Below are 57671 nucleotides of genomic sequence, written 5' to 3' on the forward strand. Positions count from 1 at the left end.
TGGCACGCCGCTTAAAGGAAGAAAATATTGAGCATGGCACGATTCAATTTATTATTACAGCAGGTGAAGAAAGCGGCTTAGTTGGAGCAAAGGAACTAAATCCTGAACATATTATTGCAAAATATGGCTTCGCAGTAGATAGTACTGGAAAAGTTGGGGATATTGTTACAGCAGCGCCATTCCAAGCGAAAATTAAAGCGAAAATCATTGGTAAATCAGCACATGCTGGTGTAGCGCCAGAAAAGGGTATTTCTGCAATTACGATTGCAGCAAAGGCAGTAGCACAAATGAAGCTAGGCCGCTTAGATTTTGAGACAACAGCAAATATTGGGCGCTTTGAAGGTGGTAAGGCAACGAATATCGTTTGTGATGAGGTATCAATTTTAGCGGAAGCACGTTCAATCGTAGAAGAGAAATTAAACGCTCAAACAGCGCATATGAAAGAAACATTTGAGCGCGTTGCAGCCGAACTTGGCGGTCGTGCGGAAGTAGAAATTCTTTTAATGTACCCGGGCTTCCGTGTAACGGAGGAAGATAAAGTTGTACAAGTGGCAACAGCAGCAGTTCGTGCAATCGGTGAGGAACCAAAGTTATTTGCGTCAGGTGGCGGAAGTGATGCAAACGTTATTTCAGGCTTTGGTATTCCAACAGTGAATTTTGCAGTTGGTTATGAAGAAATTCATACGACAAATGAGCGCATGCCAATTTCTGAATTAGAGAAGCTCGCAAATTTATTACTAGAAGTTGTGAAACAAACGGTAAAATAAGGGAGGGCAAATAATGGACTTTCGTAAATCTGTCGTTTTCGGCTGTGGTAATGAAGAATATGCAGCACCAGTTGAACAAGTTGTATCAATTGAAAAGCTTGAGCAAATTACACCTATTCCTCATTTGCCAAACTATTTATTAGGCTTCACGCGGATTCGAGGTGAATTAATACCTGTTATCGATTTCCAGCGAATTTTATACGACACACCAAGTACAGGGGATTTAGTGCGAATGATTGTACTTAATACAGATGTTGTTAACTATGGGCTTGTGGTATCAGATGCGAAGGAAATTTTAGATTTTAGTGATAATGAAATACAGCAACTTGGTCTTGTAAATTATGCGAAAACAAAATATTTCACAGCGGTTGCCAATCTAGAAAATCGCATGATTACATGTGTCGACCCGAAAATATTAGTAGACTCCTTAGAAGGAATTCGCGAAATTATTGCCTATATGCATAAAATGCTGGAAGACGCCAAAGAGGATTAACTTTAATAAAGCTGATGCGCATGTGCATCAGCTTTTTTGTCAATGTTCAATTTCCTGAAACTTTTTGATGCCTCGCACAGTATAAAAGGTAAGAAACAATAGAAAGTGTGATATGAATATGTTAAATGAACCGTATCGACCAAAAATCAATTTTCCAAAATCGATGGCTGAGAAAATGGCTGATATGATTGGAATAGCAGCGATATTATTTTCGATTTTATTTATCGCTTTGAATTGGACGAGCTTACCAGCGCAAGTGCCTATGCATTTTAATGGAGCTGGTGAAATCGATCGTTGGGGCTCGAAATATGAAATGCTTATTATGCCACTTATTGGTATTGGTCTATTCATTATGTTACAAATAGTAGAAAGAAAGCCGCACTTACATAACTATCCCGAACGTATAAATGAATCTAATGTCGAACAGTTTTATAAAACTAGTAAAAAATTATTAAACTATATGAAAAACACATGTAGTCTTACTTTTGCATATATTACCTATGAAATTGTGACGATTGCTAAGCAGGGAAAATTATTGCTTGGTTCAGCCACTTTAATTGTGCTGCTCGTATTGCTTTTTGTCATTATGATTATTGGTATAGTAAAAATGATGAAAATTAAATAATGGATAGGGGGCTGCTTGCAAAACAAGTAGTCCTTTTTGGTTTTGGGACATTTGCGCATATTTTTGCATAGCATATGTCGAGCTTATAAATAAGAGGGGGCTAAAAAAGTGTATTATGACGGTTATTATTATGCACAAACACCGATGCAACAATATCCATATCAACCAATGTTGCCACAACAGCAAATGTTTCCACAACAGCAAATGCTACCACAGCATCCAATGCTGCCGAATTTCCCGTGGAACTGGCAGCGCCCAGAAGAAAGTTCATCAATGCGAGATTATGGTAGACATCCATATGTTGTAAATTTGCAAAATGCAACAATACGCAATAACGCATTTCGTAGAGCTATTTGGACAGGGAAGCATTTGCAAACAACACTAATGAATATTCGTGTTGGAGAGGATATCGGCATGGAGCGCCATCCCGCTACTGATCAATTTATATATATAGAGGAAGGGCAAGGTTATGTCCGTCTAGGTGATCGTAGGGATTATTCAGAGGTAGAACGAGTTGTAAATCCTGGTGATGCGATTTTTGTGCCAGCTGGCAAATGGCATAATGTTATTAATATCGGACAGCGGCCATTAAAGCTATTTTCTATTTATGCTCCACCAGTGCATCCATTTGGTACCGTTGAAGAAAGAAAAAAATGAATCCTTTAAGCACTTTTCTACGTATAGCTAGATAAAGGAAGGTGCTTGCTATGGAACAAATAATTCAACTTTTTGAACAAAATTATAAAAAAATTGAAAAATTCGCAGGGTGGACTACTGGAAAGCCGATTGTTTTGCTTATGGCATCGTATTATACAGCCAGGCAGCAAGAGGTGAACATCGATGAATTACAAGACGCTATTGCAGTGATAAAAAAGGAAACTGGCTTCTTTTCAACATTGCGGACAAATTCTTTAGTACAGTATGTTTATGCAATGCAAATTGCTAGCGAGGCTAATAAAGAGGGAGCGATTCGCGAATTATTAAGCAATACAGAGATTTTACGCAACGCAAAATTCTCGAACACATCTTTTACAACAATTGCAGCACTATTTTTAACGAGCGAAAATAAAGAGCAGCAGGCAGAACGAGCGCAGATGATGTATCGTGAAATGCGTAAAAAACATATATTTTTAACTTCCTATGAGGATGTACCCATTGCAGTTTTGTTTGCTTTAGATGATGCAGATATCGAACAGCGCGCTGATACAATGCGTCGTTACTATGATGAGCTGAAAGCAAGTAAATTTTACCAAGGCAATGAGCTTCAAGCATTGTCACAAATTTTAACGATGGCAAGTATTGAATACAATAAGCAAATCGTTCCTTATATCGTCGCAATTAGACAACAATTAGAGCAAGCGAAAATTAAGATGCGTCCAGCGCTTTATATTCAGCTAGGATTTTTAGCGTTGGCGCAAATTAATGATGAGCAGCTACAGCAGTTGATTGACCTTTATGAACTATTTAAAAATCAAAAATATTTAAAATGGTATAAAGAGCAAGCGTTTGCCATTGCGGTGCAGCAATATTTACCGACTAGTACACTCGGTACAAACGAATTATTATCAGTCGTTTCGATTGAATTACTTCTTCAAATGCAATATGCAATTTTGGCAACAACTACTATTGTAGCTGTTAGCTCAACTTCCAGTAATAACTAATGATGTAGGGTTGTCTGAAAAGCAGGCTAGCGCACTGCTTTCCAGACAATTTTTATTTTGGAAAATCCTTTTTCTTGTAAGAATAACTGTTCGCATTTTATAATTTTGCGTATAATAGAGAAAAAGGGAGGTGTGGTAGATGGCAGGTCGTGTTATTGTACATATCGATATGAATTGTTTTTACGCTTCTGTTGAACAGGTTTTTGATCCAAGCTTGAAAGGGAAGCCAATTGCGATTGCAGGGAATCCGAAAGAGCGCCGGGGAATAATTATTACTTGCTCCTATGAGGCACGTGCTTTTGGAGTGAAAACGACGATGACTGTGCATGAGGCAAAAAAGCTGTGCCCGCAGCTCTTTATTTTACCGCCGAATTTTGAGCGCTATCGCCACGCCTCCAAGCAATTTTTTCAGCTATTGCGCGAATATACGGAGCTTGTTGAGCCTGTTTCAATTGATGAAAGCTATATTGATATTAGCGACCTATGTACGAATCGCCATGCGATGGAAATTGTTAAGGAAATTCAGCAGCGTATCTATTCAGAGCTACTGCTTCCATGCTCACTCGGTGTTGCGCCAAATAAATTTTTAGCGAAAACAGCCTCTGATATGAAAAAGCCTATGGGTATTACGGTTTTACGTAAACGTGATATTGCAGAAAAGCTTTGGCCATTACCTGTTATTGCAATGCATGGCGTTGGTAAAAAAACAGCTAATAAGCTTGCGACGATAGGTATTACAACAATTGAGCAGCTTGCCAAGGTGGAGGAGCATAAAATTCGTCAGTTACTTGGTATTAATGGCGAGCGCTTAAAAGCACGTGCAAATGGACAAGATAATCGACAGGTTGACCCAGATTCGATTTATGATACGAAAAGCGTTGGCAATTCTACCACATTACCACGTGATGAAACGGATTACAAAGCTTTGCAAATGATTATGAAGCAGCTTAGCGCAAAAGTAGCCGAACGTCTGAAAGCAAAGCGACTCGCAGGAACAACTGTGACCATTTATATTCGAGATGCAGATTGGCATAATCAAACAAGAAGTAAATCAGTGAAAAATGCAATAGCAAATGAGACAGAGATTTTCGAAATTGCCTGGGCATTATTTATGAAGCATTGGGATGAATCACCTGTTCGTTTGCTCGGTGTCACCGTATCGAATGTAACAGATCAGCAGCATGTTACCCAGCAGCTTGGTTTATTTGACCTTGAAGAACAAATTAAGGATGAGCCAATCGTCGAACTTATGCAGCAGCTTGAACGAAAATTTGGTAAAGGTGCTGTAAAGCGCGGTCTTACAGCACCTGTACAAGGAAAATATCAAGCGAATACAAGCTTTAGCAAAGATTTTTTAGATGATTTTGATGTGATTCAGCGGAAATCACCACCGCTTTAGCTAGGTAGACTATTATTAAATTTAGACAAGGAGGCGAACGATTTGGAGCTGCATTTTTTAGGAACAGGTGCAGGTATGCCTTCAAAGGAACGCAATACTAGCGCAATTGCTTTGAAGCTACTTGAAGAGCGAGGTACGATATGGCTATTCGATTGTGGAGAAGCGACACAGCATCAAATACTCCATACAACCATTAAGCCACGCAAAATTGAAAAAATATTTATTACCCATCTACATGGTGATCATATCTTTGGCTTACCAGGTTTACTAAGCTCTCGCTCTTTTTTAGGAGGAGAGGGCACTTTAACAATTTACGGTCCAGCAGGCTTACAAACATGGGTGGAAATGACGCTAACTTTAACAGGAACACATTTAACATATCCTATTGAATATGTAGAAGTGACAGAAGGTATTGTTTTTGAAGACGAGCAATTTACTGTGTACACAATGCCACTAGCACATGTTATTCCTTGTTTTGGCTATCGCATCGAGCAAAAAGCATTAGCGGGAGAACTATTAATCGAGAAAGCACTTGCTCTTGGTGTGCCGAAAGGTCCTTTACTTGGAAGGTTAAAGCAAGGAGAGAGCGTACTGCTTGAAAATGGGGAAACAGTTTATAGCGAGGACGTGACTGCACCGGCAAAGGAAGGTTTCATTGTCACGATTTTAGGGGATACAAAATTCTGTGAAAATGCAATTCATTTAGCGCAAGGAGCGGATATCGTTGTGCATGAAGCAACATTCGATGCGGAAACAGAAAATTTAGCTGCAAGCTATGGGCATGCTACAAATGTCGAAGCCGCGACAGTAGCAAAGGAAGCATCCGCTAAAAATTTAATTTTAAATCATATAAGCGCACGCTTTTTGCCGAACGACATTACGCAACTATTAAAGCAAGCGCGTGATGTATTTCCAGCAACATATATGGCAGATGATTATGCCCGATTTGAATTGAAAAATAAACAGTTCCAACAATTGTAGTAATCATTGAAAAGAAAGAGGGGAACAACATGAACCCACCAAAAATGAACCCAGCAGTACTACGCTTACTCGTTATTTTCCCAAACGTTTTAAGCTACATATTATTACTCGGTATAGTCGTTTTTATTGCGACAAACTATGCCGCATTGCATGAGGCAGAGGCATTAATGACATGGGTAATTATTGCTTGTGTGCTTGCACCAATGGCAGGCTATACAACATATTCGATTGTCAAGCGCATTCGTGCAGGAGTTTTATAAAAATGTAAAAAAACACAGGCCAATGAATTGCCGCCTGTGTTTTTTAATCCGCCTTTGGGTAATCCCCTTGCTCCCAAATATGCGTAGAACTCAACTGCTCATCTGTTAACATAAAATAAACTGTGCTTACTTGATTGTCAATGCCTGCGCCGCGATCATTCGATGTGGCATCGACATGTCGCCATTTGCCATCGATATTGACTAAGTTCCACATATGCTTACTATCATTTTCAATCGCGGATTTCAGCTCACCATATACTAATTTTGCCTCAAGCCCCGCCTCCACCAATAGCATATGCATGGCGGACGCATAGGCTTGGCAAACGCCACTACCATAAAGGAAAAAGCCTGATGGGGAGTGGTTGGTAACAAGGTCGTCATCTTTGAAATTATAATCCATGCCTTCAATGACGGCACGATGAATGGCTTCAAGCTTTTCCCTTTCTGATTTGCTTTCAAGCTGTAGCGAGGCAAGTAGGGCATCACGCTTTGGTAAGATGCTCGCCATTTCGATTTTGTTCGTTGTGAAGCGCGAAAACAGGTCAAGAAACAGCCCTTGCTCAATAGGAATGATGGCAAATTCATAATAAAATAGAGTGCCACCAATCATATCATGATGAATTCTTAATTTTTGTAGAAGTGCTTCTACATCTTCGGATAAAAGGTTTGGTCCTTTATAAATAAGCCCAATTTGCTGGTCAAACTGTGTGAGCTGTTTGGCTAAAATGCTTTCAAGCTCATCGGGAGAATTGGCCGTGAAAAGCTCACCGTACACTTGTCGAACATAGCGCTCATCTTGCAGTAGCTCATCAAGTGCTGGTTCAGCAATCGTTTCCACCGTTGCAATGTCCTCTTGTTCAACCTCTACTGGTGCAGAGCAACCTGTAACGATTAAAAGCATAGCGAACAAGAATAATTTTCTTACCACGCTCTTTTATAAACCTCTACAGTCGGCTCTAATGTAACACCTAGCTGCTGTGCCGCGCGATAAGGGAAATACGGGTCACGCAGCAATTCGCGCCCGATAATAATTAAATCAGCACTATCCTCCTGCAATACTTGTTCCGCCTCTTGCCCTGTTGTAATTAAACCAACCGTACCAACCGCAACATTTGCTCCCTCTTTAATCGTTTTTGCAAAAGGTACTTGATAAAGAGGGTAGGCATTAATCGTTGCAGGTACAACGGCACCAGATGATACATCGATAACATCAACACCTTGTGTCGCCATCCAACGAGCAAACTGTATGAAGTCTTCTGGTACTAGACCTCCCTCTGTATAATCATGCGCTGATACACGTACGAATAATGGTCCATCCCATTTTAAGCGAATCGCATCAATAATATTGCGTAATAGACGATAGCGGTTTTCAGCACTACCTCCGTAATCATCTGTTCTTTTATTCGTCAATGGTGATAAAAAAGTATTGACTAAATAGCCATGTGCAGCATGGATTTCTAGCACATCAAAACCTGCTTGTTGTGCGCGGATTGCCGCACCAGCAAATGCTTGCACAACAGTTTCGATATCTTCTAATGTCATTTCCTCTGGTGTACGGTAATTTTCGCTGAAAGCAAGTGCTGAAGATGCCACAACACGACCATCAACTGTTGATTTACGGCCAGCATGTGCTAATTGAATTGCTGCTTTTGCGCCATAGGCATGTGCTTGTGCAACAATTTTACTTTGTCCCTCAATATGATGATTATCCCAAATACCGAGATCGTTCGAAGAAATGCGACCTTCAGGTAAAACAGCTGTTGCTTCCGTAATAATTAGGCCGACACCGCCGACTGCACGTGAGCCGTAATGTGTTAAATGGAAAGGCTGTACCTCACCATCCTCTTTCGCCTCATACGTACACATTGGTGCCATAACGATACGGTTTTTTAATGTAATTTCTCTGATTGTGTAGCTGTCAAAAAGTTTTACCACGATGAAATACCTCCTAAATACCTTGTGCTAGCTCTCTTGAACGTGCCTCTGCGCTTTTCACACAAGCTGCTATTGCTGCTGTCACCTCATGCTGCTCAAGTGCGCGTAATCCCGCCTCTGTCGTGCCGCCAGGACTCGTTACTTTACGACGAAGCGTTGCTGGCTCCTCATTACCAGTTTGCAACATTGCGGCAGAGCCTGCAAGTGTTTGCACCATTAATGTACGCACAACATCTTGCTGCAGGCCAACTTCAGCTGCGACGTTTTCAAATGCCTCTAGTAAATAATAAATATAGGCAGGACCACTACCTGAAAAAGCAGTTACGGCATGCAATTGATCTTCCTCCACCTCAACGACAGTGCCAATTGCTTGTAGCATCGTTAGGCAAGTAGTGCGTAGCTGCTCATCAACAAGCTCATTAAACGCTACACCGCTAGCTGACATGCCAATCGTTGCAGAAGTATTAGGCATCGTGCGGGCGATAGGGCGGTTACCTAAAAAGCTTCTAATCGTTGCAATCGAAATGCCTGCTAGCACTGAGAAGACAACCGTCTTTTTATTTAAAAATGGAGCAATTGCAATCATCGCTTCCTTCGCATCTTTTGGCTTCATCGCTAAGACGATGCAATCCATGTCATGTAGCATTGATTTATTCGGTAAAATTTGCACTCCATATGCTTGCTGTAATGTTTCTAAACGATCCTGATCAGATTTATTCGTAATAAATAAATGCTCATTCGCAATGCAATTTTTATCAATCCAGCCTTTAATAATGGCTTCAGCCATAGAGCCTGCGCCGATAAATGCAATTCTTTCCATCTTAATCTCCTCCTTTAAAATTTGAAAATGCGGACGTCCAATCAAAATAAAAAGCGCTCCCGTCCTTAAAAATAAGGACGAAAACGCTATAGTTTCCGCGGTACCACCTTAGTTCACATTCAAAATGTGCCACTTCGCCTTTTAACGCAAAGGGCAACGGTTATGTTTTGCATAACGAGCTCGAAAGTAGGTTCAATAAATAAAGCGGGGATGCCACTTACACCAAATGTGGCACTCTCTAGACACCATTTATTTATTTACTTGGCTTTGTCAATGCTCTAATATTTAGAATACTCAAATTATATGAAGGTCTACTGGGAATGTCAACCTTTTACGTGACGAATTGTTCAAAAAGATGTAAAATGTAATGAATAGCTATTCATTTTTTGGGGGAATTATCAATGAACATACATAAAATTGTACTACCAACACCTTATGCGATTGGCGATGTCAATGCATTTTTAGTGAAAGGGGATGCCCTAACATTATTTGATGCAGGGCCGAAAACAGAAGAGGCATATAAGGCATTGCAACGCGGCATACGTGAAGCAGGGTATGATATGCAAGATATTGAGCAAGTTGTATTAACACATCATCATCCAGATCATGCAGGCTGGGTTGATGCATTTCCGAATGCAACTGTGCTTGGTCATCGCTACGTAGATTATTGGATGCGTCAAACAACGGATTTTTTACAATATCGTGAGAATTTTTATCGTGAGCAACTGGAGCAAGAAAATGTGCCGCAAGAAGATATTGCCCGCATTCTTGATGCAAGGGAGGAGCTCGAATTATTTGGAACTCGTCCGTTAACGCAATTTATAAACGATGGTGATGAAATACCGGGGCATCCAGGATTAATTGCATATGAAACTTTAGGTCATGCGCAAAGCCATTTTATTTTTGCCAAAGAACACACAGGAGAGGCAATCGGTGGAGATTTACTGCTTGAAAAAGTATCAAGCAATCCGCTAGTAGAGCCACCAGTTGACTTACAAGGAGAGCGACCAAAATCATTGCTGCAATACAATGCATCACTAAAAAAATTACAGCAAATGGATATCTCAACATTATATACAGGACATGGCGAAGCTGTCACAACGATTAAACCACTTGTAACTGAGCGTCTAACAAGACAGCATGACCGCGCCATGTATGTTTTACAGCTAATGGCTGAGCATAATAATGTATACGATTTAACAAAAGCCTTATTTGGCAAAACATACGCCAAGCAGCCTGGTTTAACGTTATCAGAAACACTAGGACAACTTGATTATTTAGTCGAAGAGGGCTATGCACGAAGCGAAATGCAAAATGGGGTGGAGATTTACACGCCTGCGTGAAGAGGTGGCTCATGTTGAGGGAAATTTTATTGTTATTTAGCGTCTGTTTATTACTCGCTACATCTGGTATACAGGGAAAGGGGGAACAAATACATGTCGATTTACTATAAAATAATTGGAGATGGATATCCCATTGTTATGTTGCATGGTTGGACACTTGATCATCAAGTGATGTTAAATGCAATGGAACCGTTATTCGAGAAACGAAGCGATTGGAAGAGAATATACATAGACTTACCGGGGATGGGGCATTCGAAGTCACAACCGTCTATTCAGAACTCTGATGATATTTTAGAAGCGATACTGCGTCTTTTGGACAAGATTATCCCTGATCAACAGTTTATTGTTTGTGGTAATTCATATGGAGGATACATTGCCAGAGGTATAGTCAGTTCACGTCAGGACATGGTTCGTGGATTGCTACTGATGGCACCCTTAATTATACCAGAATACGATGAAAGGGTAGTACCACAGCAGACTGTTCTAAAAAGAGACAGCAACTTGATATCAAATTTGTCTCCAGAAGAGGCTGATGCATTTTGCTCCATGGGGGTAGTACAAGGTCAAACTGAATGGGAGAGGTTTCGAAATGAAATTTTGCTTCCTTCTAAACAAACAAACTATGAATTCGTAAACCAAATTCGTCAAAATGGGTATGGCTTTACCTTCGATATTTCATCTAAACTTGAGTATCCCTCGCTAATTATCACTGGACGTCAGGACAATATAGTCGGATACCACGATGCGTGGCGACTAATTGAAGATTATCCAAGGGCAACTTTTGCAGCCCTTGATATGGCTGGTCACAACCTGCAAATCGAACAAACTGATGTATTTAACACATTAGTTCATAATTGGTTAGACAGACTTGAGTTGGAAAATTTCAAGATTGTATAACTTTTCGTAAATATGAGTTTACGGTTACATTAACCAGTTTGTTAAACAATAATCTAGGTAATTGAGGAAGCCCAATTAATTAGGGGTTTCCTATAATTTTTAGTATTTATCAACATTTCAATAAGAAAAGCACAGAGCGCGCTCTGTGCTTTTTTAGGTGAATTAAACCGCCATTGCTGGGCCGAAGAATTCGTAGTTGACGTTTTCTTCTGGAACCTTTAAGTCACGTAAAATGTTGATAATGTGAGACATAAATGGCGCAGGACCACATAGGTACACTTTGCTATCTTCTTTTAATAGACCTTCAAGCTGTTCTTTCGTTACAAAGCCTTCTACATCAGAGTAAAGTGCTTTGTAAGTACCACCGATTTCTTCTACTTTTGCAGAAATCGTTTCTGTAAATGCAGCGACATCCTTGTTACGTGCACATTGTAGGAATGCTACATCACGCTCTTCAATTGTTTGTAGCATACTATTTAATGGTGTTACACCGATACCACCACTTACGAATAATACAGGTGCGTCGCTATCGTCTAATGTGAATACGCCAGCTGGAGCACTTACATCGATTTCTGTACCTTGCTCATAGCCTGAGTGTAGGTAGTTTGAGACAATACCGTTTGGATCTTCTTCGCGTTTTACAGAAATGCGGTATTCGTTTTGGTTATTCGCTTCAGAAACTGTGTATTGACGATTCATTAAATATTTTTCACCAGGTACTTGCATGCGCAATGTAATATATTGACCTGCTTTATATGGTGGTAATGTTTGACCATCAACTGGTGCTAAATAGAAGGAAGTAACTAATTCACTTTCGACTTCAGTGCGCACAATTTTGAATGGCTTGAATAAACGCCAGCCTCCATTTTGCTCAGCTTCTTTAAATAAATCCTCTTCCACTTGGATGAAAATATCTGCGATTACGCCGTAAGCTTGTGCCCATGCATTAATGATATCCTCAGTTGCTGCATCGCCTAATACTTCTTTAATCGCTTTTAATAGGTTTTCACCAACGATTGGATAGTGCTCTGGTAAAACGCCTAAACTGCGGTGTTTATGTGCGATTTGAATAACTGTTGGTACGATTGCTTGTAAATTATCGATATGCATTGCTGCTGCTAAAACCGTATTTGCTAAAGCCGTTTGCTGACGACCTTGTTGTTGATTCGTATGGTTGAAAATGTTTAATAATTCTGGGTTGTCACGGAACATGTTTTGATAGAACGTTTTTGTGATTGTTAAACCATGCTCTTGAAGTGCAGGTACAGTCGCTTTAATAATGTCAATTGTTTGTTGTTGTAACATTTAAGTCACGTCCTTTTCTTGTGATAAGCCAAATATAAGCCTAAAATGAGTTTAAAGCAATATGAAAAATACATGTTTAACAAATCTGACACAAATGTAGTATTTAAAATACATCTTTTATACGCGATGTATTTCGCAAGCAAACAATGCGACTGAGTGATATACTGAACAATGAAGAAAGTTGGTGAAAAAGTGCGCTTAACCGTATATACAGACTATTCGTTACGTGTACTTATTTATTTAGGGGTACGCGGACAAAATCATTTAGCGACAATACAAGAAATTGCAGATGCTTATCAAATTTCCAAAAACCACTTAATGAAAGTGACATACGACCTTGGGCAGCACGGCTTTATCGAAACAATTCGTGGAAGAGGCGGTGGAATTCGCCTTGCAATGTCACCAGAGGAAATTAATATTGGCACGGTTGTAAGAAAAACAGAGGAAGATTTCCAACTTGTGGAGTGCTTCAGCTCAGATAGTAATTTATGTAAAATTTCAGCCGAGTGCCAATTGAAAAATGCGCTAAATGAAGCATTAAAGGCATACTTAGCGGTTTTAGATCAATATAATATTTCAGATTTTATTCATTCAAAGGAATCGTTGTTAAAGTTGCTTGGAATTCAATAAAGTAAAAGGCTACATGCAGAAAAGTTGCGTGTAGCTTTTTTACTAATGGAAAGGAAATACGGGAAAATGTCTAAAAAAACAATTTTAATTACTGGTGCAACGAGTGGACTTGGCTTACAAATGACAAAGCTTTGTCTAACAAAAGGTTACGAAGTGTATGCAACAGGTCGTAAAGAAGTTTCTTTAACTACATTAAAAAGCTTAGGAGCAAAAGCAATACAGGCGGATTTACGTAGTCTGTCACAAATCGATGAATTAATACAGCAATTACCAACAATAGATGTCGCAATTATTAATGCAGGTGTTGGTATTTTCGACAGTGCCTATGCATTAACTGATGAGCAAATTGCCACGATGATTGATGTCAATGTGAAAGCTCCTATTTTCTTAGCAAAAAGACTTGTCTCTAAGATGCAAGAAGGGGGACACTTTATCTTTATTAGCTCGCAAGCGGGAAAGGTCGCTACAAAAAAGGCAAGTGTTTATGCAGCTTCTAAGCATGCAATAACAGGCTTTATAGATGGTTTTCGTCATGAGGTAGCGCCCTATAGCATCAAAGTAACAGGCATTTTTCCAGGTCCGATTGATACGCCATTTTTGCAAAAAGCAGATGCAGCAGGTACATACCGACATGCGATAGCGCGTTTTTTATTGCCATCTGAAGAAGTCGCAAGTGCCGTTGTGAAAACGATTGAGCGACCTATACGCTCCGTTGATTTGCCACGTATTATGGGCCTAACGAGCAAGCTGTATGCAATTGCTCCCGCATTAGTTGAAAAGCTCGGAAGTCGTTTTTTTAATAAAAAATAAAATACAAACTTTTTTATAAAAATACACTTGTTTTTATAATTATTACGTGTTACTATTCGTGTATAAACTTTTAATTAAATGCATAAAAATACGTATAAATTATTGGAGGCACTTAAATTATGGCAAATAAAAAAGTAGTATTAGCTTATTCAGGCGGGCTTGACACATCAGTAGCTATTCCATGGTTAAAGGAGCAAGGCTGGGATGTAATCGCAGTTTGTCTTGATGTTGGTGAAGGAAAAGACTTAGAATTTATTAAAAATAAAGCATTGCAAGTTGGTGCAGTTGAATCGTATATGGTGGACGCAAAGGATGAATTTGCAGAGGAGTATGCACTTATTTCATTACAGGCACATACTTGGTACGAGCAAAAATATCCTTTAGTATCGGCATTATCACGTCCACTAATTTCGAAAAAGCTAGTGGAAATTGCCAACCAAACGAATGCGGACGCTGTAGCACACGGCTGTACAGGTAAAGGGAATGACCAAGTGCGTTTCGAGGTCTCTATTAAAGCGTTAAACCCTAATTTACAAGTACTTGCACCTGTGCGTGAATGGGGCTGGAGCCGTGACGAGGAAATCGAATATGCAACAAAGCATAATGTACCGATTCCTGCAACGTTAGACTCACCATTCTCAATTGACCAAAACTTATGGGGACGCGCAAATGAAGCAGGCGTAATGGAAGATCCTTGGGTAGCGCCACCAGAAGAAGCATACGGCTTAACGAAGGCGATTGAAAACACGCCAGATACAGCTGAAGTTGTTGAAATTGAATTTGTTGCTGGTAAGCCTGTCGCATTAAATGGTGAAGAAATGAAGCTTGCAGATTTAATCCAAAAATTAAATGCTGTTGCTGGTGAGCACGGCGTTGGGCGTATCGACCATGTAGAAAACCGCCTAGTAGGTATTAAATCGCGTGAAGTATATGAAATCCCTGGCGCAAAAGTGCTTTTAACTGCACATAAAGAGCTGGAAGATTTAACTTTAGTGAAGGAAATGGCGCATTTCAAGCCTGTTATTGAGAAAAAGCTTTCAGAGCTTATTTATGACGGACTATGGTTCTCACCACTGCGTCCAGCATTAGAGGCATTCCTAAAAGAAACACAACAATATGTAAACGGTACAGTGCGTGTGAAATTATTTAAAGGGCATGCGATTGTTGAAGGACGTAAATCACCAAACTCTTTATACAACGAAAAGCTAGCAACATACTCAAAAGAGGATATGTTCAATCATGCTTCAGCTGTAGGCTTTATCGAGCTTTGGGGACTTCCAACTGTTGTAGCATCAGGAGTAAATCAAAAATAACAAAAAAGGCAAGAGGCATGTAGCTTCTTGCTTCTATTTTTCAATCGAGGTGTCTTATTATGACAAAATTATGGGGTGGACGCTTTCAAAAATCTGCCGAAGCATGGGTGGATGAGTTTGGTGCGTCAATCGGCTTTGACCAACAATTAGTGATGGAAGATTTAGAGGGCAGTAAAGCCCATGTAACAATGCTTGGCATACAAGGCATTTTACCGCAAGCAGATGTCGAGCTTATTTTAAATGGCTTACAACAGCTTCTAGTAAAAGCAGAAGCAGACGAGCTTGAATTTACAGTTGCGAATGAGGATATTCATTTAAACTTAGAAAAAATGCTAATCGATTTAATCGGCCCTGTAGGTGGCAAGCTGCATACAGGTCGCTCACGCAACGACCAAGTCGCAACAGATATGCATTTATTTTTGAAAAAGCGCGTTGCAGAGGTGATCGGCTTAATCGAAAACTTCCAAAAAACGCTATTACAGCAAGCAGAGCAGCACGTTGAAACGATTGCGCCAGGCTATACGCATTTACAACGCGCACAGCCAATCTCCTTTGCCCACCATTTAATGGCATATTTTTGGATGCTGGAGCGTGACAAGCAGCGCTATTCGGAATCTTTGAAGCGCATTGATATTTCACCGCTTGGTGCAGGGGCGATGGCAGGCACAACATTCCCGATTGATCGCTTAAAATCGGCGGAGCTACTCGGCTTTGCGGATGTCTATGCAAATTCAATGGATGCGGTAAGCGACCGCGATTTCATTGTGGAATTTTTATCAAATTCATCATTATTAATGGCACATTTATCACGTTTTGCAGAGGAAATTATCCTATGGTCAACGGATGAATTTAAATTTATTGAGCTAGATGATGCCTTCTCAACTGGCTCATCTATTATGCCACAAAAGAAAAACCCTGATATGGCGGAGCTTATTCGCGGAAAATCAGGCCGCGTATACGGCAATTTAATGGGACTACTAACAGTATTAAAAGGCACGCCATTAACATATAACAAAGACATGCAAGAGGACAAAGAAGGCATGTTCGACACAGTGCATACAGTGTTGGGCGCATTGAAAATTTTCGAAGGCATGGTTGCGACGATGACTGTCAACACGGAGCGCTTACATAGCGCCGTGCATAGCGACTTCTCAAACGCAACAGAGCTAGCGGATTATTTAGCTGCAAAGGGCATGCCATTCCGTGAAGCTCACGAAGTAACAGGCAAGCTGGTCTTCACATGCATTCAGCGTGGTATTTATTTGCTAGACTTACCACTAGCGGATATGCAGAAGGAAAGCTTACTAATCGAAGAAGACATTTACACTGTACTTGCACCAGAAGCAGCAGTGCGCCGCCGCAACTCACTAGGTGGCACAGGCTTCGAGCAAGTAAAGATACAACTTGAAAAAGCTAAAGCATGCTTAGCATAGAAAGGGCTCCGCGTGAGCCCTTTCTTTTTTATGGGCGAATTCACGGGTCTTGCGAGCGAATTTGGCAGTTTAATGAGCGAATTTAAGATTCTTGCGAGCGAATTCACCTATCTCATGAGCGAATCGTTACTTTCGTCCAGGTTCATCGTAAGAATTTGCTCTGGAATTGCATAGTATGTGTATTTTCCACGTTGTTTAATTGATAAAAATCTTAGTAGTCGCTTTGCTGCATGTCGAGATGAAATATCGCACAACTGACAAAACTGCTGATTTGTTATTTTCGTATCAACTAGTATACGAAAATCATGCAAAGCTTGAAAATGCGCATATTTGTCTTGGAGTTGACAGCGTGTACAAATAAATTTACCTCGTCCAAAGTGCATTTTAATAGCACATTTTTTGCAAAATACACCATACTTCAACTGTTCTAATGTGAAACTAAGCGGCTCTTTTCTGGGGCTATGCAAAGATATCAGCCGTGCATAAGCTTTGTCCAAGTCAAGTATAGACTCTGTATATTGCATAAGGTTTTTTTCAATAAAACTATGCACATAATCTGCATGAAAAATAGGGAAATCGGGAGGCTTGCTCGTAATGATGGCGCGGCGATTCGCGATAACAACGGCGCCTATGATTGGAATGTTGGGGAATAAAGGAGAAAGCACACGCATATGACGGTTAATCTGCTCAATAGGATTCGGAAAACGCTCAATGACACCATCAGCACGCGTTCGTATTAGCTGTGAAGCCTCCAAATCAAAATGAAGTTGACCTGCCATATTTTTCACTTCAAAGCACATAATGAACGACGGGAAAATAACGATAAAATCAATTTCGTGGCGATGCTGTGCATCATTCAAAAAAGACATATTGCGAATGATTCGATGCGGGGTAGTAAGTTCTTGTAAATGGAAATATACCTCCTCCTCACCTGAAGTACCTGCATTGGCCAGTGCGAGCTGCTCTGTAAAATATAAATAATTAGGATGTAATTCGCTCACTCTTCTAACAATTGCTTCAAGCTGTTGAAGCCTCAAATAAAATCACCTCCATATATAATATCGAATCTGGGTCAATTCTTTAAATAATTTTAACACTCTCTTTACATTAAACATGTACGATACGAGAGATAAATTAATTTTATTTGGAGGTTCGACAATACATGAAATTTAAAAGTTTAGCAGCATTAACAGCAGGGATTACAATTGCATTATCTAGCCTGGGTGCACCATTAGGGGCAAAGGCTGAAACGATGCTAAATATGCAAGTTACATCTCGCTATGATTCGGGTGTACAAAATGAGGATGGCGGCGCAACAGAAATTGTTGCTTACAATGCTGATAATCAAAAATACTATGTAATTAACGGCACAACAAAGCAAATTGAAGTTGTTGCTTTACCAAGCACTACATCATTTGCATCTTTAAAAGTAGAAAAAAGCATTAATCTTGAACAAGGGCTTAAAAAAATCAAACCAACATTTACATACGGCGATGTGACAAGTATTAGTGTCAATACAGAATTAGATTTGATTGTTGCGGCAGTACAAGCTGCTGGTACAAATGACAATGGCCTAGCAGTATTTTTAGATTACGATGGGACAATTCAACATATTGTAGAAGCTGGTAAGCAGCCAGACATGATTACATTCACGCCTGACGGTAAAAAAGTGCTTGTAGCGAATGAGGGTGAGCCTCGTGATGGCTATGATAAAGCGGTTGATCCAGAGGGAAGTGTGACAGTTATTGATTTAGCAAATGGTGTGACGAATGCTACAGCACAAACAGTAACATTTAAAGCACTAGATGAGCGACGCGAGGAATTAGTTGCAAGCGGGGTGATTATTAAGAAAAATACCCTTCCTTCAGTTGACTTTGAGCCTGAGTATATTACTGTGAACCAAGCAAGTGACAAAGCTTACGTGACACTACAAGAAGCAAACGCAATCGCTATTTTAGATTTAACAACAAATGAATGGATTGATGTAAAATCACTAGGCTTTAAGGATCATAGCTTAGAAAAAAATGCTTTAGATTTCAGAAAAGATAAGAAGATTGCGATTCAACCTGAAAATTTACTAGGTATTTATATGCCTGATGGAATCACAAGCTATGAGGTAAATGGCAAAACCTATTTAGTCACAGCCAATGAAGGCGATTCTCGCGACTGGAACGGCTATATTAACGAAGTTGAAACAGAATTAGATGGCAATGAAATAGTTCTATTTGATGCATCAGATTATGACGGCTTGGATGCATCTAAAACATATAGCTTTGGTGCGCGTTCATTTTCAATTTACGAAGCAGATACAATGAAACAAGTGTATGATAGCGGTAGCGATTTCGAAAAAATTACGGCAAAAGCATTCCCTGAATACTTCAATGTTTCGAATAATAACACGAAAATTGATAACCGCAGTGGGAAAAAAGGACCTGAACCAGAAGATGTAAAAATTGGGCAAATTGGCGACCGCTTCTATGCCTTTGTTGGACTTGAACGTATCGGAGGCATCATGATGTACGATATTACAAACCCAAATGCGCCAACATTTGTACAATACGTTAATGAACGTGATTTCAGCGCTGATATCAAAGGGGATGTATCGCCAGAAGGACTTGCATTTATTCCAGCAGAAAAAAGCCCAACTGGTCTACCAACTTTACTTGCAGCACATGAAGTAAGTGGTACAGTAGCAACATTTACCATCGGCGCAACACCAAAAGTGACATTTACAGATATTCAAGGTCACGGGGCACAATCTGCAATTGAAGCATTAGCAAGTGCTGGCATTTTCAAAGGTGTGACAAACGAGCAATTTAATCCAAACGGGCAAATAACAAGAGCACAATTTATTACTGTATTAGGTCGTACACAGGAACTAGCACCATCAACTAATGCGCCATTTACAGATGTAAAAGCAACACACTATTTTGCAGAGGCTGTTGTATGGGCATACGAAAACAAGCTGATTGATACGACAGACAATCAATTCAAACCAAATAATGCCATTACACGTGAAGAAGCAGCACAAATTATTTACCGTTATTTACAAGTAACAGGCTATAAATTCTCACAAGAACAAACAAAACAAGCTTACTCAGATGATGCAGCCATTGCACCAGCAACAAAGGAAGCAATCTATGCACTTCAACAAGCTGGCATAATGACAGGCAATGAACAACAAGAGTTTTTACCTCAAGAAACTTTAACTCGTGCAGAAGCAGCAACAATTTTACAACCATTGTTTTAATGGATGAAATGTAGCGATTCGCGCATAAGTAGTGAAATTCGTATATAAGGTAAGAATGGTACAATCATAAAATAAAAGCGCATGAAATCTAGTGGAAAGCTTTGATTTCATGCGCTTTACTCATGCTATGTTCTGTTCTCTTTTCTATTTTAGCTCTGTTTAAAATAGTATATGATTTAAGGTTAATATTTTTCTTGTAATAAATGTAATCACCGATTTGAAAGTGTTGGACCAATGGGAAGCTTCCAGAAAAATAATTGCTAAATTAAATTTAATAGAAAACAATAAATGAGGTTCGGTGCGAATGTGAAGCGAACATGATTTACTAGGGGGATTCGCACCAATATTTTGAATGGTTTTCCATTGAAATGGGAATTTATTTAGGTTAATATTACTTTAAAGATTTATTTTTTGTTGAAAACCAATGATAAATATTATTTTTTTCTTGTTTTTCACAGTCTCTCTCTTTATGGAGAGAGTGGATTGAAATTTAGCAAAAACAACAGCACCTAAAGTTTTACCCGTCTCTCTCTTTATGGAGAGAGTGGATTGAAATATTCCTGATAATATAGCACCTGCACCTCCTGTAGGTCTCTCTCTTTATGGAGAGAGTGGATTGAAATCAAAAACTCATTAAAACCAACTTTACTGTCTGGTGTCTCTCTCTTTATGGAGAGAGTGGATTGAAATCCTGCTACTAGTGCAACATTGGATACAGCAGCAAGTGTCTCTCTCTTTATGGAGAGAGTGTATTAAAATGTAACACACCTCACTTTTTCGTCTTTACAAAGTGCTGCTAAAAAAGCAGTTTAATTATTATTTATCTTTGTTGCTCCACAATCAAGCCCGATTGTTTAACTTTCAACTATTAACCCAAATCTTCGATATTGATAAAGGCTTTTAACCATCATAGACAGGCTTTAAATTATGACGTAGTAAAGTAAATATTAAATTTCAATGGCTCATACAATTAATTAAGCTGATACTATTCTTAATAGGGATCGCGTTTGTTTTAAGTCACAGTTATAGAAATAAAATTGTTTTATTGACAAAGGGGAGATACTGTGTGAACGAAAATGTAAACTTGTCAGAAGATAAAAATAATGAGGATATAAAAATTTCAATCGTAATACCCGCTCATAATGAAGAAAAGTATATTGGAAAATGCTTAGAATCTATTTTGCAAGCCTCAAAGCTAATTAAAAATCAAGTTGAAATCATAGTTGTGTTAAATCGTTGTACAGATAGAACGGAAGAAATTGCAAAATCGTATAAATGTATTGTAGTAAAAAATAATGATAAAAATCTTTCTAAAATTAGGAACGCAGGTGTGGAAATAGCTAGAGGTGAAATCATCGTTACCATTGATGCGGATACACAGATGAACGAACACGTATTGTCTAAGGTAGAGGAGAACTTAATCTCTGGAAAGTACATTGGTGGCGGTGTCACGGGAAAATTTGAACGAATGTCTTTAGGAATTTTTACTTCAACTTTGTTGTTAATTGGACCACTACTCTTTAAATATGGAGCAATTTCTGTGGGAATCTTTTGGTGCTATAAAAAGGATTTTAAATCAATTAATGGATTTAATGAAAATATGCTTATGGCAGAAGATGCGGATTTCGCTAAACGATTAAAAGACTGGGGAAAAAAGCAAGGGAAAAAGTATGGGACAATTCAAAATGGAATGATAACTTCAACTAGAAAATTTGATAAACATGGAGACTGGGTTTTACTTAAACGTCCAAAAATAATCCTAGCTTATCTTAAAGGAACAGACCGAAAATATGCGGATGAAGCATATTATGAAAATCCAGATAGATAAGAATATAAACTAAAGCTAGATTTCAAAATGAGAGATAAGAGAATAAAGAAAAATAGATTATAAAGATATATTTAAATAAACAATGACATTAATCAAAGAAGAATAACGCTTTTTGTTGAAGTTACTAGATTATCAGATAGCTTATCTTTAATAAAATTTTTCATAATCTAGCTCATTATTAAAGAAAGAAATGCCACACATCATAGTTATTTTTATCAAGCTTTATTTTAAATCCCCATATGGAGTGTGTGGATGAAATACTAGAACTAGCAAAGAAATTTTTTTAAAATAACTAAATTCAGTATACTAAGAATGTAAAGTAAACTTTATAGAAATAAAAAATACAGGTTATGTAACTACAGTAAATAACTTAATTTACAATAATAGTTATCATTAAGTGCGAATGTGAAGCAAACATGATTTACTAAGGGGATTCGCACCAAAAACGTAGGTGAATTTCCATTATAATGGGGGATTTTTTGGGTTAATATGACCTGAAGAATTTATTTTTTAGTGAAAATCAATGATAAATATTATTTTTTTCTTGTTTTTCATAGTTTCTCTCTTTATAGAGAGAATGGATTGAAATTTGACCTGCTTTTTCATACTGTCGTATGCCTTGCGTTTCTCTCTTTATAGAGAGAATGGATTGAAATTCTACATCTCTAGAAATAACGAACGGAGCGACCACGTTTCTCTCTTTATAGAGAGAATGGATTGAAATAATTTTCACATCCGATTTTTGTGTCTTCACACGTTGGGTTTCTCTCTTTATAGAGAGAATGGATTGAAATTGTTGTCTTCATGTACTTACCCTCCTGTGATGGAGTGTTTCTCTCTTTATAGAGAGAATGGATTGAAATTATAGTAGTTGGGTTTGTAGAAGATTTTGCACCAGTTTCTCTCTTTATAGAGAGAATGGATTGACATTAACACTCCTTTTTGTAAACTCTATGTACCATATTGTTTCTCTCTTTATAGAGAGAATGGATTGAAATAATAAATAGTATGGCTCTTGTTCTAAGTCAAATTGTTTCTCTCTTTATAGAGAGAATGGATTGAAATCGAGAAGGGTGTCCCAAATACTTATACCATATTGTTTCTCTCTTTATAGAGACAATGGATTGAAATTTCTGGAGTTTTAAATCTTATACGGGTCTTTTAGTTTCTCTCCTCATAAAACGAATAACTTAAAATTTATATAGTAAATGCAAAGCCTGGAAAATTTTACAGTTCGTAGAATTTTTCGGGCTTATTTTTTATATTTAAGGGAACCAAATTTAAAATACTGTAGTCTAATACTATGAAATTCATGTTTTTCGATATAAAATTATCGATAAACAATAAAAATGAGGTGTTCATAATGAAAAAACAAACGCTTTTCTTAAAAGCAACTTTAGTTATCCTTGCATTGCCTGTACTTGCGCTTTGCACAATTGGTTTCCCGATGTTATTAATGAATCTTACAAAAAGTGGATGGCAGCTTGTCGGTGTACTATATGGTATTGTAGCGATTTTTTATGTAACGGCTATTTTCTATTTCATCGCACTTTATCAAGCATTGAAGCTATTGAATTTCATTGATCATAACAGCGCATTTTCATATGATTCTGTAACTGCACTGAAAAAAATTAAATGGAGTGGCTTTATAATTACAAGCTTGTACGTGGTGTGTATGCCGTTACTCTATATCATCGCTGAATATGACGATGCGCCAGGTGTTATTATAATAGGCTTAGTGCTAGGTGGTGCGGCATTCGTTGTAGGCGTTTTTGCAGCAGTACTCCAACATCTATTAACAAGTGCCATTGATATGAAAACAGAAAACGATTTAACGATTTGAGGTGAACGAATATGGCAATTATTATTGAACTCGATGTTATGCTAGCCAAACGAAAAATGACTGTAACAGAGCTATCAGAAAAAGTTGGCATTACGATGGCGAACCTTTCTATTTTAAAAACAGGCAAAGCAAAAGCCATCCGCTTTTCAACATTAGAGGCGATTTGTAAAGCTTTAGACTGTCAGCCAGGAGATATTTTGCTATATGAAGAGGATACCAACGATGAAGCATAAAGTAACACAGTTACTCTATTTCGGGCGAGAACAAGCATTATCATGCCTTTTCCCAGTCGTTATCTTTGCTTCTCTAGCATTAACAAAATTTATTCCATTACCATTTCTAGCAAGGTACGACTGGCTTCTCATCATCTGCCTTGCGATGCAATGGTGGATGGTGCGCTCTGGTCTTGAAACAAAGGATGAGCTCAAGGTTATCACATTATTTCACTTAATCGGGCTCACACTTGAAATTTTCAAAGTACATATGGGGTCATGGGTTTACCCAGAGGAAGGCTTTTTCAAAGTTTTCGGTGTGCCACTCTATAGCGGATTTATGTATGCTAGCGTCGCAAGCTATTTATGTCAAGCATGGCGTCGCTTAGATGTAGAGCTTGTCAAATGGCCACCATTTCTAGCCGTCGTACCACTTGCCTCAGCAATTTATTTCAATTTTTTCTGGCATCATTTTTGGATGGATATACGCTGGTGGCTAGGGCTTTTAGTGATTGTTGTATTCTGGCGTGCATCTGTTAATTATAAAGTGAACGGTATAGAGTACCGCATGCCAATCGTATTAAGCTTCGCACTTATTGGATTTTTTATATGGATTGCTGAAAACATCGCGACCTTTTTTGGCGCATGGCAATATCCGAATCAAACGCACGCTTGGAGTTTGGTGCATTTGGGGAAGATAAGTTCTTGGTTGCTCTTGGTTATTGTGAGTTTTTTGATTGTGGCGGAGTTGAAGAGGGTGAAGGGTGTGTCATAATAAGTAAGCATAAATGGAGAAACTCCCTCAGCAAAATTGTTGAAGGAGTTTCTCTTTCTTATTAATCGGATTTTCGATCCACGTAGTTTAATCTACGACCTATTAATAATATCATACTTTAAACAACTCTAAAACTTTAATAGCAAATAATGTTGCGTTTAGATATTTAGAATGTTATGATTTGTGAAAATTAATCTTCTCCGATTAATATATAAGGGGTGTGGCTATGTATAAAAAACAAATTGAAATCTATCAAGCATTCAAATCTGGAAAATCAATTAAATATTTGAGTAAGAAATATAATGTACCTAAATCTGAGATAGAGAGTATTATTCGTTATTATTTATCGCCTATTAGACTTTTATTAAGTTTTAATGCATCTATATTTTTAATTAAGATTATTAATCCGCGATTATTTTTGTGAAAATAATACATTAAAAAGGGAGAAAATTAATTAATTATGTCAGCATATCCAAAAATGAATTGCTCTTCCAAAAAACATGTTGTATGCTATAGAAAAGAGGTGGAACGTATGTTTCTGGCGCATATTAGAGAGGTAGATCAGGCAGAGCAAAATGTACAAAATCATTTAGAGGAAGTTGCAATATTAGCAAGAGTATATGGAAAGCCAGCAGGTGTAGGAGCACATGCTGAATTATCTGGTTTTTTACATGATCTGGGTAAATTTACAGAAGCGTTCACGATTTATTTGAAAAATGCGGTTTTGCATAATGAAATTGCGACAAAGAAGATAGACCATTCAACAGCAGGTGCAAAATATTTGTATGAGCGATTTTATAACGGCGATGGAATGCAAAAATTAGTTGTAGAAACAGTAGGAATGGCTATATTATCACATCATTCTGGATTGCAAAATTTTGCTCAACTAGATTTAGAGATATCTGATTATATAAAACGCGTAACAAAAGATTTACCCTATTATGATGAAGTGGTTGCAAATTTTGAAGCTATTGAAGGAAATAAAGAACGTGTACAACGATTAGTAAACGAAGCAAAAGAAGAATGTGGTATATTTTTTGAGAAAATAGGTACTAAAGAGCATATGAGTGTTTATTTGAGTTACTTACAAAAGCTTGTATTTAGTTGTTTAATTGATGCTGACCGTACAAATACTAGATGTTTTGAAGAGAATCAACCTTCAGTAATTTCAGACTACACCAACGTATTTTCAGAGGGTTATCAACAACTTATGAAACAAGTTGAAGAATGGAAGAAAAATAAGGAGCCTATTAATCAATTACGCACTGAAATGTCTGAAAATTGCGATTTGTTAGCTGGTAATCCATCATCTATTCACACATTATCTATTCCTACAGGAGGTGGTAAAACATTTGCGAGTTTACGTTATGCTTTAAAACATGCTCAGCAGTATAAAAAATCACGCATCATTTATGTTGTTCCTTATACAACTATTTTAGAGCAAAATGCCGAAGCTGTTAGAAATATCATTAAGCAACAAGATGCTGTTTTAGAACATCATGCAAATGTTGTAGATGATGAGAAACTTGATCAGGAAGAAGATTTTTATGGAATTCCTCATCATAAAAAATTGCAGCTAGGGAGAGATAATTGGGATTATCCAATTATCTTTACCACAATGGTACAGTTTTTAGATACTTTCTTTCAAAAGGGGACGAGAAAATCAAGAAGGTTGCATAATTTAACAAATGCGGTTGTTATATTTGACGAAGTACAATCTGTTCCATACAAGCATTTTAGTTTATTTAATACTGCATTGAATTTTTTGCATTATATAGGAAATAGTAGCTTGGTTTTATGTACAGCTACACAGCCAACAGTTGGAACAATGAAGTATCCTATGGAATTAAATGAGAATGCTGAAATGGTTCCACAGTTAACAAATGTGGTAAAAGCATTTGAACGAGTTACGATTCACAATCGAGTAACTACTGAAGGATATGATGCAGAAAAACTGGCGATATTTGTGCAAAATATACTGAAGAAGAGACAATCAGTATTAGTTATATTAAATACAAAAACCGCTGTACGGCGATTGTATGAAGAACTAGCAAAAATAAAAGAGTGTAAGGTATATCATTTGAGTACTTCTATGTGTCCAGCACATAGAAGCCAAACTTTAAGAGAAATCAAGGAAGGGCTTGGAAAAGAGCCAATTATTTGTGTTAGTAGTCAGTTGATTGAGGCTGGGGTAGATATTAGCTTTGAGGCAGTTGTTCGCTCTTTAGCGGGCTTAGATTCTATTGCCCAAGCAGCTGGTCGATGTAATCGTCACAACAAGCAAGAAAAAGGCGATGTATACATTGTTCGAGCCAAAGATGAAAATTTAAGAAATCTTCCAGAAATCGCTGTAGGCGGAGAAGTAACAGCAAATTATATTTTGCGAGATGAAAAATATGCGGCTGATATTTTAAGTCCGAATGCAATTTACCATTATTTTAGACATTATGATAATTATGTGAAGTCGAAAATTAAATTGACTCCAGACAAATTAAAGTATGAATTAATCAATCTTCTTGAAAGAGATATTCAATCACCAACGAGAGGAAACATATCCTATGCTTTATTTAAAACATTGGAACGATATTTTCAAGCGATTGAATCTCCTACAAAGGCAGTAGTTGTTCCATTCGAACAAGGAAAAGAAATTATTGCTGCATTGAATGAAAAACAAACGGATATGACGGAGTTTAATAATTTACTTAAAACAGCACAACAATTTAGCGTCAATCTATATGAACATGAATGCCGATTGCTTAGCCAACAAGGATTATTAAAGCAGTTATACAATGAGTCGTTTTATTATTTAGATGATAAAGCTTATAGCACAGCTTTTGGCGTTTCAATTAAAGGTGAAGAAAAAATGGAGGATTACTCCTTTTGAAGAGGTGAAAAAATGCGCAATCAAATTGAATTTAAAGTCTATGGTAAGTATGCCTTATTTACAGACCCTGTTACACGTATTGGGGGAGAAAAATTTACCTATCAAATTCCAACATATCAAGCATTAAAAGGGATTGTAGAATCCGTATATTGGAAACCTACGATTGTTTGGTATATTGACGAAGTACGCGTAATGAATGCTATTCAAACAGAAGTAAAAGGAGTTCGCCCGATAAAGTATCAAGATGATTCCAATGATTTAGCATACTATACGTATTTAAGAGAGCCAGTATATCATGTTCGAGCTCATTTTGAGTTCAATGAAAATCGCCCTGATTTGGCATATGATCGAAATGAAGAGAAGCATCATAATATCGCAAAACGCTGTGTGAAACGTGGTGGACGCCGCGATATTTACTTAGGTACGCGAGAATGTCAAGGTTACGTTGAGTATTGTGAATTTGATAGTGGTAGCGGGTTTTATGATAATTATGGGGAAATTAGCTTTGGACCAATGTTTCACGGTTTCACATACCCAGATGAAAATAGCGAAGGAGAGTTACAAGCTAGGATTTGGCAACGACCTACAATGAGAGATGGGAAAATTCAGTTTACTCGTCCAGAAGAGTGTGAAATTGTGCGTCCAATTAGAAAGGGCTCTGTGAAGCCTTTTGAGGAAAATATAAACTTTAAAAATGTCAACGATGAGTATGAGGAGATTTTTAAGGAGGTGAATCGATGAACTGGATGCAGCAATTAGAAAAAGTTTATGATAACAATATTAAGCAAGTTGGTAAATTTGAAGAAAGAAACCAACAGCGTATTACATTATTACCTGTTTCACATGTGATGCAAAGCGCACAAATTGAAATTCTCATTAGTCCCGAAGGTAATTTTATAGAGGCAAGAGTAGTAAATAAGGAGTATGCAAGAACAATTGTCCCTGTTACACTAGCTTCTGCTAATCGTACAAGCGCAAGTGCACCACATTTTTTACATGATAAACTAGCCTATGTTGCTGGAGATTATGTAGCTTTTGGCGGAAATGAAAAACGGACTAACTATTATAATGATTATATCAATCAAATGCAGCGATGGGTAAATGATGAACATGCACCACAACGTGTACAAGCCATCTATGATTATGTAAAGAAAGGTACAGTAATAGCAGATTTAGTACAAGCGAAAGTGCTATTTGTAGACGAACATAATAAAATTATTACAAAATGGGAAGATAAAGAAAAACCATTAATTTTTCAAGTAGTTGCTGGCGATATACTTGATGCCTTTGTTCGTTTTGATGTGCTTCATACAACATACGAAGAATCAGTTGTATGGGAAGATAAAAAGTTATTTGATGCGTATATTGAATTTTTTAATAATAATTATCTAGAAGAACAAGGCGTTTGTTATATTAGTGGAAAAACAGTTCCTTTAACATCTCAACATGGTGCACGTATACGAAATGCTGGAGATATGTCAAAATTAATTTCTTCCAATGATAGTGTAGGTTACACATATCGAGGGCGTTTGGGAAAACCAACTGAAGTTGTTCAAATAGGTTATGAAATTTCCCAAAAAGCGCATCATGCGTTGCGTTGGTTAATGCAACGACAGAGTATGTATGTAGATTCACGATACTTTACAACATTTGGTATTGAACTATCTAATATCGTTGACCCATTTGAAAGCTCAATTGGTTTAATTGCATCTAGTACGAATAAAAAATATACAGCTGAAATGGAAGCAGATGCTCTACATCAAGCTATTAAAGGCTATAAAAACCAATTAACAAAAGATAAGGTAGAAAATATTATCGTGATGGCGATGGACGCAGCTACATCTGGTCGTTTAGCAATCGTTTATTATCAAAATTTTCATACGGATTTGTTTTTAGATAATGTAGAGCACTGGCACAATACATGCAAATGGTTACAGTTTATAAAAGATGAAGAAACAGAAAAAGTCCTACGTGTTATAGGAACACCTTCTACTTATCGAATTGTAGAAGCTGTTTATGGTAGTAAAGCTGATGCACGAATTAAAAAGCAACTTTATACACGTTTATTACCATGTATTGTGGAAAAAAAGCCAATACCATTAGATGTTGTTAGATTGATTTTTAATCGTATTAAAAATCCTATGAGCTTTAAAAACTCGCTGGAATCTTGGGAAGGGACACTTAATATTGCTTGTGCATTAGTATTGAAATTACATGAAGGAGAGGGATACACTATGGCTCTACAAGAGGACAATGTAACGCGTGATTATTTATTTGGTCGTCTTTTGGGAGTAGCAGAAGTAATGGAAGAGAGAATCTTGAAAGCGCGTGATGAAAATCGTTCTACAAATGCGACACGTTATTTTAATGCATTTACGCAAAATCCAGCACGTACTTGGCATGTCATTCGTCGTCAATTACAGCCGTACTTTATGAGACAGGGAGAGAATATAAACTATTACGCGAGGTTATTACGAAAAATTGAAGATCAACTCACAGCAGAAAAAATGAGTAATAAGCCATTAGACCCGGTATTTATACTTGGTTATAGCAGCCAAATTCAAGACATGTATAAGAAAAAGGAGGATGGAGCAAATGACAATATTGGAGAATAAAATTGACTTTGCAGTAGTATTTACAGTAAATAAAGCGAACCCTAATGGAGATCCTTTAAACGGAAATCAGCCGAGGCAAGATTTTAATGGGCATGGTGAAGTATCGGATGTTGCGATTAAGCGGAAACTACGCAACCGCTTACAAGATGAAGGTGAATCTATTTTAGTGCAGTCAGATGAACGACGAACAGATAATCATCGAAGTATTCGTGATCGAGTAGCAGCAGTAGAAGCTTTAAATAAAATTTTAACGAAAGGTAAAGGAACGAGTGAAGAAGAAGCATCCGCCGAAAAACTTGCTTGTGAACAGTGGTACGATGTACGTGCGTTTGGACAAGTTTTTGCATTTAAAGGCGATAAGCTATCTTTAAGTGTTCGCGGTCCTGTATCCATTCATGCAGCAACAAGTATTGACCCTGTAGATATTACAAGTATGCAAATTACAAAAAGTGTGAACTCCATTACAAATACAAAGGACCCAAGCCAAAAAACTTCTGATACTATGGGTATGAAGCACCGCGTGGATTTTGGTGTCTATGTATTTTATGGCAGTATTAACCCTCAACTCGCGGAGCGCACAGGCTTTACATATGAGGATGCACAAAAATTGAAAGAAGCACTTCGAACATTGTTTGCAAATGATGCTTCTTCGGCACGTCCTGATGGCAGTATGGAAGTGAATAAATTATTTTGGTGGGAGCACAATTGTAAATTAGGACAATATTCATCTGCAAAAGTACATCGGTCTGTAAAAATTGAGCGAATACAGGATAATTCTAAGCCATCGATTGAAGATTATTTGATTACAGCCGATGAAACTGAGTTAGTAGGCTTAGTTGCAGAGCAATATGATGGCTTATAACGAAGAACAATTTTTAATGTTGTCAGGTTTACAACATTTTGTGTTTTGCCGTAGGCAGTGGGCGTTAATTCATATTGAACAAGTGTGGTTAGATAATGTACTTACTGTTGAAGGTGATGCTTTGCATGAAAAAGCAGATGATCCATCCATACGTGAAAAGCGGGGAGATACAATTTATGTGCGTGCTTTACCTATCCACTCACATGAATTGGGGATTAGCGGTATTTGCGATATGGTAGAGTTTACAAGAGCAGTAGATGGCATTACCTTAGCAAACGAAGAAGGTAAGTTTGCTGTCAAGCCGATTGAATATAAGAAAGGGGCACCCAAAAAGCATGATGCTGATATTGCACAGCTTGTAGCACAGGTTCTTTGTCTCGAAGAAATGCTCCAAACAACGATAGATGAGGCCGCACTCTATTATCATGAAACAAGGAGACGAGAAATCGTAACGATTACACCAGAATGGCGTAGTAAAATCATCGCAATGATTAAAGAAATGCATCAATATTATGAACGTCAACATACACCTCGTGTGAAAACGGGAAAGCATTGTAAGAGTTGTTCATTACAACATATTTGTTTACCAGAGTTATTAAATAAAGAATCTGTACTTGCGTATATAGATAGGGTGACAAAAGAATGAAACGATTATTAAATGTAGTTTATGTATCTCAGTCCGATGTATATCTCGCACTAAATGGCAAAAACCTTGTTTTATTAAAAGAAGGAGAAGAACTAGGGAAAGTACCAATTTTAAATCTTGAAGGTATTTGTACATTTGGTCATCAAGGGGCAAGTCCTGCATTAATGGCTACATGCATGGAGCAGAATATAAGCCTAACATTCTTTTCAAGTAGTGGACGTTTTCGTGGAAGATTAACAGGTGCTGTTAATGGGAATGTAACATTACGTAAAAAGCAGTACGAGGTTTCGATGTGCGAGTCAGAAAGTGTAGCAATAGCGCGACATATGATTGGTGGTAAGATTTATAATTCAGAACAAAATTTAAAGCGAACTATACGTGACCATGCTTTACGTGTGAATACGGAACGAATAGAACAAGTTTTAGAACGTTTAAAGCAGGCACGAAATGCCGCTTTTTCAGCCACAAATTTAGAAGAATTACGCGGTATAGAAGGTAATGCTGCAAGTGCTTATTTTAGCGTTTTTGATGAGTGTATTTTGCAACAAAAAGAGGATTTTTATTATAGAGGTAGGAGCAGACGCCCACCGCTTGATTGTATAAATGCATTATTATCATTGACTTATTCTTTACTCGCCTCCGAAGTAGCGGCTGCACTTGAAGGTGTGGGATTAGATTCTTATGTAGGATTTCTACACAAAGATCGACCAGGACGGACCTCACTTGCTTTAGATTTGATGGAGGAGTTACGCCCTGTGATAGCAGAACGCTTTGTTTTGAAATTAGTTAATCGTAAACAAATACAAGCTAATGATTTTATCGTAAAAGAAAACGGTGCAGTATTATTAAAAGATGATGTAAGAAGGAATTTTTTCAAGCTGTGGCAAGAGGCTAAACAAGAATTTGTAACACATCCTTACTTAAAAGAAAAAATTCAATGGGGCTTAGTTCCTCATGCACAAGCCCTTTTATTAGCCCGCTTTTTACGGGGAGATTTAGATGCATACCCACCATTTTTAATAAGGTAGGTGAATTATTTTGTTGATTTTAGTAACTTATGATGTGCAAACTAGTACAAGTGGTGGAGCCAAGCGTTTACGTCATGTTGCAAAGAAATGCGGAGAATACGGCATACGCGTACAAAATTCTGTATTTGAATGTGTCGTAGATGCTACGCAATATAAGCAACTTCAACTTGCACTTGAAAAAATTATTGATCCTGAAAAGGATAGTCTTCGATTTTATAATTTAGGAAACAAATATAGTTCAAAAGTTATTCATTTGGGAGCAAAAGAAGCACTTGATGTAGAAGCCCCACTCATATTTTAATTACGCGAACCCCTAGTGCCCATAAAAACCCTAGGAGGTTCGCGCAAAATTTGCAGCAATTAGATAAGTTTTAGAATCCAGACTCCCTAAAATTTATGCAGTATGCTTTAATGATATCAATATATAGTTGATAAATGGATCTACCTGACTATATATTGCGGTCTCTCTCTGTATAGAGAGAGTGGATTGAAATTGGTAATGCCTTAACCCCTAAATCATTTAGCTCTGTCTCTCTCTGTATAGAGAGAGTGGATTGAAATACTGTATCTGGCAATCGTGAAAATTCCAATGACATTGTCTCTCTCTGTATAGAGAGAGTGGATTGAAATATCGTCCAAAACCACAAACTTATTTTTCGCATACTGTCTCTCTCTGTATAGAGAGAGTGGATTGAAATTTTCTCTATGTAGTGAGAAATTTTCAAAAAATCGCGTCTCTCTCTGTATAGAGAGAGTGGATTGAAATGTAATCCTTGTACTTACCACCACGTGAGCCAAAGTCTCTCTCTGTATAGAGAGAGTGGATTGAAATAATCTGTAAGTAGTGGTAAAGCTTTAGTCGCAAAGTCTCTCTCTGTATAGAGAGAGTGGATTGAAATGGGCGGCAGTCCTCTTACACATTGGGTGCAGCTGGTCTCTCTCTGTATAGAGAGAGTGGATTGAAATAATCGTCATGCAACAAACCTCTCTTCCCATTCCGGGTCTCTCTCTGTATAGAGAGAGTGGATTGAAATATGCTTTGGACTTGTGAATAAAATATAGTTCATTTCGTCTCTCTCTGTATAGAGAGAGTGGATTGAAATATCGAGCGTAATGAATTTGGTTATGCGGTTGCTTTAGTCTCTCTCTGTATAGAGAGAGTGGATTGAAATGCTTGAACATCTTGCAAAAGAAGATTAATGCAGGACGTCTCTCTCTGTATAGAGAGAGTGGATTGAAATACGTATGCGAGATGAAACTGGAGCTATAAATACTGTCTCTCTCTGTATAGAGAGAGTGGATTGAAATATTGATGCTCCAGTATTTGATGAAACGCAAGCGGAATGTCTCTCTCTGTATAGAGAGAGTGGATTGAAATTGTATCCGTATGTACCAGAAGTAAATATCAATAACGTCTCTCTCTGTATAGAGAGAGTGGATTGAAATGGCTTTGCTGGTGAGTCGGCGCAAAAAGATTTGTGTCTCTCTCTGTATAGAGAGAGTGGATTGAAATCCCTTTCCAAAAACGATTGTGCTGCCACTTTGCCGTCTCTCTCTGTATAGAGAGAGTGGATTGAAATATCAGTAGAGAATTTAACAAAAGCCTCTAAAGCAGTCTCTCTCTGTATAGAGAGAGTGGATTGAAATGAATCGGCATTTGCTGGAGTAAGAAAAACTGTTGGTCTCTCTCTGTATAGAGAGAGTGGATTGAAATTGAAATAGCGACAGATCTAACAGGTAAATTTAATGTCTCTCTCTGTATAGAGAGAGTGGATTGAAATAAAACTTATGGTGACATTGAAGGTGTAGAAATAGTCTCTCTCTGTATAGAGAGAGTGGATTGAAATAGTACTGAAGACATCATCATTTATTAACAACTCGCGTCTCTCTCTGTATAGAGAGAGTGGATTGAAATTGCTCCATCAATCATGACGAAATCACCGTTTTCGGTCTCTCTCTGTATAGAGAGAGTGGATTGAAATATCGAGGGCGACAAATCCTGTCATGGTGGATGGGTGTCTCTCTCTGTATAGAGAGAGTGGATTGAAATAGAAATGTATATTGGGGATGCTTCGCTTGAAGTGGTCTCTCTCTGTATAGAGAGAGTGGATTGAAATGTATGAAAGACGAGCAACTAGCGCGGGATATTATGGTCTCTCTCTGTATAGAGAGAGTGGATTGAAATGCGTTTGACCGTCATTTCAGCAAGTGCAGGCAGATGTCTCTCTCTGTATAGAGAGAGTGGATTGAAATTCCACGTGTATTAATAATCCATGTAATTTAGATGTGTCTCTCTCTGTATAGAGAGAGTGGATTGAAATACATTGTCGCTCTCCCTTGTCATTTGTGAGAGCATCGTCTCTCTCTGTATAGAGAGAGTGGATTGAAATGAAATATCGCCAACAATTTATTATGTCAAATGAAGGTCTCTCTCTGTATAGAGAGAGTGGATTGAAATTCGAGTAGGGTTTAACGGCTTCATTCGTAAAATTGTCTCTCTCTGTATAGAGAGAGTGGATTGAAATATTGAATAACGGCTACTATCAATATAACGGTTGGTCTCTCTCTGTATAGAGAGAGTGGATTGAAATAAATTCAATATTTTTTGATACGATGAAGAATTTCTCGTCTCTCTCTGTATAGAGAGAGTGGATTGAAATCAAAAAAGAGATTTTGCGACAAATGAGACAAAACGGACGTCTCTCTCTGTATAGAGAGAGTGGATTGAAATTATACTTCCAGCTACATTTGCAGATGAAAGAACAAGGTCTCTCTCTGTATAGAGAGAGTGGATTGAAATTACCACCAAACAAGCCGAAAGAAACGGTTGATTGTGTCTCTCTCTGTATAGAGAGAGTGGATTGAAATATTGTTTAAACTTAGAAATTGATATTTATAACAAGTCTCTCTCTGTATAGAGAGAGTGGATTGAAATTCCAGTGCCGTAATACTTTGTTAAAAATGCTTGTGTCTCTCTCTGTATAGAGAGAGTGGATTGAAATACTAGATTTTCAACAGCTAATGGATTTGTTTGTTGCGTCTCTCTCTGTATAGAGAGAGTGGATTGAAATCAGTATCCAATACATCGATTAGATGAAACGGGCGTCTCTCTCTGTATAGAGAGTGTGGATTGAAATAAGCTGTACACTACTAAAACTAGAGGCCAGAGAGTCTCTCTCTGTATAGAGAGAGTGGATTGAAATAGTTTAACGTCATAAAGCGCTAAAAAGACGGGTAGTCTCTCTCTGTATAGAGAGAGTGGATTGAAATAACAAGCACCAGTTCAGCAAGCGCAACAAGTGCCAGTCTCTCTCTGTATAGAGAGAGTGGATTGAAATGGGTTCGTGGCCAGGTAAAGTGCGTGTACGATGGCGTCTCTCTCTGTATAGAGAGAGTGGATTGAAATTATTTCGAATAGTTTTAGCTTGTGCTTCTATACCTGTCTCTCTCTGTATAGAGAGAGTGGATTGAAATATGGGTTGGTCTATCATCGTAATCTATCTCTAATTGGTTCTCTCTTCATTGGGAAAAACACTTCAAATGAATGTGCAACCATAGACTGTGCAATTTTCCCTTACTGTTGGAGAGCAAAATGAAAGTGATTGGATCAAAAATTATTTTTATCTATTAATAGGAAATGAAAACGGCAGAACTAAAATTATAAAATTTCATATTTGAATCGGGTATATCTTTAAACCTACAGCAAATAAGCACTGTAGGTTTTTTGCTTGCAAAAAATTTATTTATACTTTTATGTAACTTTTTAGGAAGATGATACGTCTAACTTAAAAAGGAGGGTTGATTATGAAGCGGTTGATGCTTATTGTGACTGGTAGTTTTATGCTTTCGGGATGTGTGGCGCAGCAGGCTGTGATTCCAACTAATACATATGATTTTTTTGCGGAGGATATTGTTTCCAAGACGCGAAATGGGATTGATAATATTGAGCGTTTTTATGCATTTTTTGAGAATGTGCAGAGTGGGAAGCGCGATCAGGTGAGAATTGTTGAGCACACAATTGAGGGTGATCCCATTTACGTGGATGTTCGTCATAACAATGAACAAATCAATTTGGAAATTGATAATTCAGAGGATGCCTATAGCAATGGGGAAGTGGTCTCAACGACTTGTAATCAGCTTAACGCCATCGAAGTTGGAAGTCGGACGGATTATTATGTGAGTGAATGCTCAGATGATGAGCAGTATATTATTTTTTCGGATTATTAAACAAAATGCGCAGATGAATTAATGTTCATCTACGCATTTTTTTAATTCTTTAATAAACGCTGGCGCATCGTCAACTTTAATTGCGATTTTGTGATAATGCTTTTCGACGCCAAATGGTAAAATGACAGAAACAGGTTCTGTGAAATGTAGGATTACACTTGGCTTGACCGCTTCAAAATCCTTGGCGATAAATTGTGCGACATCCTTCGGTAGCTTTTCCTCAAATTGATTAGCGTCAGTGAGTATTTCCGATATTTGCGTTAGCGGAATTTCTGCGCGCTTCATAATGCCCAGAGATAAATAGAGTGTACCGTTGCGAATTTGTGTTGGATTTAAGCGTAGCGCTTGTAAATCTGCAAGGAAAAATAGCACCGAATATACATTGAAAACTAATAAAACTAACGACACAATTGGATATTTGCTGTGAAGCCACCAATGGATGCCCAATGTTTCAAGAACGATAGCGTGAATCATCATTACTTGGAAGGCGATGTAGCTAGTTTTTTTATGCAATGTAAAGCCAGTGTCAGCTTTTTTACGCCAGCTAAATAATGCGTAGTAAAACATAAGTAGCTCAGAGCATAGCACATGAATTAACGGATGGCGTTTCACGTGCTGATTAACTGCCTGTGGAAATGAAAATAACAGTGGCGCATTGCTTGAGCGTGTGGACTTTATTATTTTTGGTAAATAAATAATAAATGAGAAAATGAGCAGCAGTTCAAAGGCAATGATGATTACCTCGGCAGCAATGCCAAACCATGTGAAGCTTGCATATGGTGCGAGCATCGCCTGTGGGATAATAAAGCGGGCTAGCACACAGCCTGCAGCCATTAAACCGATAAATAATTTCAAGCTAAACTGCTTTTTCGCTAAAAGAAAGACAAGTGGTGCGACAATGATTAAATCGATTAATGAACCGATTACAACACCGTTAGGTCTAGTCATCACGATATCGTACCCAAATGATGTGCTATAAAGCGTAATATTACTCAATACGATTAATACAAAAAATAGCCATAGCCAATTTTGCCTAGCTTGCCAAAATGCCATGCTTAACAGCCCCTTAACATTTGTTATTTCCATTATATTTCACTTATCATTTAATTTGAATCCTCGTATTTACAAAAATTATTACATATTAATAACAATTTCAAATAATAAAAAAGAATTTGATATGATATAGTTAGCAAACCGCAATAAAGACAATGTAAGAGGGTGAAAGAATGGCTTATTTTCCAGCATTATTAAATATTGATGATAAAAAAGTAGTCGTTGTCGGTGGAGGCAAAGTGGCAACGCAAAAAGTGCGAGCATTATTACCAACGAAGGCGCTTATTCATATTATTAGTCCGCAACTTACAGAAGAGCTTCTAGCATATGTTCAAGAACGGCGCGTAATATGGCATGATAAGATATTTGAGGCGCAAGATTTAGATGGTGCACTATTGATTTTTGCGGCAACTGATAGTGAAAAAGTGAATGATGCTGTAGAGGAGGCGACTCAGCAGTGGCAGCAATTATCGCGTGCAGATGCTAAAGGTCGCGTTGATTTTATTAATCCCGCTGTTATAAGACGTGGTGATCTTCTTTTAGCTGTTTCTACTTCTGGAGCTAGTCCAGGCTATACAAAAAAATTGAAAGCGGAGCTAGAGGAGCAATTTGACGATAGCTATGCGCAGTATATAGAGTTTTTAAAGCATTGCCGAAAGCAAATTTTAAGCAATATCGAGGATGCTTCAGCTAAACGTTATGCATTAAAGGAAACTCTGCGATCTGAAGTGTTGGAATGGCTAATAGCAGGGGATATAGCGCGCTGTGAGGCATTTTTACAAAGTTTATTAAACGATAAAAAAGGATAACGAATAAAAGTCGATTTTGGCGTTTTACAAAAATCGACTTTTACTTGTTAAATTAAAATCAGTTTACTGCGAATATCGCTTATAAGCGTTTAGCTAAATAGTGATTATAGGAAAAGATAACAGTTATAAACAAAATAATATAGGTCGTTGGCAATGTAATATAAGCACGTAATATCTCTCCATCAGTCATTTTCTTTGTCAGCTTCACCCATGTCATAAAGCATGGGGTAAAAATAATGGCAACAAATAGCGTCAAATAAGCCATTTGTGCAGAATTCCCTAAAATTTGGATAAGTAATAACCCTGCAAGGTGTAAAAAGATAACGATGCTAGCCATAATAAGAAATTTAGTAGGTAGTTGTTTAAATGAAATCCAAAATCCCCCAAATAAAAGTGCAGCTATGAATAAAGCAAATGCAAAAGGCCTCATAATTAATCGCTCCTTAATATGGAATCACAACACCGATACGAACGGTATGTACGTTGTTTTGCTGTAAATAAGGTAAAAGCTCCTCTTGCTTACCAGTTAAAACAACACCAGCAATGAGCCAATCCTTAGGTGCTTTCTTCCCAATTATGCCGCGCACTACATCGACAGAGTATCCGTCCCTATAATTCAACTGCGCGACATAAGCTTCAGCCGATTCAATAGGGTTATTAGTTATTGCTTTATGATGCAAAATCGGGAAGCCGTATGCACGAGTATCACTGACCTCGCTTATATCCATTTGGAACATCGCATTGTCAGGCAATTTTTCCAGCTCTTTTTTGGCTTCTTCCATTTCATCATATAGCCCTTCATCAATTAACCAAGCCCATTGTGCTGTGGGAAACTGCTCCCACATATCAAGCAAAGGTAGCTGTTCCTTAAAAGAAACTGCTACTTCAATATTATAATAGCCTGGTAAATCTGCAATATAATCGAAATCATTTTTATCAGTTGGCTCTGTTGGCATATGAAATGCAATGGTGCGTTGGCCATGAGAATAAACTGGAGACCCATTTAAAGCAATGGCATTACCTGTTTGGAGAGCTGTCCTGGCCCCTAAAATTGTATAAAAATAATCGCGGGAGTCCCAATTGATAATATGCGGCCCAACTTGTTTATAAAGCTTTGATGATGTTTTAGTTGCCACTAGGAAATTATCATAGCTCACAGCATTTATATCAATGTTTGCCCCTTGAAAATAAAGCTCTGTCGAAAGCTCATTTAACTGCACATCAATTCGCTTATTCATAAAATAAATGCTTGCTACAAGCACGCCCCATAATAAAACAATAATTAGAACTGTAACGATAATTGAAATTAATATAGTTTTTTTCAATGATTTACGCTTTGCTGTTTTCACAAGGCTTGAAAAATCAGCATCCCGTTCAAAAATCGATTTTTCCTCCATTATAGACCTCCTGTAATTGTTGCTTTAATTTGTTTTTGGCTCGCGCTAGCTGCGTCTTCACTGTTTTATCTGTCGTCCCAAACAATGTCGCAATATCCTTTAACGAAAGCTCAGCACTATATTTTAATAAAATTAGCTGTGCTTCCTTATCAGATAGAGTAGCAAGCCGTGCAACGATTTCTCGCTGTAGCTCCTGCTGCATAATAATTGTTTCAGGAGTACGCCGCTCAAGTAGATCTTCTAGTCTGAATGAAATAACGTAATTGTGCTGTGATTGCGACTTTTTGATAAGGTCATAGTATTTATGAATCGCTACTTTATACAGCCAAGCACTTGCATCATTCGGGGAGATGCCATCGATATATTGAATAAATTGAATTGCTGTTTCCTGTAAGATATCTTCTGCATCCTCTTTTTGAGCTCCCATTGTTAACAATGTTTTATAAATGGCGAGCAGCTTCTCCTGTAATTGTTTTTTATGTAATTCATTCATCTCAACCCTCCTACCTATATAACGATTGAGTTTTGAAAAAGTAAACAAAATAAAAACAGCTACCTAAAAAATTAGATAGCTGCTTTTAATCCTTTACTTGAAAGGGTGACTCAGTACATATTTATAATAACAAATAATTAAATAAAAAACAAACATTTGTTCTTTCGAGTAATGTGAAATTTTTTGAACGATTTATGATATCCTACAGTCTAATTTATAAGGAGGTGCTTAAGATGGACGAAGAGAGCTTGCTTCATCTTCTTGAAGTGCAAGAGGGGCGTCTTTATAAAATTGCTTACGCTTATTTACACAATGAACAGGATGCGCTTGATGCTTATCAGGAGCTTGTTTATCGCGCGTTAAAGCATGGACATAAAGTACGTGAGCCGGATTTTATGGCAACATGGCTTGTGCGAGTGTTAATAAATATTTGTTTAGATATGAAAAAGAAACAGCAATCTACTGTAGCTTTAGAAACGAGTTTAGAGCCAGCTACTTACGATAGGCATTCGGTGGAGCTTGATGAATTGCTTGCGCAACTTTCCCCGGCTGAGCAAGAGCTTATTTACTTGAAATATATGGAGGATTTAAAAAATCAGGATATTGCAGAGCGGAAAAATATCCCGGAAGGCACAGTAAAATCGAGAATACATATGACGTTGAAAAAGCTGCGTCATTTTTTGAAGGAGGAGAGAGGATGAAAAAGGAGGAGCAGCTACTTGAAATGCTTGAGCAAATTAAAGTGCCGCAAGATGCTTTAAAGCAGGCAAGATTTCTTGCGATAAATAGACGAAAAAGGGAAAAGCGTCAGCAAAAACGCATGCTACAGCTCGGACTTTCCGCAGCCTTAATTTTCCTTGCGCTGACATTAAGCATCCGTCTTTCACCGCAAATCGCAGAGGCGGCGGCAAAAATTCCATTGCTTGCTCCCTTTGTAGAAATAATTACGTATGATAAAGGGATGAAGGATATTTTAGCAAATGATTATGCGCAAAATATCATTGTGCAAGATGAACAAAGCGGCAAGAAATTTACCATAACAAGCGTCGTAGCAGATGAAACGGGTTTATTAATCGCTTATCGTTTTGAAAATAACGAGGCGATAACTCGTTCTGCTGAATTTAAAGAAGTAAAATTGATGCAAAATGGAGAAGCCTTGCCTGCTGGTGTGACGATGCATTTTAATGGCTCAGAGGATAAAACAGTGATGGAAAGTACATTGGACTTTATCTTTGTAGAAAATAGAAAGCCCTATGGTAATGATTTTGAGCTTGTTGTGCAATTAAATGATACGCAAGAAACAACCTTTACGTTGCCATTTTCATTATCAAAGCAGCTAGCTCCAAGTAAGCAGTATGTGATTAATAAGCAGCTAGTAGTTGATGGTCAAGAGATACTTGTGAATAGCGTGTATATTTCTCCACTACGAGTGGAAGCTAGCTTTACCATCCCTGAAACAAACACAAAGCGCATTTTAGATTTTGACTTGCGTTTAGTTGATGAAACAGGCGAAGAATGGGGGCGAATGTCAAGTGGCACAACAGGCTTTGGGTCAATGAAGGATGGGGAGTTTACACGTTTTATACAAAGTAATTATTTCCGTGAGCCAAAGTCTTTAACATTAATTATTGAAAATATTGAGGCGCTCGATAAAGGGCAGGATTATATCGAGGTTGATTTTAGTAAAAAGCAAGTTTTATATGTACCAGAGAAGCTGGATGTAAAGCTGGAGATTCCAACAGAAGCCTCTATTCATGCGGTTTATCCGTTAGCCAAAGCGGAACACAGCAAGCCGCTACTACAAACTTTAATTGATGCCAATGGCAAGGAATGGTGGTCAACACAAAGCTCTTCTTTGTTTGGTGATCGGAAGGAAAGTGAAAGCTCCTATATGTTTGAAAAAGGCTTTGCGAACCCTGTAAAAATGTATATTCAAAACTATCCGTTATTTTTAAACGGCAGTGGGCAAATTGAAATTTCAATACGTGAGTGATGATATAAAAGGCTATTGGGAAGATATGTCTTCCCAATAGCTTGTTTATGCTTCAGGTGTAAATGTGCGGCTTGCTAATTCAGCATCTAGCATGAAAATTGCATTAGAGTCTTTTTCAATGCGGCGTAGCTTAGCAATTAATGTATCGAATGTTGATTCTTCTTCTACTTGTTCATCGATAAACCATTTTAAAAATGCTGTAGTTGCGTGCTCACGCTCATCTAAAGCGATATCCATTAAATTATAAATACGGCGTGTTACTTCCTTTTCGTGTCCTAATGCTTTTTCGAATGCATCTAGCACTGAAGAAAAATCATTATGTGGATTTGCAAATCCGTCGATTGTTGCACGGTAGCCCATATCGCTTAAAAATGTGTAAAACTTCATTGCGTGGAAGCGCTCTTCCTCAGCTTGCACTAAAAAGAAGTTAGCAAAACCGTCGTACGATTGGTCTGTGCAATAGGCAGCCATTGCTAAATAAGCGTGTGCTGAAAAGAATTCATAATTCATTTGATCATTTAGTGCTTTGTGTAGTTTTTCTGATAACATATTAGCGTCCTCCTCAAATTGAAATTTATAATTGATAATCATTATCAATAAATATATTTTAGCCTTTTTTTAGTAATGAAGGCAAGCTTTTTCTGTTTCTAATTTGCAATAGATGTAGTTTATTGCAAAGTGAGCTACTCTAATGATATTATCTTGATTCAGAAAATGCTTTTTATACAAAGAACGATATACGAGCTGAATTTAAATTTTAAAAATTAGAAAGGACGTGGCTTATGCTCGAGTCATTTCGTCAGTTTTTCTCTGATATACAGGAAGTAACTTTGCAAAGTATTGGCGCTGCAGTCGCTTTATTATTTGTAGGCCTACTTGTTCAACAATATATAATCAAGCCTTTGATTAATGGGCTAGGGCGCTTTTTTGAAAAGCGAGGTAAAATATTTCAGGCAAGAATATTGCTACAGTTTAGCCGTGCCATTCGCTACGCTTTTTTAACATGCGTCATATTTATAAGTATATCAATTGTTTTAGATAAATGGTTGATTACACATCCAAAAACGACTAACTTATTTTGGTCATTGATGTTGTTTTTTATTTTCAAAGGATTTGCGGATGTTATTTCATATTACATTGAAAATCCAAAAAGCATTTATGCGGAGCAAAAGCCTACACAACAACATATTTTAATGCCTTTTTTCTTACGTATTGCGAAAGTAGCGGTATATGTGGCCGCATTGTTTGCGATTGCTTCACTTTGGAATTTCAATATTAACGGCTTTTTAACAGGAATTGGGCTGACGGGGGTAGCGATTGCCTTCGGTATTCGTGATACACTTGGACATTTTTTCGGTGGAATGTCTGTTGCACTCGATAAGCCGTTTCAAATTGGTGATTGGGTAGCGACAGAGGATCAGAAAATTGAGGGCATTGTGGAAGATGTCAACTTGCGCAGCACTGTTATTCAAACAGGGGATAAAGGGCTCGTTTATATCCCAAACGCCTATTTAACGAATCGTCCTATTTATAATTTATCGAAGCGCGAGAAGCGTAAATGTGAATATTATTTATATGTTTCTACAAAGAATAGCGAAGCCATATTGCGTGAGGTGTGCGAGCATTTACAAGAACAAATATACTTACATAAAAATACTGAGAAGGATGTTATTCATGTTTATGTAGATGAGCTGCGCCCGACATCATATCGCATTTTAGTGCGTTTTTTTGTAGCGACAAACGATGGGGGACAGTTGCATGCAGTGAAGCAGGATATGTTATTTGCAACGAAGCAAATTTTCGAGCAGGCAGGGATCGAGTATGCCGAGGATGAAATTTGGGTGCAAATGGGAACGTAGAATAAACTCTGAGAAATGTAGAATAAAGCTTCCAAAACGTAGAATAAATTCGAAAAAATGTAGAATAAACCTCCGAAAACGTAGAATAAAAATATTTCTCAATATCAAAACGCCAAATGGCTGACGGAAAATGCAGGAGTAAACCTGCTTTTCCGTCAGCCAAATCTTATTTTACATCTTTAATCCATGCATCTACTTTATCGCGGTTCTTTTCAATCCAATCATTTGCTGCATCTTTTGGATTCTCTCCGTTATGAATAGCAAGCATTACTTCTTCAATATCTTCCGGTGTCCATTCGAATGCATCTAACACTTTATAGGCATCAGGTGCATCCTCTTTTAAGCCTTGTCTTGCGAATGTATTAATTGTTTCTTCTCCACCAAAGGCACCTTTTGGGTCCTCCAAATATTTTAAGTCATAAGAGGCGAATTTCCAGTGCGGTGACCAGCCTGTTACAATAATTTCTTCATTGTTTGAAATAGCTTGATCAAGAGCAACCGTCATTGCACCTGAAGATGATGGAAGCAGTGTCCAGTCCGCTAAGTTAGGATAGCTCGTAATTGCAGTTTCAGCGGCACTCATTACACCAGCGCCAGCCTCAATGCCTGTAATCGTAGAGCTCGCTTCTACAGTTAAATCATCAATCGAGCTAACTTCCATATAGCTTGGTACAACTAAGCCAATTTTTGCGCCTTGTAAGTTTTCACCTAAATGTTCAAGGTTATCGCCATATTTTTCTAGCTGTGCACTATGCGTTGCTGGAAGCCAGCCCGCTACCATAGCATCTGCTTCACCTTTTGAAACAGATTCCCACATAATCGCATTATCTAAAGGTGTTAATGTTACATCATAGCCGATTTCCTCTAGTACTTGCCCTACAACATGTGTTGAAGCAACTTCTGTGTCCCATTCCACATAAGCTAAATTAATTTTTCCTAGTTTATCACCATTGTTGGATGATGAATCATCACCACATGCGGCTAATGCCACCGCAGCGCTTATTGCTGTTAATCCTAAAAACCATTTGTTTTTCTTCATGTTCAAACAACTCCTATTTTTTTTGATTTAAACTTTGTGTTAAACGGTCTACAATAATCGCAAAAATAACTAAGCTTAATCCTGCGACGAAGCCGTTTCCGACTTGTGCACGCTGCAAGGCAGATAATACTTCGCGACCGAGACCTGGTGCACCAATCATTGAAGCGATGACAACCATAGACAAGGATAATAATACTGTTTGGTTAATACCTGCCATGATTGTTGATTTCGCAAGTGGTAACTCCACTTTGAATAGTTTTTGTGCCCCTGTACTACCGAAAGAATCGGCTGCTTCAACAAGCTCTTTCGGCACTTGACGAATGCCTAAGCTTGTAAAGCGTACAGTAGGGGGGAGTGCGAAAATAACCGATGCAAAAACACCCGGTACAACACCAATCCCGAAAAAGGCAACAGCGGGAATTAAATAAACAAAGCCAGGCATTGTTTGCATAAAGTCTAAAATAGGCTTAATGCTATTTTCAGCTACATTATTTTTGGACATTAATATTCCAATTGGCACACCAAGTACGATGGCAATAATACTTGAAAAAAGTACAAGGGTGAATGTATTCATTAATTGCTCCCATAACCCTTGATTATAAATGAACAGTAGACCGAAAATTGAAAAAACTGGCAAGCCAAATTTTCTCCTTGTAGCAAAGAAGGCAAGTATGGCAACAACTAAAATAAATACGATTGGTGGGACAGCAGTAAGTAATGCTGTTACACTTTCCATCACGGACTTACCACCTGTTTGCATCACTTTAAATAGGCCAGAAAAAGTCTTTGTTAGCCAATCCATTGTGTTTTCAACGGTATCTGCTACTTCAAGCTTTGGAATATTATTTAAAAAATTATTCATTCAGCTCACCTCCTTGTGATGATGAGGCAAGTGATTCGATAATAACACCACGTATTAAAATACCGCGTAATTTACCTTCATCGACAACTGCAACGGGTGTTGGACTATCCGAAATAATCGGTAAAATATCTTGAATGACAGTTGTGGAATCCACTGTGGGCATATCTGTTTTAACAAATGATTGCACTGATTTAAGCCCGTTTTTTGCTCCTTCTAAAGCATCATTCGCTGTAATATAGCCTTTAAATTGACGTTGCTTATCAACCGCAATTAAAACGCTTATTTCTTCCTCGCGCATGCGCTGGAGGGCGACTTTTGGGCCATCGTTTTCAATATTCACAGTCATTGGACGTACCATCACATTTTCAGCGGTTAACACTTTCGAGCGATCCACATCTTCTAAGAATGTGCGTATATAATCATTGGCTGGGTTCGTTAAAATTTCCTCGCCAGTGCCGATTTGCATAATTTTTCCGTCCTTCATTATGGCGATGCGGTCACCAATACGTAACGCTTCATTTAAATCATGCGTAATAAAAATAATCGTTTTTTGAACATTTGCTTGAAGCTCTAATAATTCGTCTTGCATATCTTTTCGAATTAATGGATCGAGTGCAGAAAAAGCTTCATCCATTAATAAAATTTCAGGGTCATTTGCTAAAGCTCGCGCAAGACCTACACGCTGCTGCATACCACCTGATAGCTGGCTAGGGTACTGGTCTTTATACGCCAATAAACCTGCATTTTGCAAAGCCTTTTCTGCTTTCAATCGTCTCTGTTCTTTTGAAATGCCTCTTACTTCTAAGCCATATTCTGTATTTTCAAGGATTGTACGATGGGGGAATAGACCGAAGTTTTGAAATACCATACTCATTTTTTCACGGCGAATATTTTGAAGCTCGCCTTTACTTAAAGAGGTAATATTTTGTCCATCAATATGAATTTTCCCGCTAGTAGGATCTATCAATCTGTTTAACAAACGTATAAGTGTTGATTTACCACTTCCCGAAAGCCCCATAATAACAAAAATTTCACCTTCATTAACGGTGAAATTCGCATCATAAACACCGACAGTTGCACCTGTTTTTTCAAGAATTTCCGTCTTGCTTTTTTGCTGCTCTACAAGCTTTAACGCCTGGGCAGTCTGTTTACCAAAAATTTTGGTGACATGCTCTACTCTTAATTTTTCCATAGTCTCACTTCTTCTTTCCGATAAAGTTTAAGAAGCTCTTGAAAATAATTCATGGCGAATTATTTTAAGATACCTCTCCATTTACAAATAAGTAGATAATTAGATTAATCGATAACCGACAACTTTATGTTAACAACAGGTTGTTACTTTTGTCAAACGTATGTAACGAAATTGAAAAAAAATCTCCCATGCAAAGCGCTTAAACTTTGCATGGGAGATTATCATAAAATCCCTTGATGTGAATGGGTTTAGAGACTTGAATAAAATTGATTTAAACTTGCAAAAAATGTTTTACTTTAACAATCGCCTCATCATCACCAATAAAGTAAATCACATTGCCAATGTCGAGTGTTGCATATGGCCCAGGCGATAAAATTAAATTATCCTTAATGCGAATCGCTACGATTGTTGCTTGTGTATTTTGCCAAAAGTTAATTTCACTTAAATTTCTGGACAAATATGGGCATGAAGGAGTTATTTCAAGCTGAAAAGGAACGAAAGGGTTAATGGATCGGAAACGTTCAGTGCGATTAACTAATTCCTTTGCCGTTTCTTGCAGCTCCATTAGGCCACTAATTTGATTTTCAATGCTTTGCTGCAAAGCGGTTTGTAGCTCATGAACAGTTTGAACACCTTCTAGTCGTTGAATAAGCTTGACAGCATTTTCGTAGGAGGTAATAACAACACCGCTACCTTTTGTTGCTTCAACAATTTCTAAATCCTGTAGTACAGCGATTGCGCGCCGAGCTGTTTCTGCTGACACACCGTACTGTGATGCAAGGGATGAGCGCGCATAAATTTTTTCACCGATAATATATTTTTTCTCAACAATTTTTGCCGCAATATCCTCTGCAATTGTTTGATATCTTGGCTTTTTAATTAGTAATTTTTTTGATTCCATCTAGCTGTGCCTCTTTCATTATGTGCTTCTATCTATAAAATATAGATTGTTCATAAGTTGTTGATTTAATAAGTAACAAAGGAGTTTTTTAGGAATCAGCCCCAATTCCCTTTAGCTTGTCACTGAAATAGCTACAGACTGTTGTTCTAATTCTTTCATAACATTTTTACATCACCATAGTAGGAGTAAAACCTAAACATTCAGCAATCAATTTAGATATGCAGCTACTTTGTATTATAGATAAAAGAATGCATATAAGAAACGATTTTATTATAACTAGTGAAATTTTGAGCGTTTTATGTAGAAAAACAGGTGCTTGAATGTTCAACTCCCCCCTTCCTTAGTCACTCTGTTAATGCATTTGCTTTCTAAAAGGCACATGCCCATTATTATTTTTTTAAAAAGTTTTTATTTTTAACTTAATTTTAACCTTCTAATGATATGCTTCGATTACCCACAGCAAATTAATATGAACCATAATTTGTAATGTAACGTGTGAACGTATTTAAGTGAATTTTAAACCTACATCTAATGGAGAATGTATTTCTAGTTTTAACAAAAAAGTAGAATATTTTTAAATTTGATTGTAATTACATATACCGAATAGAGGTGATAAATTGAAACCGTTCCAGTGCATTTACTACGAAACAACTTTGGAAATTATTAAGAGACTAAGTACATATTTCGTTTTATCAACAATTTAGGAAGGGAAAGTCATTTCATTATCTCCAGACATAGAGAGTTGCTAACATCGTTTGGTTAGGACTGGATTGATAATGCGGAATATAGTAAGGAGGAGAAAGTTTAGGATGAAAAAAAATAGACGAAGAATGAATTTTACATCGTATCAGCAAAACTTATTTAGCAGGTACAAAATTGATGAACATTATATACAGACGAATAAACAAAAACGTGCTTGCTTAGATTTGCTGGAGCAAGTGGACAAAAAACAAGTGGTGAATGAACAAAAATTGATTCAAAAGGTTGTCAATGCATTCAGAGGCTCAAAGATTCATAGAAAAGTTGCATCATGTATGACAGTAGTAGCACTTATGATGATGTTGCAAACCACGCCAATAATGGTATATGCTGCATCTTCATTCACACTGGCAGCACAAGGCCCGGGTAGCCCTAAATTTATTGTGCTTGCAAGTGACAGAGCGTTAACAGCTGACGAAAGTATAAACTTTACAGTGAATGAAGTAAACAGTGCACCCGTACTTCAGGAAATTGGCGATCAAACAGTTAATGAGGGAGGTCTGCTGACATTCACGGCATTAGCAACAGATTCGGATTCAGCGATATTAACATACAGTTTGGTAAATGAGCCAGCAGGGGCAAGCATAAATGCCACGACAGGCGTATTCACTTGGACACCAACAGAAGCACAGGGACCAGGCAGCTATACATTTACCGTGCAAGTAAGCGACGGAGCGCTAGTTGATCAAGAAAGAATAACGGTTACGGTGAATGAAGTAAACAGTGCACCAGTGCTTCAGGTAATTGGCGATCAAACAGTTAATGAGGGAGATTTTCTGACATTCACAGTAACAGCAACTGATACGGATTTACCCGCCAATACGCTGACGTACAGCTTGGTAGGAGCACCAGTAGGAGCAAGTATAAATGCCAAGACAGGCGTATTCACTTGGACACCAACAGAAGCACAAGGACCGGGTAGCTATACATTTACCGTGCGTGTAAGCGACGGAGTGTTAACAGATGAAGAAAGTATAACGATTACGGTGAACGAAGTAAACAACGCACCAATCCTTCAGGCGATTGGTAACAAAATCGTTAATGAGGGAAGTGAGCTAACCTTCACAGCAATAGCAGCTGATATAGATTTACCAGCAAATACGTTGACGTATAGCTTGATAGGTGCACCAACAGGAGCGAGCATAAATACCATGACAGGCGTATTCACTTGGACACCAACAGAAGCACAAGGACCGGATAGCTATACATTTACCGTGCAAGTAAGCGACGGAGTGTTAATAGATGAAGAAAGCATAACGGTTACGGTGAATGAAGTAAACAACGCACCAGAGCTTCAGGCGATTGGTGACAAAATCGTTAATGAAGGAAGTGAGCTGACCTTCACAGCTTCAGCAACCGATTCGGATTCAGCGATATTAACATACAGTTTGGTAAATGAGCCAGCAGGAGCAAGCATAAATGCTACGACAGGCGTATTCACATGGACACCAACAGAAGCCCAGGGACCAGGCAGCTATACATTTACCGTGCGTGTAAGTGATGGAGCATTGACAGATGAGGAAAGCATAACGGTTAAAGTGAATGAGGTAAACAGCGCACCAGTGCTCCAAGCAATTGGCAATAAAACAGTTAATGAGAAAAGCGAGCTGACATTTACAGTAAAAGCAACTGATGAAGATATACCAGTCAATACACTAACCTATAGCTTGGTCGATGCACCAGTAGGGGCAAAGATAAATGCCACGACAGGCGTATTCACTTGGACACCAGCAGAAGCGCAGGGACCGGGCAGCTATACATTTATCGTGCGTGTAAGCGATGGAGCATTAACAGATGAGGAAAGCATAACGGTTAAAGTGAATGAGGTAAACAACGCACCAGTGCTCCAGGCAATTGGCAATAAAACAGTTGATGAGAGAAGTGAGCTGACATTTACGGCAATAGCAACGGATATAGATGGCGACTCGCTAACCTATAGCTTGGTCGATGCGCCAGCAGGAGCAAGCGTAAATGCCACGACAGGCGTATTCACTTGGATACCAACAGAAGCACAGGGACCGGGTACTTATTCGTTTAAAGTAGTGGTAAGTGATGGAGTGTTATCAGCACAAGAGAATATTGCAGTTACCGTGAATGAAGTAAACAGCGCACCCGTACTTCAGGCAATTGGCAATAAAACAGTTAATGAAGGAAGTAAGCTGACATTTACAGTAAAAGCAACTGACACGGATATACCCGCCAATACGCTGACGTATAGCATGGTTGGTGCACCGACAGGAGCAAGTATAAATGCCACGACAGGCGTATTCACTTGGACACCAACAAAAGCACAAGGTCCAGGTACTTATTCGTTTAAAGTAGTAGTAAGTGATGGAATGTTATCAGCAGAAGAGAATATTACAGTTACCGTGAATCAAATTAACAGGCCTCCAATATCTAATGATAACGATGTTACGACAACTACACCTGTTTCTGAATTAGAAACAATTAAGCATAAGATTACTTTTGAAACAAATGGTGGAAGCGCCATTTCTATTCAAAATTTAGAAAAAAATAAAAACATAATAAAACCTGAAAATCCAAAAAGAGAAGGTTATCTATTTGACGGATGGTATAAAGACTCTGAATATAAAGTTAAATGGGATTTCGATAAAGATGTAATCACTACTTCAACAACCTTATATGCAAAATGGATAGAAATTAGTAAGGAAATTGATCAAAGTGAAGAGATAGAAGAAAAACCAACTTCCCAAATTAATTTTTCGGATATTTCAACACACTGGTCAAATGAAATGATTGAAGAAATTGCAGCTCTTGATATTATAAAAGGCTATCCAGATGGAACATTTCGTCCAAATGAACCGATTCTTAGAAAACATATTGCGACAATGATTACCCGTGCATTAGATTTAAAGCCAATACGCGATATCACTTCATTTAGTGATGTATTACCAACTCATCCTTACTATGAGGAGATTCAATTGCTACAACAAGCAGGAGTTGTCGATGGAACAAACGGTCAATATAAACCAAATGAATCCTTAACTCGCGCACAATTAGCAAAGATTATTGTAATTGCTTTTGATTTTGAACTAGGTGAGGAAAGTAATTTTGGGGATTTACCTAAAAATCATTGGAGCTATCGATACGTTGCTGCTTTAGAAAAATTAGGAATTGTTCAAGGGGATAATGGAAAATTTAATCCTCAAGAACCTGTTACAAGGGCTCAATTTGTTGCAATCTTGTATAGAGCGTTAAATTTAACAAAATAATATCAAACATTAAAATAGAGTACAGAACTCGAGCTATCTAAATTGAGATGGCTCGAGTTTTTTGGGAGAGCATCTAACCCAATTATATTGCAAGTTAACAAAGGGATCGTGCAATAATAAATGCTCATGGTAATATTCGGCGCACTTAATCTTGGTATAATAATAAATATTCTTCTAAAAAAGCAGAGGGGGTTTTATGTTGGAGCAACTACAGCAAATTAAGAATTGGTTAGAAGAGTCGCGGCATACCGTCGTCTTAACTGGAGCAGGCATGTCGACAGAAAGTGGATTGGCTGATTTTCGCTCTAAAAGTGGCTGGTGGCAGCAAATTGATCCACGTACTGTCGCAACGACAGAGGCACTTACACATAATTACCAGCTTTTTCAGCAATTTTATTCAGCGAGAATCCACGCACTAGCAGACATTACGCCACATGAAGGACATCGTATTTTAGCGGACTGGCAAAAGCGTGGGCTTGTACAGCATATCGCAACACAAAATGTTGATGGTCTTCATACGTTAGCAGGGAGCCACAATGTAGATGAACTGCATGGCTCCATTCGTTCTGTGCGTTGTCAAAAATGTCATGCTGCCGCTGAAATGAGTAGTTTTTTAGCTAATGAAGCTTGTCGATGTGGTGGTCGATTGCGCCCAAACGTTGTATTGTTTGGAGAAAACTTACCTCAACAAGCGTGGAACAGTACATTATCTCATATGAAAGCAGCGCAGCTTGTCATTGTAATTGGTACAAGTTTAGAAGTATATCCCGTTAGCCAATTGCCGCATATGACAAATGGGAAAACAGCTTACATCAATTTAGAAATTGAGCAAAGCCATTTTGATATAATGCTAAAAGAGAAGGCGGGCGAAGCGTTGAAAATAATTGATGCGCTCTTATAGCTTGCGAAAGTTTAGTGAATTAACATAAAATATAAAAGGAAAAGGAGCGATTAATTATGTTAAAAACAACGGTTTTTGAACAACTAAAAGTAGCAATGAAAGAAAAAGATGTGGTAGCAAAAGGCGTATTAACGCTTGTGAAATCGGCTCTAGATCTTGCGGAGAAGGAAAAGGGAAGCATCCTAACAGAAGAAGAGGAAATTGCGATTGTTAACCGTGAAATAAAGCAAACGAACCAAGCTTTAGAAGGCGCGCAATCAGCAGGCAGAGAAGATTTAATAGAGAAAGAGCAAGCAAAATTAGAGATTTTAAAACGCTTCCTACCTAAGCAGCTTACGGAAGAGGAAATCGTTGCAGAACTAACTGCTGCTGGTATTGTAAAAGGCATGAATATGGGAGATGCAATGAAAATCGCTAAGCCACTTTTAGCTGGTAAAGCTGACGGTGCGCTTATGTCGAAAGTAGTGAAGAGCTTAATCTAATTAAATGAAAGTAATTAATCAAACGCTTTTATTTTAAAATGTGAATGCATCTATTTGTTTTTTGTGTTATACTGTCAATAATTCGAAACGGAAAGGAAGATGGGTGGCCGATGTTAAACTAACCTGATTTTTTAAACATGATGAAATATTCAACATGAAAAAAACAGGATTAGTCTGCCCATTTTCAAATAAGTATGATGAAAATAAATGTTTTTCACAGCATATGTGAAAAGCTTATTTATCTTGATTGAGCATATGTGTAAATCAAGATAAAGCCATGGTGAATGTCACAGATTTAGAAGCATGCCTTCATGAAAAATCTGGGCTTATATTAGCTGTGGTGTAAAAGTTTGGCGACTAATCCTTCCAATTTACGGGAGGATTTTTTTATTCTCCTAATTCCAAAGGGGGAGATTCTATGATGGAATTATTGAAAATACATGATGTAACAATTGAATTAGAGCAAGCGATTTTATTTAAGGATGTGCGTTTATCACTAATTGAAGGTGAGGTTGTTGGCTTAGTTGGTAAAAATGGAGCGGGCAAATCTACTTTATTGCATTTATTAAATGGTGACCTTGAGCAAAGCGCAGGTCAAATGCAGTGGCAACGCCTTGTGCAGCCGCTATATATTGTGCAGGAGCAGGAAACATATGATGAGCAGTTAAGCGGCGATGCGGAGCTTTTGGCAAAATGGCATGTGCCTCATAATGAATATGCCACATTAAGTGGAGGCGAGAAGTTGAAATTACGTCTAGCATACGGCTTTTCAAAGACCCATGATGTGCTGCTACTAGATGAGCCGACAAATCATTTGGATCAAGAGAGTATTCAACTATTAATCGAGCAAATAAAAGCCTATAAAGGAACGATTTTAGTTGCTTCACATGACCGTGCATTTTTAGACAAGGTCGCAACGAAAATTTGGGCTATCGAAAATAATGAAATAACCGCTTATAACGGTAATTATACGCATTATAAAAACGTCAGGGCTGCTGAGCGAAAAGCACAGCAACATGCCTATGAGCAACAACAGAAAAAAATCGAGCGCATTGAAGGACAGCTAACGAACTTAACAAACTGGTCGAATAAGGCACATGCACAATCAACCAAACAGGAAGGCTTTAAGGAATATCACCGAGTGAAAGCGAAGCGTACGGATGCCCAAGTAAAATCAAAAAGAAAGCGTTTAGAGCAAGAGCTTGCGACTGCAAAAGTGGAGCAAGTAGCTAAGCCATACGAGGTGCGATTTGAAATTAGTGCAAACGAAAAGCGTGGCAAGCGATTTTTGGAGGCGACAGATATTGAGAAACGTATTGCTGATAAGTTATTATTTAAAAGCAAGCACTTTACAATTATGCATGGTGAAAAAGTAGCTTTAGTAGGCAATAATGGTGCTGGAAAAACGACCTTTTTACAAATGATGATGGGGAAGGAAGCATATAATGGTAAGCTTTGGCTATCACCAACAGCATCGATAGGCTATTTATCACAAGATGTTTTTGATTTGCCATTGGAGCAAACGCCTGCTCAAATTTTCCATCGCGAAACATTTGAAGATAGAAGCACTGTACAGCATTTAATGAAGCAGCTTGGCTTTACGGCGATACATTGGGAAAACCCAATTCAGACGATGAGTATGGGGGAACGCGTAAAGCTCAAATTAATGCAATTTATTTTGCAAAATAAAGATGTTTTATTACTTGATGAACCAACGAACCATCTAGATATTGAATCTCGTGAACAGCTTGAAGCAACATTGAAGCAATTTGCTGGAACTATCATCGCTGTTTCACATGATCATTACTTTTTACAGCAAATTGCGAACGAACAGCTAGTGATTCGAGATGGCATATTAACGAAAAATATGACAAAGCAAGAAATAAAACAGGATAACAGTATGTCATTACTAGCGCTCGAAACGGAGCGACAAGCAGTATTAGGAAAATTAAGCCTTGTCAAAATGGGCTCTGAGCAATATATGGAGCTTGATAAGCGTTTCAACGAGCTGACGAAGGAAATAAATGTGTTAAAGAAGGGCTAAATAATCAAAATGAAACGAGGATAGAAAAGAATCCCTTTTCTATCCTCGTTAGTTTAAAATAGATTTTATTAATTCCAAAATCTAGCGATAACCTATGGTTCATAAAAAATTTTTATCCGATTATGGCTCAAATAGGTTTGCGTACAGTCTCTAGCGACTTAGAAGTAATGCTTTAGACTTAGAAACTATTTTTTTACAGCATGAATATAATGTACTGTCTCGAATGCAGACAAATAATCCGTCCTATTCTTAAATAAGAGTTCGTTCATCATTTCAGGTGATAGATGCTCTTTAATTTGTAATCCTGACTTTTCTAATATACTTGTAATTTCATCATATGTAAATCCTGATTTCATCGGTTCTCCGCTTGCTTCAGCAAATTTCACCAAGTTTTCCACCCGATTAGACATTCCTTTTTCTTCAAAAAGTTTTTCAGTTGCATAATCAAACACAATAGAACTGCCTGATGGAACATTTGCGAAAAAATGTTGTATCAAGGAAGCGTTTTCTTCTTTTGATAAATAATATGTGACACCCAACAGGCTAAAGAACGTTTTCTCGTTTTCAAATCCTTCCTTTACTAAGCTCTGATAAGAAAACTCAGTAGTAAAGTCCATTGGTACAAAATAAAGATTATCAGGGATGTCGAATTTAGCAGCTGCTAGCTTTTTTTTCTTTAACACTTGTGTATCCGGATGATCAATTTCAAAGATTTTTAAACTGCTTTGTAATTCTGGAAACCGGAGTGCGAAAGTATCTAGGCCAGCACCTAATATGACATACTGCTTTAGGCCAGACTTCACTTCATTAAGTAATACTTTTTCACAATAGGCAGTGCGTGCTAGAGGTATTGAAGATACCTGAACTTGTGTAATCCATTTTAAAATTTTATCTGGCTCATCTTTAAACTTTTCTCCGATATCTTTATTAAAAAATTGTATACCGTCAATCAAATTTTTACTCATAGCTGAAAATTCCTCTTGGGAAATCAACTTATTTACAATAAAATCATCTACCACTTTTGGTGAATCATACTTACTATGATACGCCCTACCAAAAGCTGATACTAAGGAAGTTAAACTTGCCCCATTTTGTTCTGAATCTGTTTCCACAGAGGCGTCTATTTCTTTTGGGATGTCACTTTTACTATTGTACGTTCGGTCAAATGCTGAACCTAAAGCTGTTACGTTTGACTCAGTTGGCTTCAATACGTTTTCCTCCCCAAATAACTACAAAATTCTCCATAATCAAGAGTAAGTCCTATTCTACACAATATAATTGCATTGTCAATAATAGCCGTCCGCACTGGAAATTGGAAGTGTTTTGATAGATGTAAAAGTATGGACAGTCAGCATCAGCTTCTATCAGTTGTACTATAGGATCTTCCTTAAGCTACCATATACTCAAAGCGGGTGGTAGTTTAAAGTTTTTTGACATTTATTTCAATCTGATTATGGCTCCAAATAGGTTTGCGTACATTATCTAGGCGTTTTGTTTTTGTCAGCTTGCCAATTAAATGAAGGATTAAGAGCACCTGACGGGGACGTTAGCATAGATGGTGAAAAAAAACAAAATGATAGGTGCATGGCAGGAGTGGGAAGAAGATAATGTGATTATGTGAGCCCCACAAATGGACAAATCGATATTTGACTATGCTAGTGATTTTGAAACATTAACGGTCTCAGGTGGTAGCGAGGTAATCCTAGATATTGAAAAAGCGTCTGATATAATAGAGGTCAAACAATATAATCTCGATGGTGAAGTGGAAACTGTCAATCTAAAAGATTATTATGTATATGAAGTTGTAGCAAA

At 37.8% G+C, this 57671-nt stretch carries 51 protein-coding genes, 2 CRISPR repeat arrays and 1 other annotated feature (2 of these 54 only partly in view); of the genes, 36 read left to right on the top strand and 15 right to left on the bottom strand.

What is annotated here, in order from left to right:
• The 8 genes from TY13_RS10715 to TY13_RS10750 form a co-directional block, all read left to right on the top strand.
• Positions 1 to 767: the 3' portion of a M20/M25/M40 family metallo-hydrolase gene (locus TY13_RS10715; RefSeq protein ID WP_042475365.1), read on the top strand. The gene continues 346 nt to the left of window position 1, outside the view; 767 of the gene's 1113 nt are visible here — the last part of the coding sequence; the start codon falls outside the window, past its left edge; the stop codon is at positions 765 to 767.
• A gap of 13 nt (positions 768 to 780) precedes the next feature.
• A complete protein-coding gene (locus TY13_RS10720; protein ID WP_042475368.1) occupies positions 781 to 1260 on the top strand; it encodes a chemotaxis protein CheW in 480 nt (159 codons plus the stop codon).
• A gap of 112 nt (positions 1261 to 1372) precedes the next feature.
• A complete protein-coding gene (locus tag TY13_RS10725) occupies positions 1373 to 1885 on the top strand; it encodes a DUF1648 domain-containing protein (protein WP_052344306.1) in 513 nt (170 codons plus the stop codon).
• Between the two features lie 144 nt (positions 1886 to 2029).
• Positions 2030 to 2542, top strand: a complete 513-nt coding sequence (locus TY13_RS10730; protein ID WP_042475890.1) for a cupin domain-containing protein — start codon at positions 2030 to 2032, stop codon at positions 2540 to 2542.
• Positions 2543 to 2592: 50 nt separating this feature from the next.
• Positions 2593 to 3546, top strand: coding sequence for a DUF4003 family protein (locus TY13_RS10735; RefSeq protein WP_042475371.1), 954 nt, complete (start codon positions 2593 to 2595; stop codon positions 3544 to 3546).
• Positions 3547 to 3685: 139 nt separating this feature from the next.
• Positions 3686 to 4945, top strand: coding sequence for a DNA polymerase IV (locus TY13_RS10740; protein WP_042475373.1), 1260 nt, complete (start codon positions 3686 to 3688; stop codon positions 4943 to 4945).
• A gap of 42 nt (positions 4946 to 4987) precedes the next feature.
• Positions 4988 to 5926 (top strand): ribonuclease Z, encoded by a 939-nt coding sequence (gene rnz, locus TY13_RS10745; RefSeq protein ID WP_042475377.1) that lies wholly within the window; start codon positions 4988 to 4990, stop codon positions 5924 to 5926.
• 29 nt (positions 5927 to 5955) lie between these two features.
• Entirely contained in the window at positions 5956 to 6186 is a 231-nt protein-coding gene (locus TY13_RS10750) for a hypothetical protein (RefSeq protein ID WP_042475380.1), read from the top strand.
• Positions 6187 to 6229: 43 nt separating this feature from the next.
• On the opposite strand, the gene TY13_RS19835 is transcribed toward TY13_RS10750, so the two are convergent.
• From TY13_RS19835 to proC, 3 genes are read right to left on the bottom strand one after another with little or no spacing between them, the layout of a single operon-like run.
• Positions 6230 to 7114, bottom strand: a complete 885-nt coding sequence (locus TY13_RS19835) for a transglutaminase domain-containing protein (protein WP_052344308.1) — start codon at positions 7112 to 7114, stop codon at positions 6230 to 6232.
• Entirely contained in the window at positions 7108 to 8121 is a 1014-nt protein-coding gene (gene namA / locus TY13_RS10760; RefSeq protein ID WP_042475383.1) for an NADPH dehydrogenase NamA, read from the bottom strand. Before namA ends, TY13_RS19835 begins: the two co-directional genes overlap by 7 nt.
• Before the next feature lie 13 nt (positions 8122 to 8134).
• Positions 8135 to 8941: a pyrroline-5-carboxylate reductase gene (gene proC / locus TY13_RS10765; protein WP_042475385.1), complete on the bottom strand. Its 807-nt coding sequence runs from the start codon at positions 8939 to 8941 to the stop codon at positions 8135 to 8137.
• 70 nt (positions 8942 to 9011) lie between these two features.
• Positions 9012 to 9224, bottom strand: a binding site (T-box leader).
• 118 nt (positions 9225 to 9342) lie between these two features.
• Between proC and TY13_RS10770 the strand changes: the two genes are divergently transcribed.
• Together TY13_RS10770 and TY13_RS10775 are read left to right on the top strand one after the other, a co-directional pair.
• Positions 9343 to 10284: an MBL fold metallo-hydrolase gene (locus TY13_RS10770; RefSeq protein WP_042475388.1), complete on the top strand. Its 942-nt coding sequence runs from the start codon at positions 9343 to 9345 to the stop codon at positions 10282 to 10284.
• 93 nt (positions 10285 to 10377) lie between these two features.
• Positions 10378 to 11181 carry an alpha/beta fold hydrolase gene (locus TY13_RS10775; RefSeq protein WP_042475391.1) on the top strand — a complete coding sequence of 268 codons (804 nt, stop codon included), beginning with the start codon at positions 10378 to 10380 and terminating at the stop codon, positions 11179 to 11181.
• Between the two features lie 162 nt (positions 11182 to 11343).
• Here the strand turns inward: TY13_RS10775 and hmpA are convergent, their stop codons facing one another.
• Entirely contained in the window at positions 11344 to 12486 is a 1143-nt protein-coding gene (gene hmpA, locus TY13_RS10780) for an NO-inducible flavohemoprotein (protein WP_042475393.1), read from the bottom strand.
• Positions 12487 to 12678: 192 nt separating this feature from the next.
• On the opposite strand from hmpA, the gene TY13_RS10785 reads away from it, so the two are divergent.
• The 4 genes from TY13_RS10785 to argH all read left to right on the top strand — a co-directional run bounded on the left by TY13_RS10785 (position 12679) and on the right by argH (position 16672).
• Positions 12679 to 13116, top strand: coding sequence for an RrF2 family transcriptional regulator (locus tag TY13_RS10785; RefSeq protein ID WP_042475897.1), 438 nt, complete (start codon positions 12679 to 12681; stop codon positions 13114 to 13116).
• A gap of 66 nt (positions 13117 to 13182) precedes the next feature.
• Entirely contained in the window at positions 13183 to 13926 is a 744-nt protein-coding gene (locus TY13_RS10790; RefSeq protein WP_042475396.1) for an SDR family NAD(P)-dependent oxidoreductase, read from the top strand.
• Between the two features lie 119 nt (positions 13927 to 14045).
• Positions 14046 to 15239, top strand: coding sequence for an argininosuccinate synthase (locus TY13_RS10795; protein ID WP_042475399.1), 1194 nt, complete (start codon positions 14046 to 14048; stop codon positions 15237 to 15239).
• 59 nt (positions 15240 to 15298) lie between these two features.
• Entirely contained in the window at positions 15299 to 16672 is a 1374-nt protein-coding gene (gene argH / locus TY13_RS10800; protein ID WP_042475402.1) for an argininosuccinate lyase, read from the top strand.
• A 107-nt stretch (positions 16673 to 16779) separates the two neighbouring features.
• On the opposite strand, the gene TY13_RS10805 is transcribed toward argH, so the two are convergent.
• A complete protein-coding gene (locus tag TY13_RS10805; protein ID WP_042475405.1) occupies positions 16780 to 17709 on the bottom strand; it encodes a nuclease-related domain-containing protein in 930 nt (309 codons plus the stop codon).
• 125 nt (positions 17710 to 17834) lie between these two features.
• On the opposite strand from TY13_RS10805, the gene TY13_RS10810 reads away from it, so the two are divergent.
• The 13 genes from TY13_RS10810 to TY13_RS10875 all read left to right on the top strand — a co-directional run bounded on the left by TY13_RS10810 (position 17835) and on the right by TY13_RS10875 (position 36842).
• Positions 17835 to 19922, top strand: coding sequence for a choice-of-anchor I family protein (locus TY13_RS10810; protein WP_052344309.1), 2088 nt, complete (start codon positions 17835 to 17837; stop codon positions 19920 to 19922).
• A gap of 1066 nt (positions 19923 to 20988) precedes the next feature.
• On the top strand, positions 20989 to 21750 hold the full coding sequence (locus TY13_RS10815) for a glycosyltransferase (protein ID WP_042475407.1): 762 nt from the start codon (positions 20989 to 20991) through the stop codon (positions 21748 to 21750).
• A 556-nt stretch (positions 21751 to 22306) separates the two neighbouring features.
• Positions 22307 to 22878: a CRISPR direct-repeat array (repeat unit 30 nt; unit sequence GTTTCTCTCTTTATAGAGAGAATGGATTGA).
• Positions 22879 to 23113: 235 nt separating this feature from the next.
• Positions 23114 to 23593, top strand: coding sequence for a DUF2975 domain-containing protein (locus TY13_RS10820; protein ID WP_042475410.1), 480 nt, complete (start codon positions 23114 to 23116; stop codon positions 23591 to 23593).
• Between the two features lie 11 nt (positions 23594 to 23604).
• The gene (locus TY13_RS10825; RefSeq protein ID WP_042475412.1) at positions 23605 to 23826 is read left to right on the top strand and encodes a helix-turn-helix domain-containing protein; all 222 of its coding nucleotides are present in this window, start codon (positions 23605 to 23607) and stop codon (positions 23824 to 23826) included.
• The gene (locus TY13_RS10830) at positions 23816 to 24580 is read left to right on the top strand and encodes a DUF817 domain-containing protein (protein ID WP_154661588.1); all 765 of its coding nucleotides are present in this window, start codon (positions 23816 to 23818) and stop codon (positions 24578 to 24580) included. Before TY13_RS10825 ends, TY13_RS10830 begins: the two co-directional genes overlap by 11 nt.
• Positions 24581 to 25040: 460 nt before the next feature.
• Positions 25041 to 27464 carry a CRISPR-associated helicase/endonuclease Cas3 gene (locus TY13_RS10840; protein ID WP_081796965.1) on the top strand — a complete coding sequence of 808 codons (2424 nt, stop codon included), beginning with the start codon at positions 25041 to 25043 and terminating at the stop codon, positions 27462 to 27464.
• A gap of 12 nt (positions 27465 to 27476) precedes the next feature.
• Positions 27477 to 28205 carry a type I-C CRISPR-associated protein Cas5c gene (cas5c, locus tag TY13_RS10845; protein WP_042475424.1) on the top strand — a complete coding sequence of 243 codons (729 nt, stop codon included), beginning with the start codon at positions 27477 to 27479 and terminating at the stop codon, positions 28203 to 28205.
• Complete coding sequence (cas8c, locus tag TY13_RS10850; protein WP_042475427.1) at positions 28202 to 30079, top strand: type I-C CRISPR-associated protein Cas8c/Csd1; 1878 nt, start codon at positions 28202 to 28204, stop codon at positions 30077 to 30079. Before cas5c ends, cas8c begins: the two co-directional genes overlap by 4 nt.
• A complete protein-coding gene (gene cas7c / locus TY13_RS10855) occupies positions 30060 to 30941 on the top strand; it encodes a type I-C CRISPR-associated protein Cas7/Csd2 (protein ID WP_042475429.1) in 882 nt (293 codons plus the stop codon). Before cas8c ends, cas7c begins: the two co-directional genes overlap by 20 nt.
• Positions 30916 to 31587: a CRISPR-associated protein Cas4 gene (gene cas4 / locus TY13_RS10860; protein WP_326583872.1), complete on the top strand. Its 672-nt coding sequence runs from the start codon at positions 30916 to 30918 to the stop codon at positions 31585 to 31587. The genes cas7c and cas4 overlap by 26 nt, the downstream gene beginning before the upstream one ends.
• Entirely contained in the window at positions 31584 to 32615 is a 1032-nt protein-coding gene (cas1c, locus tag TY13_RS10865; protein ID WP_042475435.1) for a type I-C CRISPR-associated endonuclease Cas1c, read from the top strand. The genes cas4 and cas1c overlap by 4 nt, the downstream gene beginning before the upstream one ends.
• A 10-nt stretch (positions 32616 to 32625) precedes the next feature.
• Complete coding sequence (gene cas2 / locus TY13_RS10870; RefSeq protein ID WP_042475438.1) at positions 32626 to 32916, top strand: CRISPR-associated endonuclease Cas2; 291 nt, start codon at positions 32626 to 32628, stop codon at positions 32914 to 32916.
• A 160-nt stretch (positions 32917 to 33076) separates the two neighbouring features.
• A CRISPR array of direct repeats spans positions 33077 to 36089; the repeat unit is 33 nt; unit sequence GTCTCTCTCTGTATAGAGAGAGTGGATTGAAAT.
• A 330-nt stretch (positions 36090 to 36419) separates the two neighbouring features.
• Entirely contained in the window at positions 36420 to 36842 is a 423-nt protein-coding gene (locus TY13_RS10875; protein WP_042475440.1) for a DUF4362 domain-containing protein, read from the top strand.
• A gap of 18 nt (positions 36843 to 36860) precedes the next feature.
• Here TY13_RS10875 and TY13_RS10880 read toward each other — a convergent pair whose 3' ends face one another.
• Positions 36861 to 37895, bottom strand: coding sequence for a hypothetical protein (locus tag TY13_RS10880; RefSeq protein ID WP_042475443.1), 1035 nt, complete (start codon positions 37893 to 37895; stop codon positions 36861 to 36863).
• A 173-nt stretch (positions 37896 to 38068) separates the two neighbouring features.
• On the opposite strand from TY13_RS10880, the gene TY13_RS10885 reads away from it, so the two are divergent.
• On the top strand, positions 38069 to 38704 hold the full coding sequence (locus TY13_RS10885; RefSeq protein WP_042475446.1) for a precorrin-2 dehydrogenase/sirohydrochlorin ferrochelatase family protein: 636 nt from the start codon (positions 38069 to 38071) through the stop codon (positions 38702 to 38704).
• Positions 38705 to 38783: 79 nt separating this feature from the next.
• Here the strand turns inward: TY13_RS10885 and TY13_RS10890 are convergent, their stop codons facing one another.
• The 3 genes from TY13_RS10890 to TY13_RS10900 are packed head-to-tail and all read right to left on the bottom strand — an operon-like array spanning position 38784 to position 40594.
• Positions 38784 to 39134: a hypothetical protein gene (locus TY13_RS10890; protein ID WP_042475450.1), complete on the bottom strand. Its 351-nt coding sequence runs from the start codon at positions 39132 to 39134 to the stop codon at positions 38784 to 38786.
• Between the two features lie 13 nt (positions 39135 to 39147).
• Positions 39148 to 40101: a sigma factor regulator N-terminal domain-containing protein gene (locus TY13_RS10895; protein WP_042475452.1), complete on the bottom strand. Its 954-nt coding sequence runs from the start codon at positions 40099 to 40101 to the stop codon at positions 39148 to 39150.
• The gene (locus tag TY13_RS10900) at positions 40079 to 40594 is read right to left on the bottom strand and encodes an RNA polymerase sigma factor (RefSeq protein WP_042475454.1); all 516 of its coding nucleotides are present in this window, start codon (positions 40592 to 40594) and stop codon (positions 40079 to 40081) included. Before TY13_RS10900 ends, TY13_RS10895 begins: the two co-directional genes overlap by 23 nt.
• Before the next feature lie 233 nt (positions 40595 to 40827).
• Here TY13_RS10900 and TY13_RS10905 point away from each other — a divergent pair, with 233 nt between their 5' ends.
• Positions 40828 to 41295, top strand: coding sequence for a sigma-70 family RNA polymerase sigma factor (locus tag TY13_RS10905; RefSeq protein ID WP_052344310.1), 468 nt, complete (start codon positions 40828 to 40830; stop codon positions 41293 to 41295).
• Positions 41292 to 42587, top strand: coding sequence for a DUF4179 domain-containing protein (locus TY13_RS10910; protein WP_042475459.1), 1296 nt, complete (start codon positions 41292 to 41294; stop codon positions 42585 to 42587). Before TY13_RS10905 ends, TY13_RS10910 begins: the two co-directional genes overlap by 4 nt.
• 45 nt (positions 42588 to 42632) lie before the next feature.
• On the opposite strand, the gene TY13_RS10915 is transcribed toward TY13_RS10910, so the two are convergent.
• Positions 42633 to 43136 (bottom strand): ferritin, encoded by a 504-nt coding sequence (locus TY13_RS10915; RefSeq protein ID WP_042475460.1) that lies wholly within the window; start codon positions 43134 to 43136, stop codon positions 42633 to 42635.
• A 233-nt stretch (positions 43137 to 43369) separates the two neighbouring features.
• On the opposite strand from TY13_RS10915, the gene TY13_RS10920 reads away from it, so the two are divergent.
• Complete coding sequence (locus TY13_RS10920; RefSeq protein WP_042475463.1) at positions 43370 to 44446, top strand: mechanosensitive ion channel family protein; 1077 nt, start codon at positions 43370 to 43372, stop codon at positions 44444 to 44446.
• A gap of 166 nt (positions 44447 to 44612) precedes the next feature.
• Here the strand turns inward: TY13_RS10920 and TY13_RS10925 are convergent, their stop codons facing one another.
• The 4 genes from TY13_RS10925 to TY13_RS10940 all read right to left on the bottom strand — a co-directional run bounded on the left by TY13_RS10925 (position 44613) and on the right by TY13_RS10940 (position 48440).
• The gene (locus tag TY13_RS10925; RefSeq protein WP_042475465.1) at positions 44613 to 45485 is read right to left on the bottom strand and encodes a glycine betaine ABC transporter substrate-binding protein; all 873 of its coding nucleotides are present in this window, start codon (positions 45483 to 45485) and stop codon (positions 44613 to 44615) included.
• A gap of 13 nt (positions 45486 to 45498) precedes the next feature.
• Positions 45499 to 46347, bottom strand: coding sequence for an ABC transporter permease (locus TY13_RS10930; protein WP_042475467.1), 849 nt, complete (start codon positions 46345 to 46347; stop codon positions 45499 to 45501).
• On the bottom strand, positions 46340 to 47539 hold the full coding sequence (locus TY13_RS10935) for a quaternary amine ABC transporter ATP-binding protein (RefSeq protein WP_042475469.1): 1200 nt from the start codon (positions 47537 to 47539) through the stop codon (positions 46340 to 46342). Before TY13_RS10935 ends, TY13_RS10930 begins: the two co-directional genes overlap by 8 nt.
• 271 nt (positions 47540 to 47810) lie before the next feature.
• Entirely contained in the window at positions 47811 to 48440 is a 630-nt protein-coding gene (locus TY13_RS10940) for a GntR family transcriptional regulator (protein ID WP_042475470.1), read from the bottom strand.
• A gap of 809 nt (positions 48441 to 49249) precedes the next feature.
• On the opposite strand from TY13_RS10940, the gene TY13_RS10945 reads away from it, so the two are divergent.
• The 4 genes from TY13_RS10945 (at position 49250) to abc-f (ending at position 55859) form a co-directional block, all read left to right on the top strand.
• Positions 49250 to 52432: a putative Ig domain-containing protein gene (locus TY13_RS10945; protein ID WP_042475472.1), complete on the top strand. Its 3183-nt coding sequence runs from the start codon at positions 49250 to 49252 to the stop codon at positions 52430 to 52432.
• Between the two features lie 196 nt (positions 52433 to 52628).
• Positions 52629 to 53333, top strand: a complete 705-nt coding sequence (locus TY13_RS10950; protein ID WP_042475475.1) for an SIR2 family NAD-dependent protein deacylase — start codon at positions 52629 to 52631, stop codon at positions 53331 to 53333.
• A 56-nt stretch (positions 53334 to 53389) separates the two neighbouring features.
• Positions 53390 to 53815, top strand: a complete 426-nt coding sequence (locus TY13_RS10955; protein WP_042475479.1) for a GatB/YqeY domain-containing protein — start codon at positions 53390 to 53392, stop codon at positions 53813 to 53815.
• A 418-nt stretch (positions 53816 to 54233) separates the two neighbouring features.
• Complete coding sequence (gene abc-f / locus TY13_RS10960) at positions 54234 to 55859, top strand: ribosomal protection-like ABC-F family protein (protein ID WP_042475482.1); 1626 nt, start codon at positions 54234 to 54236, stop codon at positions 55857 to 55859.
• A gap of 185 nt (positions 55860 to 56044) precedes the next feature.
• On the opposite strand, the gene TY13_RS10965 is transcribed toward abc-f, so the two are convergent.
• A complete protein-coding gene (locus tag TY13_RS10965) occupies positions 56045 to 56971 on the bottom strand; it encodes a class I SAM-dependent methyltransferase (RefSeq protein ID WP_042475901.1) in 927 nt (308 codons plus the stop codon).
• Between the two features lie 518 nt (positions 56972 to 57489).
• Here TY13_RS10965 and TY13_RS10970 point away from each other — a divergent pair.
• On the top strand, positions 57490 to 57671 hold the 5' portion of the coding sequence (locus tag TY13_RS10970) for a hypothetical protein (RefSeq protein ID WP_042475485.1). Its footprint extends 10 nt past the window's final position; 182 of the gene's 192 nt are visible here — the first part of the coding sequence; the start codon lies at positions 57490 to 57492; its stop codon lies off the right edge, out of view.

The sequence above is a fragment of the Bacillus ndiopicus genome (genome assembly GCF_000612805.1).
Lineage (GTDB): Bacteria > Bacillota > Bacilli > Bacillales_A > Planococcaceae > Metasolibacillus > Metasolibacillus ndiopicus.

Bases quoted from the DNA above. Each gene is read 5' to 3' on its own strand.
- TY13_RS10730 (WP_042475890.1), top strand. From the start codon at position 2,030: ATGCAACAATATCCATATCAACCAATGTTGCCACAACAGCAAATGTTT.
- TY13_RS10900 (WP_042475454.1), bottom strand. From the start codon at position 40,594: ATGAATGAATTACATAAAAAACAATTACAGGAGAAGCTGCTCGCCATT.
- TY13_RS10915 (WP_042475460.1), bottom strand. From the start codon at position 43,136: ATGTTATCAGAAAAACTACACAAAGCACTAAATGATCAAATGAATTAT.
- TY13_RS10875 (WP_042475440.1), top strand. From the start codon at position 36,420: ATGAAGCGGTTGATGCTTATTGTGACTGGTAGTTTTATGCTTTCGGGA.
- TY13_RS10920 (WP_042475463.1), top strand. From the start codon at position 43,370: ATGCTCGAGTCATTTCGTCAGTTTTTCTCTGATATACAGGAAGTAACT.
- TY13_RS10955 (WP_042475479.1), top strand. From the start codon at position 53,390: ATGTTAAAAACAACGGTTTTTGAACAACTAAAAGTAGCAATGAAAGAA.
- TY13_RS10820 (WP_042475410.1), top strand. From the start codon at position 23,114: ATGAAAAAACAAACGCTTTTCTTAAAAGCAACTTTAGTTATCCTTGCA.
- TY13_RS10770 (WP_042475388.1), top strand. From the start codon at position 9,343: ATGAACATACATAAAATTGTACTACCAACACCTTATGCGATTGGCGAT.
- TY13_RS10725 (WP_052344306.1), top strand. From the start codon at position 1,373: ATGAATATGTTAAATGAACCGTATCGACCAAAAATCAATTTTCCAAAA.
- TY13_RS10795 (WP_042475399.1), top strand. From the start codon at position 14,046: ATGGCAAATAAAAAAGTAGTATTAGCTTATTCAGGCGGGCTTGACACA.
- TY13_RS10825 (WP_042475412.1), top strand. From the start codon at position 23,605: ATGGCAATTATTATTGAACTCGATGTTATGCTAGCCAAACGAAAAATG.
- TY13_RS10840 (WP_081796965.1), top strand. From the start codon at position 25,041: ATGTCAGCATATCCAAAAATGAATTGCTCTTCCAAAAAACATGTTGTA.
- TY13_RS10935 (WP_042475469.1), bottom strand. From the start codon at position 47,539: ATGGAAAAATTAAGAGTAGAGCATGTCACCAAAATTTTTGGTAAACAG.
- cas7c (WP_042475429.1), top strand. From the start codon at position 30,060: ATGACAATATTGGAGAATAAAATTGACTTTGCAGTAGTATTTACAGTA.
- TY13_RS10830 (WP_154661588.1), top strand. From the start codon at position 23,816: ATGAAGCATAAAGTAACACAGTTACTCTATTTCGGGCGAGAACAAGCA.
- TY13_RS10885 (WP_042475446.1), top strand. From the start codon at position 38,069: ATGGCTTATTTTCCAGCATTATTAAATATTGATGATAAAAAAGTAGTC.
- proC (WP_042475385.1), bottom strand. From the start codon at position 8,941: ATGGAAAGAATTGCATTTATCGGCGCAGGCTCTATGGCTGAAGCCATT.
- TY13_RS10880 (WP_042475443.1), bottom strand. From the start codon at position 37,895: ATGGCATTTTGGCAAGCTAGGCAAAATTGGCTATGGCTATTTTTTGTA.
- TY13_RS10940 (WP_042475470.1), bottom strand. From the start codon at position 48,440: ATGGAATCAAAAAAATTACTAATTAAAAAGCCAAGATATCAAACAATT.
- TY13_RS10890 (WP_042475450.1), bottom strand. From the start codon at position 39,134: ATGAGGCCTTTTGCATTTGCTTTATTCATAGCTGCACTTTTATTTGGG.
- abc-f (WP_042475482.1), top strand. From the start codon at position 54,234: ATGATGGAATTATTGAAAATACATGATGTAACAATTGAATTAGAGCAA.
- TY13_RS10790 (WP_042475396.1), top strand. From the start codon at position 13,183: ATGTCTAAAAAAACAATTTTAATTACTGGTGCAACGAGTGGACTTGGC.
- TY13_RS10810 (WP_052344309.1), top strand. From the start codon at position 17,835: ATGAAATTTAAAAGTTTAGCAGCATTAACAGCAGGGATTACAATTGCA.
- TY13_RS10950 (WP_042475475.1), top strand. From the start codon at position 52,629: ATGTTGGAGCAACTACAGCAAATTAAGAATTGGTTAGAAGAGTCGCGG.
- TY13_RS10930 (WP_042475467.1), bottom strand. From the start codon at position 46,347: ATGAATAATTTTTTAAATAATATTCCAAAGCTTGAAGTAGCAGATACC.
- TY13_RS10945 (WP_042475472.1), top strand. From the start codon at position 49,250: ATGAAAAAAAATAGACGAAGAATGAATTTTACATCGTATCAGCAAAAC.
- hmpA (WP_042475393.1), bottom strand. From the start codon at position 12,486: ATGTTACAACAACAAACAATTGACATTATTAAAGCGACTGTACCTGCA.
- TY13_RS10720 (WP_042475368.1), top strand. From the start codon at position 781: ATGGACTTTCGTAAATCTGTCGTTTTCGGCTGTGGTAATGAAGAATAT.
- TY13_RS10895 (WP_042475452.1), bottom strand. From the start codon at position 40,101: ATGGAGGAAAAATCGATTTTTGAACGGGATGCTGATTTTTCAAGCCTT.
- cas8c (WP_042475427.1), top strand. From the start codon at position 28,202: ATGAACTGGATGCAGCAATTAGAAAAAGTTTATGATAACAATATTAAG.
- cas5c (WP_042475424.1), top strand. From the start codon at position 27,477: ATGCGCAATCAAATTGAATTTAAAGTCTATGGTAAGTATGCCTTATTT.
- argH (WP_042475402.1), top strand. From the start codon at position 15,299: ATGACAAAATTATGGGGTGGACGCTTTCAAAAATCTGCCGAAGCATGG.
- cas1c (WP_042475435.1), top strand. From the start codon at position 31,584: ATGAAACGATTATTAAATGTAGTTTATGTATCTCAGTCCGATGTATAT.
- TY13_RS10910 (WP_042475459.1), top strand. From the start codon at position 41,292: ATGAAAAAGGAGGAGCAGCTACTTGAAATGCTTGAGCAAATTAAAGTG.
- TY13_RS10740 (WP_042475373.1), top strand. From the start codon at position 3,686: ATGGCAGGTCGTGTTATTGTACATATCGATATGAATTGTTTTTACGCT.
- TY13_RS10905 (WP_052344310.1), top strand. From the start codon at position 40,828: ATGGACGAAGAGAGCTTGCTTCATCTTCTTGAAGTGCAAGAGGGGCGT.
- TY13_RS10775 (WP_042475391.1), top strand. From the start codon at position 10,378: ATGTCGATTTACTATAAAATAATTGGAGATGGATATCCCATTGTTATG.
- TY13_RS10925 (WP_042475465.1), bottom strand. From the start codon at position 45,485: ATGAAGAAAAACAAATGGTTTTTAGGATTAACAGCAATAAGCGCTGCG.
- TY13_RS10735 (WP_042475371.1), top strand. From the start codon at position 2,593: ATGGAACAAATAATTCAACTTTTTGAACAAAATTATAAAAAAATTGAA.
- TY13_RS10750 (WP_042475380.1), top strand. From the start codon at position 5,956: ATGAACCCACCAAAAATGAACCCAGCAGTACTACGCTTACTCGTTATT.